The 57,671-nt window shown below is 43.2% G+C and carries 52 protein-coding genes, 1 tRNA gene and 1 pseudogene (2 of these 54 only partly in view); 8 read left to right on the top strand and 46 right to left on the bottom strand.

Annotation, left to right across the window (positions count from 1 at the left end; all coding sequences use genetic code 11):
• The 8 genes from eno to R0K30_RS08370 form a co-directional block, all read right to left on the bottom strand.
• A protein-coding gene (gene eno, locus R0K30_RS08405; RefSeq protein ID WP_003212752.1) for a phosphopyruvate hydratase crosses the window boundary here: on the bottom strand, positions 1 to 1,216 show its 5' portion. It extends 77 nt beyond the left edge of the window; the window shows 1,216 of its 1,293 coding nt (coding positions 1-1,216); the start codon lies at positions 1,214 to 1,216; its stop codon lies off the left edge, out of view.
• 30 nt (positions 1,217 to 1,246) lie between these two features.
• Positions 1,247 to 2,782, bottom strand: a complete 1,536-nt coding sequence (gene gpmI, locus R0K30_RS08400; protein ID WP_099727933.1) for a 2,3-bisphosphoglycerate-independent phosphoglycerate mutase — start codon at positions 2,780 to 2,782, stop codon at positions 1,247 to 1,249.
• Positions 2,775 to 3,536, bottom strand: a complete 762-nt coding sequence (gene tpiA / locus R0K30_RS08395) for a triose-phosphate isomerase (RefSeq protein WP_017359213.1) — start codon at positions 3,534 to 3,536, stop codon at positions 2,775 to 2,777. Before tpiA ends, gpmI begins: the two co-directional genes overlap by 8 nt.
• Before the next feature lie 29 nt (positions 3,537 to 3,565).
• Positions 3,566 to 4,750 carry a phosphoglycerate kinase gene (locus R0K30_RS08390; protein WP_017359212.1) on the bottom strand — a complete coding sequence of 395 codons (1,185 nt, stop codon included), beginning with the start codon at positions 4,748 to 4,750 and terminating at the stop codon, positions 3,566 to 3,568.
• Positions 4,751 to 4,963: 213 nt separating this feature from the next.
• Positions 4,964 to 5,971: a type I glyceraldehyde-3-phosphate dehydrogenase gene (gene gap, locus R0K30_RS08385; RefSeq protein WP_012011304.1), complete on the bottom strand. Its 1,008-nt coding sequence runs from the start codon at positions 5,969 to 5,971 to the stop codon at positions 4,964 to 4,966.
• Positions 5,972 to 6,002: 31 nt separating this feature from the next.
• Positions 6,003 to 7,040 carry a sugar-binding transcriptional regulator gene (locus tag R0K30_RS08380; RefSeq protein WP_099727934.1) on the bottom strand — a complete coding sequence of 346 codons (1,038 nt, stop codon included), beginning with the start codon at positions 7,038 to 7,040 and terminating at the stop codon, positions 6,003 to 6,005.
• 277 nt (positions 7,041 to 7,317) lie between these two features.
• Positions 7,318 to 8,703, bottom strand: coding sequence for an amino acid permease (locus R0K30_RS08375; protein WP_249704621.1), 1,386 nt, complete (start codon positions 8,701 to 8,703; stop codon positions 7,318 to 7,320).
• Positions 8,704 to 8,840: 137 nt separating this feature from the next.
• Positions 8,841 to 10,034 (bottom strand): ornithine--oxo-acid transaminase, encoded by a 1,194-nt coding sequence (locus tag R0K30_RS08370; RefSeq protein WP_230030730.1) that lies wholly within the window; start codon positions 10,032 to 10,034, stop codon positions 8,841 to 8,843.
• A gap of 208 nt (positions 10,035 to 10,242) precedes the next feature.
• Here R0K30_RS08370 and R0K30_RS08365 point away from each other — a divergent pair, with 208 nt between their 5' ends.
• The gene (locus R0K30_RS08365; protein ID WP_410610053.1) at positions 10,243 to 11,685 is read left to right on the top strand and encodes a sigma-54 interaction domain-containing protein; all 1,443 of its coding nucleotides are present in this window, start codon (positions 10,243 to 10,245) and stop codon (positions 11,683 to 11,685) included.
• A gap of 170 nt (positions 11,686 to 11,855) precedes the next feature.
• Here R0K30_RS08365 and R0K30_RS08360 read toward each other — a convergent pair whose 3' ends face one another.
• On the bottom strand, positions 11,856 to 12,158 hold the full coding sequence (locus tag R0K30_RS08360; protein ID WP_410610051.1) for a FadR/GntR family transcriptional regulator: 303 nt from the start codon (positions 12,156 to 12,158) through the stop codon (positions 11,856 to 11,858).
• Positions 12,159 to 12,195: 37 nt separating this feature from the next.
• Positions 12,196 to 13,494 (bottom strand): RNA polymerase factor sigma-54, encoded by a 1,299-nt coding sequence (gene rpoN, locus R0K30_RS08355; protein WP_249704588.1) that lies wholly within the window; start codon positions 13,492 to 13,494, stop codon positions 12,196 to 12,198.
• A 70-nt stretch (positions 13,495 to 13,564) separates the two neighbouring features.
• Between rpoN and yvfG the strand changes: the two genes are divergently transcribed.
• The gene (gene yvfG, locus R0K30_RS08350; RefSeq protein WP_024423509.1) at positions 13,565 to 13,780 is read left to right on the top strand and encodes a protein YvfG; all 216 of its coding nucleotides are present in this window, start codon (positions 13,565 to 13,567) and stop codon (positions 13,778 to 13,780) included.
• Between the two features lie 24 nt (positions 13,781 to 13,804).
• On the opposite strand, the gene R0K30_RS08345 is transcribed toward yvfG, so the two are convergent.
• The 19 genes from R0K30_RS08345 to R0K30_RS08255 all read right to left on the bottom strand — a co-directional run bounded on the left by R0K30_RS08345 (position 13,805) and on the right by R0K30_RS08255 (position 34,313).
• Positions 13,805 to 15,130: an MATE family efflux transporter gene (locus tag R0K30_RS08345; RefSeq protein WP_410610048.1), complete on the bottom strand. Its 1,326-nt coding sequence runs from the start codon at positions 15,128 to 15,130 to the stop codon at positions 13,805 to 13,807.
• A gap of 254 nt (positions 15,131 to 15,384) precedes the next feature.
• Positions 15,385 to 16,206: an ABC transporter ATP-binding protein gene (locus tag R0K30_RS08340; protein WP_099727941.1), complete on the bottom strand. Its 822-nt coding sequence runs from the start codon at positions 16,204 to 16,206 to the stop codon at positions 15,385 to 15,387.
• A 13-nt stretch (positions 16,207 to 16,219) separates the two neighbouring features.
• Entirely contained in the window at positions 16,220 to 17,035 is an 816-nt protein-coding gene (gene nikD, locus R0K30_RS08335) for a nickel import ATP-binding protein NikD (RefSeq protein WP_180275535.1), read from the bottom strand.
• Positions 17,036 to 17,039: 4 nt separating this feature from the next.
• Positions 17,040 to 17,873: a nickel ABC transporter permease subunit NikC gene (gene nikC, locus R0K30_RS08330; RefSeq protein ID WP_410610046.1), complete on the bottom strand. Its 834-nt coding sequence runs from the start codon at positions 17,871 to 17,873 to the stop codon at positions 17,040 to 17,042.
• On the bottom strand, positions 17,870 to 18,814 hold the full coding sequence (gene nikB, locus R0K30_RS08325) for a nickel ABC transporter permease subunit NikB (protein WP_410610044.1): 945 nt from the start codon (positions 18,812 to 18,814) through the stop codon (positions 17,870 to 17,872). Before nikB ends, nikC begins: the two co-directional genes overlap by 4 nt.
• Before the next feature lie 18 nt (positions 18,815 to 18,832).
• On the bottom strand, positions 18,833 to 20,452 hold the full coding sequence (gene nikA / locus R0K30_RS08320; RefSeq protein WP_410610042.1) for a nickel ABC transporter substrate-binding protein: 1,620 nt from the start codon (positions 20,450 to 20,452) through the stop codon (positions 18,833 to 18,835).
• Between the two features lie 149 nt (positions 20,453 to 20,601).
• Complete coding sequence (locus R0K30_RS08315; protein WP_410610040.1) at positions 20,602 to 21,780, bottom strand: DegT/DnrJ/EryC1/StrS family aminotransferase; 1,179 nt, start codon at positions 21,778 to 21,780, stop codon at positions 20,602 to 20,604.
• Complete coding sequence (locus tag R0K30_RS08310) at positions 21,777 to 22,466, bottom strand: acetyltransferase (RefSeq protein WP_410610038.1); 690 nt, start codon at positions 22,464 to 22,466, stop codon at positions 21,777 to 21,779. Before R0K30_RS08310 ends, R0K30_RS08315 begins: the two co-directional genes overlap by 4 nt.
• Positions 22,429 to 23,022, bottom strand: a complete 594-nt coding sequence (locus R0K30_RS08305) for a sugar transferase (protein WP_099727947.1) — start codon at positions 23,020 to 23,022, stop codon at positions 22,429 to 22,431. Before R0K30_RS08305 ends, R0K30_RS08310 begins: the two co-directional genes overlap by 38 nt.
• Before the next feature lie 20 nt (positions 23,023 to 23,042).
• Positions 23,043 to 24,572 carry an MATE family efflux transporter gene (locus R0K30_RS08300; protein ID WP_410610035.1) on the bottom strand — a complete coding sequence of 510 codons (1,530 nt, stop codon included), beginning with the start codon at positions 24,570 to 24,572 and terminating at the stop codon, positions 23,043 to 23,045.
• Positions 24,573 to 24,600: 28 nt separating this feature from the next.
• Positions 24,601 to 25,629 (bottom strand): polysaccharide pyruvyl transferase family protein, encoded by a 1,029-nt coding sequence (locus R0K30_RS08295; RefSeq protein ID WP_249704601.1) that lies wholly within the window; start codon positions 25,627 to 25,629, stop codon positions 24,601 to 24,603.
• 5 nt (positions 25,630 to 25,634) lie between these two features.
• The gene (locus R0K30_RS08290) at positions 25,635 to 26,657 is read right to left on the bottom strand and encodes a glycosyltransferase family 2 protein (RefSeq protein WP_099727950.1); all 1,023 of its coding nucleotides are present in this window, start codon (positions 26,655 to 26,657) and stop codon (positions 25,635 to 25,637) included.
• 27 nt (positions 26,658 to 26,684) lie between these two features.
• On the bottom strand, positions 26,685 to 27,788 hold the full coding sequence (locus R0K30_RS08285; RefSeq protein WP_230030719.1) for an EpsG family protein: 1,104 nt from the start codon (positions 27,786 to 27,788) through the stop codon (positions 26,685 to 26,687).
• A gap of 14 nt (positions 27,789 to 27,802) precedes the next feature.
• Positions 27,803 to 28,933 (bottom strand): glycosyltransferase family 1 protein, encoded by a 1,131-nt coding sequence (locus R0K30_RS08280; protein ID WP_410610031.1) that lies wholly within the window; start codon positions 28,931 to 28,933, stop codon positions 27,803 to 27,805.
• A complete protein-coding gene (gene epsE / locus R0K30_RS08275) occupies positions 28,926 to 29,765 on the bottom strand; it encodes a glycosyltransferase EpsE (RefSeq protein ID WP_099727953.1) in 840 nt (279 codons plus the stop codon). The genes R0K30_RS08280 and epsE overlap by 8 nt, the downstream gene beginning before the upstream one ends.
• Entirely contained in the window at positions 29,758 to 30,906 is a 1,149-nt protein-coding gene (locus R0K30_RS08270) for a glycosyltransferase family 4 protein (protein WP_410610028.1), read from the bottom strand. Before R0K30_RS08270 ends, epsE begins: the two co-directional genes overlap by 8 nt.
• Positions 30,872 to 32,746, bottom strand: a complete 1,875-nt coding sequence (locus tag R0K30_RS08265; protein ID WP_099727955.1) for a polysaccharide biosynthesis protein — start codon at positions 32,744 to 32,746, stop codon at positions 30,872 to 30,874. The genes R0K30_RS08270 and R0K30_RS08265 overlap by 35 nt, the downstream gene beginning before the upstream one ends.
• 162 nt (positions 32,747 to 32,908) lie before the next feature.
• Positions 32,909 to 33,592 (bottom strand): CpsD/CapB family tyrosine-protein kinase, encoded by a 684-nt coding sequence (locus R0K30_RS08260; protein ID WP_410610026.1) that lies wholly within the window; start codon positions 33,590 to 33,592, stop codon positions 32,909 to 32,911.
• The gene (locus R0K30_RS08255) at positions 33,582 to 34,313 is read right to left on the bottom strand and encodes a YveK family protein (RefSeq protein ID WP_044138999.1); all 732 of its coding nucleotides are present in this window, start codon (positions 34,311 to 34,313) and stop codon (positions 33,582 to 33,584) included. The genes R0K30_RS08260 and R0K30_RS08255 overlap by 11 nt, the downstream gene beginning before the upstream one ends.
• A gap of 257 nt (positions 34,314 to 34,570) precedes the next feature.
• On the opposite strand from R0K30_RS08255, the gene slrR reads away from it, so the two are divergent.
• Complete coding sequence (slrR, locus tag R0K30_RS08250; RefSeq protein WP_099727957.1) at positions 34,571 to 35,041, top strand: HTH-type transcriptional regulator SlrR; 471 nt, start codon at positions 34,571 to 34,573, stop codon at positions 35,039 to 35,041.
• Positions 35,042 to 35,129: 88 nt separating this feature from the next.
• Here the strand turns inward: slrR and R0K30_RS08245 are convergent, their stop codons facing one another.
• From R0K30_RS08245 to R0K30_RS08230, 4 genes are all read right to left on the bottom strand, one after another.
• A complete protein-coding gene (locus R0K30_RS08245) occupies positions 35,130 to 35,354 on the bottom strand; it encodes a phage holin (protein WP_024423530.1) in 225 nt (74 codons plus the stop codon).
• Between the two features lie 143 nt (positions 35,355 to 35,497).
• Positions 35,498 to 36,397 carry an iron-hydroxamate ABC transporter substrate-binding protein gene (locus tag R0K30_RS08240; RefSeq protein WP_371930243.1) on the bottom strand — a complete coding sequence of 300 codons (900 nt, stop codon included), beginning with the start codon at positions 36,395 to 36,397 and terminating at the stop codon, positions 35,498 to 35,500.
• A gap of 18 nt (positions 36,398 to 36,415) precedes the next feature.
• Positions 36,416 to 37,417 (bottom strand): FecCD family ABC transporter permease, encoded by a 1,002-nt coding sequence (locus R0K30_RS08235; RefSeq protein ID WP_410610023.1) that lies wholly within the window; start codon positions 37,415 to 37,417, stop codon positions 36,416 to 36,418.
• Positions 37,414 to 38,466 carry a FecCD family ABC transporter permease gene (locus R0K30_RS08230; RefSeq protein WP_370461111.1) on the bottom strand — a complete coding sequence of 351 codons (1,053 nt, stop codon included), beginning with the start codon at positions 38,464 to 38,466 and terminating at the stop codon, positions 37,414 to 37,416. Before R0K30_RS08230 ends, R0K30_RS08235 begins: the two co-directional genes overlap by 4 nt.
• Before the next feature lie 312 nt (positions 38,467 to 38,778).
• On the opposite strand from R0K30_RS08230, the gene R0K30_RS08225 reads away from it, so the two are divergent.
• Positions 38,779 to 40,188 (top strand): polysaccharide deacetylase family protein, encoded by a 1,410-nt coding sequence (locus tag R0K30_RS08225; protein ID WP_305881443.1) that lies wholly within the window; start codon positions 38,779 to 38,781, stop codon positions 40,186 to 40,188.
• 16 nt (positions 40,189 to 40,204) lie between these two features.
• Here R0K30_RS08225 and abc-f read toward each other — a convergent pair whose 3' ends face one another.
• From abc-f to R0K30_RS08175, 10 genes and pseudogenes are all read right to left on the bottom strand, one after another.
• Positions 40,205 to 41,764: a ribosomal protection-like ABC-F family protein gene (abc-f, locus tag R0K30_RS08220; protein ID WP_410610110.1), complete on the bottom strand. Its 1,560-nt coding sequence runs from the start codon at positions 41,762 to 41,764 to the stop codon at positions 40,205 to 40,207.
• A 333-nt stretch (positions 41,765 to 42,097) separates the two neighbouring features.
• The gene (locus tag R0K30_RS08215; RefSeq protein WP_410610019.1) at positions 42,098 to 42,868 is read right to left on the bottom strand and encodes an ABC transporter ATP-binding protein; all 771 of its coding nucleotides are present in this window, start codon (positions 42,866 to 42,868) and stop codon (positions 42,098 to 42,100) included.
• The gene (locus R0K30_RS08210; RefSeq protein WP_367307968.1) at positions 42,862 to 43,680 is read right to left on the bottom strand and encodes an ABC transporter ATP-binding protein; all 819 of its coding nucleotides are present in this window, start codon (positions 43,678 to 43,680) and stop codon (positions 42,862 to 42,864) included. Before R0K30_RS08210 ends, R0K30_RS08215 begins: the two co-directional genes overlap by 7 nt.
• Positions 43,643 to 44,530, bottom strand: a complete 888-nt coding sequence (opp1C, locus tag R0K30_RS08205; RefSeq protein ID WP_230030711.1) for a nickel/cobalt ABC transporter permease — start codon at positions 44,528 to 44,530, stop codon at positions 43,643 to 43,645. The genes R0K30_RS08210 and opp1C overlap by 38 nt, the downstream gene beginning before the upstream one ends.
• A gap of 5 nt (positions 44,531 to 44,535) precedes the next feature.
• Positions 44,536 to 45,465, bottom strand: coding sequence for a nickel/cobalt ABC transporter permease (gene opp1B / locus R0K30_RS08200; protein WP_099727966.1), 930 nt, complete (start codon positions 45,463 to 45,465; stop codon positions 44,536 to 44,538).
• Positions 45,466 to 45,480: 15 nt separating this feature from the next.
• On the bottom strand, positions 45,481 to 45,963 hold the full coding sequence (locus tag R0K30_RS08195; protein WP_410610016.1) for an ABC transporter substrate-binding protein: 483 nt from the start codon (positions 45,961 to 45,963) through the stop codon (positions 45,481 to 45,483).
• Positions 45,960 to 46,891: pseudogene (gene nikA, locus R0K30_RS08190) on the bottom strand (nickel ABC transporter substrate-binding protein). Before nikA (R0K30_RS08190) ends, R0K30_RS08195 begins: the two are co-directional and overlap by 4 nt.
• 543 nt (positions 46,892 to 47,434) lie before the next feature.
• A complete protein-coding gene (locus tag R0K30_RS08185; RefSeq protein ID WP_410610013.1) occupies positions 47,435 to 48,604 on the bottom strand; it encodes a macrolide family glycosyltransferase in 1,170 nt (389 codons plus the stop codon).
• 656 nt (positions 48,605 to 49,260) lie between these two features.
• Positions 49,261 to 50,124 (bottom strand): aminoglycoside phosphotransferase family protein, encoded by an 864-nt coding sequence (locus R0K30_RS08180; RefSeq protein WP_410610011.1) that lies wholly within the window; start codon positions 50,122 to 50,124, stop codon positions 49,261 to 49,263.
• Positions 50,125 to 51,053: 929 nt separating this feature from the next.
• Positions 51,054 to 51,129 (bottom strand) — tRNA-Arg (locus R0K30_RS08175).
• 253 nt (positions 51,130 to 51,382) lie between these two features.
• Here R0K30_RS08175 and clpP point away from each other — a divergent pair.
• Positions 51,383 to 51,979: an ATP-dependent Clp endopeptidase proteolytic subunit ClpP gene (gene clpP, locus R0K30_RS08170; RefSeq protein WP_024719872.1), complete on the top strand. Its 597-nt coding sequence runs from the start codon at positions 51,383 to 51,385 to the stop codon at positions 51,977 to 51,979.
• A gap of 56 nt (positions 51,980 to 52,035) precedes the next feature.
• Here the strand turns inward: clpP and R0K30_RS08165 are convergent, their stop codons facing one another.
• Positions 52,036 to 52,614 (bottom strand): LOG family protein, encoded by a 579-nt coding sequence (locus tag R0K30_RS08165; RefSeq protein WP_099727970.1) that lies wholly within the window; start codon positions 52,612 to 52,614, stop codon positions 52,036 to 52,038.
• Positions 52,615 to 52,750: 136 nt separating this feature from the next.
• On the opposite strand from R0K30_RS08165, the gene R0K30_RS08160 reads away from it, so the two are divergent.
• Positions 52,751 to 53,092 carry a MazG nucleotide pyrophosphohydrolase domain-containing protein gene (locus R0K30_RS08160; RefSeq protein WP_034316625.1) on the top strand — a complete coding sequence of 114 codons (342 nt, stop codon included), beginning with the start codon at positions 52,751 to 52,753 and terminating at the stop codon, positions 53,090 to 53,092.
• 29 nt (positions 53,093 to 53,121) lie between these two features.
• On the opposite strand, the gene R0K30_RS08155 is transcribed toward R0K30_RS08160, so the two are convergent.
• Together R0K30_RS08155 and R0K30_RS08150 are read right to left on the bottom strand one after the other, a co-directional pair.
• Positions 53,122 to 54,744, bottom strand: coding sequence for a SulP family inorganic anion transporter (locus tag R0K30_RS08155; RefSeq protein ID WP_099727971.1), 1,623 nt, complete (start codon positions 54,742 to 54,744; stop codon positions 53,122 to 53,124).
• Between the two features lie 37 nt (positions 54,745 to 54,781).
• Positions 54,782 to 55,363, bottom strand: coding sequence for a beta-class carbonic anhydrase (locus R0K30_RS08150; protein ID WP_099727972.1), 582 nt, complete (start codon positions 55,361 to 55,363; stop codon positions 54,782 to 54,784).
• 564 nt (positions 55,364 to 55,927) lie between these two features.
• Here R0K30_RS08150 and R0K30_RS08145 point away from each other — a divergent pair.
• Positions 55,928 to 56,905, top strand: a complete 978-nt coding sequence (locus tag R0K30_RS08145; protein ID WP_410610007.1) for a 2-hydroxyacid dehydrogenase — start codon at positions 55,928 to 55,930, stop codon at positions 56,903 to 56,905.
• A gap of 377 nt (positions 56,906 to 57,282) precedes the next feature.
• A protein-coding gene (locus R0K30_RS08140) for a ribonuclease (RefSeq protein ID WP_099727976.1) crosses the window boundary here: on the top strand, positions 57,283 to 57,671 show its 5' portion. 100 nt of this gene lie beyond the right edge of the window; only the first 389 of its 489 coding nucleotides appear in the window; its start codon is at positions 57,283 to 57,285; the stop codon falls past the right edge of the window.

Raw genomic sequence — 57,671 nt, 5'->3', positions numbered from 1 at the left:
ATTGGTTGTATTTCGCCACACGGTCCGTACGAGACGGAGCACCTGTTTTGATTTGTCCAGCGTTTGTTGCAACTGCGATGTCCGCAATTGTGCTGTCTTCTGTTTCACCAGAACGGTGAGAGATGACAGCTGTGTATCCTGCACGTTTTGCCATTTCGATTGCATCAAATGTTTCAGTCAATGTACCGATTTGGTTTACTTTGATCAGGATTGAGTTACCGACACCATTTTTGATACCTTCAGAAAGTTTCTTCGTATTTGTTACGAATAAGTCGTCTCCTACTAGCTGAACCTTGCTGCCAAGGCGCTCAGTTAATAGTTTATGACCTTCCCAGTCGTTTTCATCAAGGCCGTCTTCGATTGAGATGATTGGGTATTTCGATACCATATCTTCATACCAGTCAACCATTTCAGCAGATGTTTTTACAACACCTTCGCCTGATAAATGATATTTACCGTCTTCTTTGTTATAGAACTCAGAAGATGCAGCATCCATTGCAAGTTTCACTTCTTCACCTGGTTTGAAGCCAGCTTTTTCAATCGCTTCTACGATTGTTTGAAGTGCTTCTTCGTTAGAACCAAGGTTTGGAGCGAATCCACCTTCGTCACCTACAGCTGTGTTTAAGCCTTTTGCGCTTAATACAGATTTCAGGCTATGGAAGATTTGTGCGCCCATACGAAGTGCTTCACGGAAGTTCGGCGCACCTACAGGCATAATCATGAATTCTTGAATGTCTACGTTGTTATCCGCATGCTCTCCGCCATTGACGATGTTCATCATTGGCACTGGAAGCGTTTTGGAGTTGAATCCACCAAGGTATTGGTAAAGTGGAATTTGTAAGAAATCAGCAGCCGCACGTGCTACAGCGATAGATACGCCAAGAATTGCATTTGCGCCTAATTTCCCTTTGTTTTCTGTTCCATCAAGTTCGATTAACATTTTGTCAATCGCTACTTGTTCTGTTACATCAAAGCCTAAAAGCTCTGGTGCAATGATTTCGTTTACGTTGTTTACAGCTGTCAGAACACCTTTTCCAAGGTAACGGTCTTTATCTCCGTCACGTAGTTCTACTGCTTCATATTCACCAGTAGAAGCACCACTTGGAACTAATGCACGGCCAAAGCCGCCAGATTCTGTGTAAACTTCTACTTCAACTGTTGGATTACCGCGAGAGTCTAATACTTCGCGTGCATATACGTCAACAATGTATGGCATGATTATTTCGCTCCTTTTGAATCAATTTTGTTATTTTTGAATCAATGATGTTCCTGTCATCTCTTTTGGTTTTTCAAGACCAAGTAAGTCTAAAAGCGTTGGAGATAGATCAGCTAAAATGCCGCCTTCTCTAAGCGTCGCACCTTTTTTCGTTACGATGACTGGAACAGGGTTTGTCGTATGTGCAGTATGCGGTTTTCCTTCTTCGGTAATCAGCACGTCTGCGTTACCGTGGTCTGCCGTGATGATGGCATGTCCGCCTTTAGCTAGGATTGCGTCGACTACAGCTCCTAAGCACTCATCTACTGCTTCAATTGCTTTAATTGTTGGCTCGAGCATTCCTGAATGACCAACCATATCCGGGTTAGCAAAGTTCAGAATGATCGCATCATGCTTGTCGGCATTGATGTCTTCAACAAGTGCATCCTTCACTTCGTAAGCGCTCATTTCCGGCTTTAGGTCATAGGTTGCCACATTTGGTGAATTGATCAAGATGCGGTCTTCACCAGGAAATTCTTCTTCACGTCCACCACTCATAAAGAACGTGACATGAGGATATTTCTCTGTTTCAGCAATCCGCAGCTGTTTCAATCCATTTTGAGAAATCACTTCTCCTACTGTGTTATCCAAATTCACTGGTTTGAAGGCCACATAGCCATCAACTGTTTCACTGAAGTGTGTGAAGCAGACGAAGTGTAAATGCTTCGGATGTGCTTCTCCGCGGTCAAACGAGCGGAAATCTTCATTTGTGAAAGTGTTCGAAATTTGGATCGCACGGTCTGGACGGAAGTTATAGAAAATCACAGAGTCGCCGTCGTTTACTTTTGCAACAGGTTCACCATTTTCTCTTGTTATGACAGATGGAATAACGAATTCATCGTAGATTCCATTTTCATATGAGTCATCAACGACATCATAAATGTTTTGATAACTTGGGCCTTCACCATACGCCATCGCGCGATACGCTTTTTCCACACGATCCCAGCGTTTGTCACGGTCCATTGAGTAGTAGCGTCCAGAAAGTGTTGCAATTTCACCGACACCAATTTCTTTAATTTGTTCTTCAAGCTGTTTTAAGTACACTTTGGCTGTCTTCTGACCAACATCACGTCCGTCCAAGAAGCCATGAATGTATACTTTTGTTAAACCTTCTTTTTTCGCTAGTTTCAGCAGGGCAAATAGATGCTGGATGTGACTGTGCACTCCGCCATCTGACAATAGACCAAATAAATGAAGGGCCTTGTCATTCTCTTTTGCATATGTCATTGCCTCTATGAACGTTTCGTTTTTCTCAAATTCCCCATCACGAATGGCAACATTCACTCTTGTTAAGCTTTGATACACAATGCGTCCTGCACCGATGTTCAAATGCCCAACTTCAGAGTTTCCCATTTGACCTTGCGGGAGACCCACTGCCTCACCTGATGCCGTTAAGGTTTGATGCGGGAATTCGTTCCAGTAGCGGTCAAAGTTCGGTTTCTTTGCTTGTGCAACAGCGTTTCCCACTGTTTCGCCTCTTAAACCGAACCCGTCTAAGATGATTAATGCAGCTGGTTTCTTACTCATATTGACCTTCCTCCAATAATTGAACGAAAGACTGAGGTTCTAGGCTTGCGCCACCAACCAAAGCACCGTCAATATCGGATTCTGCCATATATTCTTTAATGTTCGCCGGCTTCACGCTTCCGCCATATTGAATGCGAAGGCTGTCTGCCGCTTCTTGACCAAATTCGCTTGCAACGGTTTGGCGGATGTGTGCACAAACATCGTTTGCATCTTTCGCTGTAGAAGATTTCCCTGTACCGATGGCCCAAATTGGCTCATACGCAATCACAGATTCAGCCACTTGCTGCTTCGTTAAACCAGCTAGTGCTTTCTTCACTTGATCAGCGACAAGTTCATTTGTTTTGCCTGCTTCACGCTCTTCAAGCGTTTCACCTACACAGATAATTGGAACAATGCCATGCTTAAATGCTGCATGTGCTTTTTTGTTCACTGTTTCATCTGTTTCAGCGAAGAATTCGCGGCGCTCTGAATGTCCAATCACTGAGTAGCCGATGCCAAGATCTTTTAGAGCAGCAGGGCTGATTTCACCAGTGAATGCACCATTTTCTTCAAAGTGCATATTTTGCGCACCAATCTTAAGGTCTGTTCCGTTTGAAAGGCTGTTTAGCTTTTCTAGGAAAAGTGCTGGCGCACAGACAATGGATTCCACTTTGTCAGGAGATGGAATAGATGACTTGACTTCTTCAACGAAGCTAACCGCTTCGCCAAGTGTTTTGTTCATTTTCCAGTTCCCAGCTATAATTGGTTTTCTCATGATTGACACTTCCTTATAGCAGTTTTGTCTTATTTATCGTTTAATGCAGTAACACCTGGAAGCTCTTTGCCTTCCATGAACTCAAGTGAAGCGCCGCCGCCTGTCGAAATATGGCTCATCTGATCGGCAAGACCAAATTTCTCAACAGCTGCTGCTGAGTCTCCACCGCCAATGACAGAATATGTATCTTTTGCTTCTGCCAGTGCTTCTGCGATTGCTTTTGTTCCTTTGGCGAATGCATCGATTTCAAATACACCCATTGGTCCGTTCCAAACAACAAGTTTGCTGTTTTTAATAACATCAGCGTACTTCTCTCTTGTCTCTGTTCCAATATCAAGTGCTTCTAGATCACTTGGAATTTCAGAGATTGGCACAATGCTTGTATTCGCATCATTTGAAAAGTCGTCGGCTACCAGAACATCTGTTGGAATCAGGAAGTTCACGCCTTTTTCTTTTGCACGGTCCATAAAGGATTTCGCTAAATCGACTTTATCTTCTTCTAATAAAGATTTTCCTACTTCGTGGCCTAGTGCTTTCACAAATGTGTAAGCAAGTCCGCCGCCGATGATGAGGTTGTCCACTTTATCAAGAAGACTTTCAATCACACCGATTTTATCCTTTACTTTTGCGCCACCAATAATCGCTGTAAATGGGCGATCAGGGTTTGAAATGGCTTTTCCTAGAACCTCAAGCTCTTTTTGCATGAGGAAGCCCGAAACAGCCGGAAGATATGCTGCAATACCAGCAGTGGATGCATGTGCACGGTGTGCAGCACCGAACGCATCATTGACATACACATCGGCTAAATCAGCAAATGCTTTTGATAGTTCAGGATCGTTCTTTTCTTCACCAGGATAGAAACGAACGTTTTCAAGCACTAGCACATCTCCTTCTTTTAAGTCAGAGATTTGCTTTTTCACGTTGTCGCCGTAAGCTTCATCCGCTTTTTTCACTTCTTGTCCAAGAAGCTCTTGCAGACGCTTAGCCACAGGTGTCAGACGCAGTTCTTCAGTAACTTGACCCTTCGGACGACCCAAATGACTAGCTAGCAGTACCTTTGCGCCTTGTCCTGTTAAATACTCAATCGTTGGTAATGCTGCGCGAATACGAGTATCATCCGTCACTTTTCCGTCTTTCATTGGAACGTTAAAATCTACGCGGCAGAACACAACTTTACCTTTTACGTCAATGTCTTTTACTGATTTTTTATTCATGCTCGTCAGGAGATCCTCCTTTATTCTGGTTTCCTTACGCATTGGACAAGTCTCTCTTTATCCTTTTCCCATTTTGCCCTCATCAAAACGAGAAATCGTGCAGAACGGATAAAAGAAGAGAAAAAGGGAAAGGGATGCTTCCCCTTCCCTTGTCCGTCTTCATTATATCGTGTCTCTAGGAAAGAACCAAGTGAGTTCCTTCAGCGTGAGAAATTAAAGACCTTGTTTTGCAATGTAAGCTGCAAGGTCAACTACGCGGTGAGAATATCCACTCTCGTTATCGTACCAAGAGATGACTTTCACCATGCTGCCTTCCATGACCATTGTAGAAAGAGCATCAATTGTAGAAGAGTTTGCATTACCATTGTAGTCACCAGATACTAATGGCTCTTCGCTGTAGCCAAGGATTCCGTTAAGTTCTCCTTCAGCTGCTTCTTTAAGTGCTGCATTTACGTCTTCAGCTGTTACATCTTGGTTTAATTCAGCCACAAGGTCAACTAAAGAAACGTTAGGTGTTGGAACACGCATTGCGCCACCGTTTAATTTGCCTTTTAGTTCAGGCAATACAAGTGAAACGGCTTTCGCAGCACCTGTAGAAGTTGGGATGATGTTTTCCGCAGCTGCACGAGCACGACGGTAGTCTTTGTGCGGAAGATCAAGAATTTGCTGGTCATTTGTGTATGAGTGAACAGTTGTCATCATACCGCGTTTAATACCAAATTTATCGTTAAGTACTTTTGCAAATGGAGCTAAGCAGTTAGTCGTACAAGATGCATTAGAGATGACATCGTGGCTAGCTGCATCGTATTTGTCTTCGTTTACACCCATAACGATTGTGATATCTTCTTCGTTAGCAGGAGCAGAGATGATGACTTTTTTAGCGCCAGCTTCTAAGTGTTTTGCAGCGTCTGCACGCTTAGTGAAGAACCCAGTAGATTCAACAACGATTTCTACGCCTTGTTTACCCCAGCTTAATTTTGCAGGGTCACGCTCAGCTGATACTTCGATTGTTTTACCGTTCACTACTAAGTTTGTACCGTCTACAGAAACCTCTGCATCTAGTTTTCCGTGAACAGAGTCATATTGTAAAAGGTGTGCAAGCATGTTAGCGTCTGTTAGATCGTTAACCGCTACTACCTCAACTTCAGGATTGTTTAATGCTGCACGAAATACGTTACGTCCAATACGTCCAAATCCGTTAATACCGACTTTTACTGCCATGATGTTTCCTCCTTTTATAGGTCACAATGTTTTATATTGAGGGATCAATTGACTCCCTTAATAACTCTTTTGCGGCTCCTTCGTCTGTGACGAGAACCGTTCGGCGGGGTTTTTTGAAATAAGCTTCAATGGCCCCTGCCTTTGATGATCCACCTGCAACAGCAATGATGTGTGGAATGCTTACTAAATCATCTAGCTGCATGCCGACGGAGTGCACTTTGTGGACGACCTCACCATCACGATTAAAGTAATAGCCAAAGGCCTCTGTCACTGCGTCATGCTCATCAATCTTTTTTAAATCTTCAGCTGGTGTGTTTCGTCTCATCGCCATTGTTTTTGCTTCACCGATTCCATGAATGAGCATCGTAGATGATTTAATCGTTTGAAGCACTTCTTTGACTGATGGCTCTTCAATAATCGAAGAGTAAGCACCTTCTGACAGCTGTCCTGGAACAAACAGCAGTTTGTAAGTACCGGAAGCTTTTTCAGCCATGTGGGCACAAATGGTGTTTGCCTGATTTTTCACATTTTCCCCAAGACCGCCTCTCGCAGGGACAAACATCATGTCGCGATTTTTGGCATCTGGGGTCATCATTTCGGCAACGGCTTCCATCGTCGTTCCGCCAGTGACGGCGACGATATTATTTCCTGTAAACCTTTTTTTCATACATTGGACAGCAGCTCTTCCCATTTCTTGCTTCACCCACGGGGAATCGTCACTGTCACCAGAAACGATGATCACTTCTTCTAGGCCTAACTTTCTCTTTAATGTATTTTCCAAAAAGGTTAAACCTAAAACGTCCTTCATCATTCCTTCAAGCATGTCTAGCAAAGCATGACCCTCACTCGTCAGCATCATACCGCTCGTTTTGACATCCAGCAGGTTTTGTTCTTTTAAGAACTGAACTTCAGCCCTTAAGATGCGCTCACTGAGCCCAAGACTCGTCGCAAGGCTTCTGCGGCCAATTGGTTCAGCTAACCTGATGTACTGCAAAATGTCGTAGCGTTTTTGCATAACTGTGAGAAGATCTGGCAATAATTTTTTTTGAGCTTCCAATAAACGATTCATGGCTAACGACCCTTTCTTTTCACACTGGACTCAAAACGTCCCACTGTGACAAAAAACGTCCCGCCACAGCCAAAAAAAATCAATCCCTGCTTTCTTTAATTATTTTAACAGGGTCATCTTGCATTTTCAACTCTTACAAACACATTTAGACAAAAAATAGACACATTTTCACCGATAACCTGCTTGTCATCAAGGTTCTTGCTATGCAAATATTTATTTTTCTTTTATATATAATGAATTTGTCATTAAAAAGGTGCAGGCTGATGCGTCAGCCTGCTTATGTTTTAGATATCGGCCTTTCCTCTTCGGCAAACCGTTTTGCATCTTCCTTCGGTTTGATTTTGAGATAATAAATGATGTAGCAAACGGCCATGAACGGAACACCGCAATAAAGACCAATTCGCTGATCCTCAATAAAGAATAAACTGATGAGGACGATGCCAAATGCGATAAAGCCTGCCAATGGCACAAATGGATATAACGGTGTACGAAAGACGAGATCCTTTACATCTCCGCCCGTTTTTACGAAGTGTCTTCTAAAGAAATACTGAGATAAACAAATGGACATCCAGACAACAACAAGGACCATACCAGAAATCGAAATGAGCCAGACATACACCGTTTTTGGTGCCACAACACTTGTGAGCAGAGATAGAGCGGATACGCTCATTGTCACCAATAGTGCATTGATCGGAATTTTACGCCTGGACAACTTTTTCGTAAAGGTAGGGCCTTTTCCATCTTTAGAAAGTGCCCAAAGCATACGTGATGATGCATATAATCCAGAGTTCGCTACAGATAAGACGGCTGTGATGATAATAAAATTCATGATATCTGCGGCGTATGGTATGCCGACCTTGTCCAGCACTACAACAAACGGACTGTCCACAGCACCGGCTGTCTGCCAAGGAAGAAGTGTGGCAAGAACCGCAATGGATAAGACGAAAAAGACCATCGTTCTCCAAATAATATTCCGTATGGATCGAGGCAATGTTTTTTCAGGGCTTTCACTCTCTCCTGCTGCGATCCCTACAAGCTCTGTTCCTTGAAAGGAAAAATTGACCGTGACCATGGTTAATAAAATAGCAAAAATACCATTAGGAAAAAGTCCGCCATGATCCGTCAAATGACGAAATAGAGGGGCTGGTTCTCCACCTTTCAGATCAATCATTCCGAAAATTGCGCCAATTCCAATGATAATGAACAATAAGATGGCAGCGACCTTGATGGCCGAAAACCAAAACTCCGTTTCAGCGAAGCTGCGTGCTGAGATGGCATTAATGGCAAATAAAATCACACTAAATGCAAGACACCAAAGCCAAACAGGGATATCTGGGAACCACCTTTGGAGTAAAATACCTGCCGACGTAAACTCAAGTCCAATCGTACACGCCCAGCTAAACCAATAAAGCCAGCCGATCATAAAGCCTGTGGACGGACCAATATATTTGGTCGCATACTCTTGAAAGGAACCGGCTGTCGGCATTGCCACTGCTAATTCACCAAGACACAGCATCACCAAATACATTAACAGTCCGCCAATGATAAACGAAAGAATGGCTCCCCCGGGCCCTGCCTGGTGGATAATGAGTCCTGACCCAAGGAAAAGACCTGTACCGATGACGCCGCCTAAGGCAATCATAAAGAGATGTCTGCTTTTCATGGAACGCTCTAGTTCATTATGCTGATCTTGCTTCAAATCCGCTTCCCCACTTTCACTCTTCTATTCATCATCCTTTGACAAAATTCGCCGCTCGTTGAAAGAGAAAGGGAGAATGTGTAGGCTTCTCCCTTTTACATTTATGCTTGAAACAATGCTTCAATATGACCGATCGCCCAGTCTAAATCTTCTTTTGAAATGGTAAGCGGCGGTGCAAAACGGATCACTGTCTCATGGGTTTCTTTGCATAACAGTCCTGCTTGTTTGAGCTTCTCACAATAGGGTCTAGCTGCCTCTGTCAGCTCCATGCCAATAAATAGTCCGCGTCCGCGTACTTCCCTAATGACAGGGCTTTGAATACGTGACAGTTTGTCTTTTAAGTATTGGCCAAGCTCCATGGAACGCTCTGCAAGCTTCTCGTCGATTAAGACATCCAGTGCAGCAAGCGACACCGCACACGCAAGAGGATTTCCGCCAAAGGTAGACCCATGAGACCCGGGATTAAACACGCCTAAAATATCGCGGTTTGCCACAACACATGAGATCGGAAATACTCCGCCGCCTAATGCCTTGCCGAGGATCAGCATATCAGGCTCAATTTCTTCCCAGTCGCAGGCAAACATCTTGCCTGTCCGCGCTAATCCCACTTGAATTTCATCTGCAATGAATAACACATTTTCCTTTTCACATAGCGCCTTCGCTTCTTTCAAGAAGCCCTCTGGCGGCATGACAATGCCCGCTTCTCCTTGAATCGGCTCAATGAGAAAAGCCGCTGTTTGTGGCGTAATGGCTTCACGTAACGCCTCAATATCTCCGTAAGAAATGAGCTTGATTCCCGGAAGCATCGGTCCGAAACCTCTTTGATATTCTGCTTCAGAAGAAAGAGACACAGCCGTCATCGTTCGGCCATGAAAATTTCCGACACAAGCAATGATTTCCGCACGATTTTCTTCGATTCCTTTGATGTCATATCCCCAGCGTCTCGCTGCTTTTACAGCCGTCTCCACAGCCTCCGCTCCTGTATTCATCGGCAATGCCATGTCTTTATTTGCCAGTTTACAAATTTTCTCATACCAAGGACCAAGCTGATCATTATGAAAAGCCCTCGAGGTGAGCGTCACGCGGTCTGCCTGTTTTTTGAGCGCATCAATAATGCGGGGATGGCGATGTCCCTGGTTCACTGCGGAATACGCACTCAGCATATCCATGTATCGATTGCCTTCAGGGTCAGTCACCCATACTCCCTCAGCCTCTGAAATCACAATTGGCAGTGGATGATAATTCGCAGCACCGTATTGCTCTGTTTGTTGAATCAATTCATTTGTCTGTGTCATTGTATAATCCTCCTTCTATAAGCTTGCTTCTTTTCACTCGGTCCATCTTCACTTATATGTTATGCAAGGATCGTGCCAACTTTCTGATCGCTTCATCACTAGGTTTGAGCAGATTTTTCACGCAAAATATTTTTGCATATGCCAATTTTTTAGAGGAAACCGCAAAATTTTTCATGTAATATGGTGTTAAGGTCTGGAGGTGGCGCAAGTGAAAAAAGATCATCATGCCGCAAAGCTGGAAAATGAGATTGATTTGTATAAACAAATGCTCGATCTAATTGATGTCGGGGTCCACGCCATTGACGAGAATGGCAATACTGTTGTTTATAATAAAAAAATGATGGAAATTGAATCTTTGAAACGCTCTGATGTTCTCCATAAAAATGTACTCGACTTCTTCGCCTTTCAAGACGAAATGCACAGTACGCTTGTCCAAGCGCTCCGTAACGGAAAACATACCGTTCATGCTAAACAGACGTATCATAATTACAACGGAAAAGAAATCACAACGATTAACCATACCTATCCGCTCGTTCGAGACGGTCTCATTCAAGGCGCGGTTGAAATTTCGAATGATGTGACCAAGCTGGAACGGCTGATTCACCACAATATGAAGCAAAAAGGTAACACACGCTTTACATTTGATTCAATCATTGGAAAAAGCCCGGCATTTTTAGAAGTGATTGAGCATGCCAAACGAGCTACACGTACCTCTTCCTATGTGCTCATTGTTGGCGAAACAGGGACAGGAAAAGAACTATTTGCTCAAAGCATCCATAACGGCAGCAGCCGTTCATCTGGACCATTTATTACCCAGAATTGTGCGGCACTGCCTGATAACCTCATTGAAAGCCTGCTTTTTGGTACGCAAAAAGGTGCTTTTACAGGTGCAACAGATCAGCCTGGTTTATTCGAACAAGCACAGGGAGGGACACTGCTTTTAGATGAGATCAACTCCTTAAACCCTCCTCTTCAGGCGAAACTACTGCGCGTATTGCAGGAAAAAAGCGTGAGAAGGTTAGGCAGCACAAAAGAAATCGCTGTTGATGTGAGAGTTATTGCTAATATGAATGAGGACCCGGTGGATGCGATCGCGGGTGGACGCATGCGAAAAGATTTATTTTATCGATTAGGCATTGTCACCTTATTTATCCCCCCACTTTCTGAGCGAAAAGAAGACATTCCTACGTTTGTCAGTCATTTTATTCAAAAATATAATGAGCTGTTTCAAATGAATGTGAAGGCGGCTGACGAAGAGGTGCTTGCCCTTTTTCAAGCCTATGATTGGCCAGGGAATGTAAGAGAGCTGGAGCATGTGATTGAGGCTGGGATGAATATGATGATGGATGAAGTATACTTAAGCTTGCATCACCTTCCCTATCATTTCAGGTTCAAGCATGGGGAAGGTCGTCCTGCTGCACAATTGCAGGCAAATCCATTGCAGAAAACAGCGGCAGCTGACACATTTGTCTACACAAGTCCAGAGCATACGACTGATTTTCAAACCCAAATGGAGCGATTTGAAAAACAATACATCGTCCATTACTTAGAAAAAATGGACGACAATATTTCACAGACTGCAAAGATTTTGGGCATGAGCAGGCAAAGTCTGCAATATCGAATGAAAAAGCTACATATTTCTCGTCAATAGTAGAGCTGTGCCCTCATTGGGCACAGCTTCAGCGTGTAGACAAACCCTCGCATTCTGTGTCAGTCCTGCGTGCCGGTGCTCACGAATGTCACATTCGCTCCACTCCAGTACTCGTCCTCTTTAGACTTCAAGGGCTTTCTATCATGCTGAAATGTTGAGACCTGATTCATTCATGCCTTTAGTAAATCATTTTTCGAGGCTTTGGCTAAGGCTAGATGGAATGTGAGGTCTGCCTCTTCACCAATTTCTTCATGCGCTTCTGCCAGCTTCATTTGTTCGAGAGCATCACGCAGGTAATGGAGGTCATCGTCAGTTCGAAGCAGCACCGCCTTTTTGACAACACACGTTTCAATGATTGACCTCACTTCAAGGAGCTGCGCTATATCATGCTGCTTCATCAAAAATGCGGAAGATAAACAAAATGAGAGCTGATCAGGATCGAACGGCTTGACACCGTGCCTTCCTCTCAACAAAAAAGAAGCACATGCCAGAAAATGCATGTGCTCCTTTTTAATCATAGCGTTTCCGCAGCGTGGATGACGGAAGATTCATTTGTTCACGATATTTGGCAATGGTTCTGCGCGAGACGCGTATGCCGAAGGTTTGCTGAAGCTGAGTCATGATTTGCTGATCCGAATACGGTTTTTTCTTATTTTCCGTTTGGATCAGCTCGGCGATGTGCGTCTTGACTGTGTAGCTGGACGCCTCTTCTAGCGAATGTCCTTCTAGTTTCGCTTGGAAAAATTGCTTCATTTCCATTAAACCATAAGGGGTTTGCACCATTTTCCCTTTGACAGTCCGGCTGACTGTCGACTCATGTACTTGCAATATATCTGCTATCCGCTTCATCGTAAGCGGTTTCATTTTATGTTTCCCTGTGAGGAAAAAATCAGTCTGATGTAAGATAATCTCACGAACGACATGGGTCATCGTTTGTTTTCTCTGCTTCAGCGCTTGGACAAGCCAATTGTACTGCTGCTCTTTTTCCTTTAAATACGCATATGCTTCATGCCGCTTTTGATCTTGAATCATAGCGAAATATCCTTCATTCATCTCAACGTCAGGAAAAGCACGCTGATTCAGCTCAAATGTGATGTGATCCTGCATCACCGTGATATACACATCGGGCTCTATATACACATGCTGTTCTTCATATGAGAAATGAAGGCCAGGTCTTGGTTCAAGCAGTGAGACCTCATCTTGTATCGCTTGGAGTGTTTTCATTGAAATTCCTGTTTTTGCCGCAATCTCCTTCCAAGCCTTTCTTGCAAAAAGAAAGAAATGCTCTTCGATGATCAGCTCAGCTTCATACCAGCGCTCCTTTTTTCTTCTAAGCTGAAGCAGGATGCACTCTTGCAATGATCTTGCGCCAATACCGGCAGGCTCTAATGATTGAAGCTGATGAAGAACGGCTTCTACTTCTTCCGCCGAAACCTCTAAAACAGCGGCCATTGCATCAACCGGTTCATTTAGATAGCCATTTGAATCAATGGACTCAATCATAAAGTGAAAGATCCTTTCATTTCTTTCACTTAAGGTCAAATCAATTGCCTGTCTTTTCAAAACCATTTGCAGGCTTTCTTTTTGATGCGTACGATACGGCTCTGTCATTCGATCTCGTGATCTTTTATGATAAACTGGTTGATAGCTGTCCGTGTCTTTCCGCTCAATCAGAGGGTTCTCAAGCGCTAACTGGTCAAGATACTCGCCCAGCTCTGTGCAATTCAATTGCAGCAGTGTAATGGCCTGCCTGAGTTCTTGTGTGAGCACCTGCTTTAGTACCTGTTCTTGTTGCAGTTTAAGGCTCATTGTCTCCCCTCCCTCTCATCATTTTACATGAAGATTGACGGACCGTATATACGAAATAGGAGTGATTTCCATGTCTGAACTTTTTTCCGTTCCATACTTTGTTGACAACTTGAAACAGCATATCGCCATGAATCAAAATGAAGACAAGGTTCATGCAATGAATGCCTACTACCGCTCAGTGGTTTCTACACTTGTTCAGGACCAGCTGACCAAAAATGCTGTCGTATTGAAGCGAATTCAGCATCTTGATGAAGCCTATCAAAAGGTGAAAAAAGAAAGCGAATGAATGGACAAAAAGGAGCACCCTTTGTCACGATTGCAAAGGGTGTTTGTCATGTATGAACAGTTTCTGATCCAGCTTTGATTTGTACATCATCAAAAAGCCAGACCGTCCTACAGTATAGATGATAAAGGCAAACCAGAGTCCATGATTGTGCCAAATTGGCGTGACCGCTGCTTGGACAACCACAAACAAGATCATCGCAAACAGCATCGAATTTCTGACAGGGGTAATTTCTGTCGCACCTGTAAATACACCGTAAATCACCAATCCAAAACAAGCAGCAAACGGATAAAGAACAAGCCAATCTGCATAGCGCAATGTGACGTCAAACAGCTGAGGAAGATTCGTAAACAAGCTCAAAATCGGCTCTTTTAATAGAAAATAACTCGCCGCAATGACACACGCCATGACAAGTGCCCACTGCCTCGAAAGGGTCAATGTTTTTTCATAGAGAGTCCGGTCATTTGCACCAACTGACCTGCCAACAAGAATGCTGGACGCATTGGCAAAACCATCGAACAAATAAGCCATGATGTAGTGTATTTGAAATAAGATCGCATTAGCCGCAAGCAGCTCTGTTCCAAAAGAAGCACCTTTTGCAGTGAACATGTTAATCACCACAAGCAGACAGATCGTCCGAATAAACAAATCTTTATTGACATGAAACATTTTCTGCACTGCCTGTGTGTCCATGATCTTCTTAACAGAAGGCATCCGGAACCCGTTTGACGTATGCTTCATAATGATCCATGCTCCTAGCACAAAAGCGGTTAATTCAGACATCAAGGTTGCAGCCGCCACACCTTTCACTGCAAAGGAAAACACATGAACAAGCAGAAATGCGAGAGCCATATTCATGACATTGATCAAAATCTGTAAAGAGAGGGCTTCTTTCATTTTTGCCATCCCCATCAGCCAGCCTAATATCACATAATTCATCAAGGTAAATGGGGCACCCCAAATGCGAATATGAAAGTAATCTGCTGCAAATTGCCGGACATCAGCAGCGGGAGAGATCACTAGAAAAGCAGATTGAATAATTGGCCACTGGAGGGCAATAAAACAAAGACCGACCATGATGGCGACCAAAAAAGGCCTTAAAAAAGCAAGAACGCCCTGCTCCTCGCTCTGTGCTCCATTTGCCTGGGCGGCAAAGGCAGATGTACTCACCCGCAAAAAACCAAACAGCCAATATAATGTACTGAAAATGAGACTGCCGACTGCGACGCCTCCAATATAAGCGGGATTAGCGAGCTGGCCGACAACTGCTGTATCGACAGCTCCGAGTAATGGAGTGGTCATCGTTGAAATTGTTAAAGGAATGGCCAAAGCTAAATACGCTCGATGGTTCACGATACCACCTGCCTTTCATGAAAAATAGCCTCTCCTAAAAGAGGCGTTGATCGTTGACAAAGGGCTAAAATGATCTTTATTTTAACCCTTTGTCTTCTTTTCAGCGTGATTGAAAACCTTTGAAGTCTAGGAAGGACGAGCACCGGAGCGGAGCGAATTCGACATTCGTGAGCACCGGCGCGCAGGACTGACACCGAATGCGAGGGTTTGTCTACACGCTGAGCCTCTCCTAAAAGAGGCGTTGATTGAATGAATCAAATGGAACGAACCGGTCTGCCAATCGTTCGTGACAAAGGATGGTCTGCGAGCATCGCATCTCTCATTTTCAGAACAGCTTCCTTTTCTGATAAAAAGAAATCATCCTTTGATTGAAATTGGGCGACAAGCTCTCCTTGATCAAGAATCGCCAATTGATCACTTAAGTGATAGGCTGCTGTCATATCATGTGTAATAAATAAGTAAGCCAGCCCCAGCTCTTTCTTTAATTCTACTAATAAATCTAAAATGACAGCCTGTGTGACCATATCTAAACTGCTGACGGATTCATCGAGCACAATCAGCTTTGGCTGTAGCAATAATGCTCTTGCGATGTTGATCCTTTGCAGCTGTCCGCCACTGAATTGATGCGGATACTTAGACAAATCCTTTTCACTGAGCCCCACTCTTTCCAGCCAGTGGATCAGTACTTTCTTGCGTTCTTTACGGGTCAGTGTTTCATAGTTTTCAAGCGGCTCAGATAAAATTTGTTCGACTGTCCACCTTGGATTCATGGCCGAATATGAATCTTGAAACACCGCTTGCACATGCCGGCGAAAGTGTTTACGTGTTCGCTGATCTGCGCGGTATACATCCTGACCTTCAAAAAGAACCTGACCGGCACTCGGCTTCTCTAGTCCAAGTATGATGTTGCCAAGTGTACTTTTCCCTGCGCCGCTTTGCCCTAGTAACCCAAGGCAAGTACCTTCTTCAATGGTCAAATGGACGCTTTTCAGGACAGGAGCTGCGTCTTTTTTTCTCATAAGAAACGATCGGCTGTTGTATGCATGACTGACTGCTTTCACTTCTAATAAATGCAAGGGCCTTCTCACCTCAAATCGGGCAAACAGCTGGAATGGATGGCCGAGCTGCTAATAGTTTCTTGGTATAATCATGCTTTGGATTTTCAAAAAGCTCAAGAACTTCTGCCTTTTCAACCATTTCTCCTTGTCTCATGACCACAACCTGATCTGCCATTTCTGCAATGACACCAAGATCATGGGTAATCAGTAAAATGGCCGTTCCATAGTCATGACGAATTTGGTTCAGATGCTGGAGCACCAGCTTCTGATTGTGTACATCTAACGCGGTTGTTGGTTCATCTGCGATGATGAGAGGCGGGTGCATGCAGGCAGCCATGGCAATCATGACACGCTGCAGCATGCCGCCGCTTAATTCAAAGGGATACTTGTTTAACAGTTGGTCTGGTTGAGGCAGATTCATTTGCTTTAAGGCATCGACCGCCTGCGCCCGTGCCTGCCTTTTACTGACAGCTGTATGCCGGCGAATGGTTTCAATCAGCTGATGACCGATCGTCCATACCGGCGTAAAACTGTTCATTGGATTTTGCATAATATACGAAATGTCTTTGCCCCGAATGGACCGCATATTCTTTTCACTTACACCGATCAATTCCCGTCCCTGTAATGTGATACTGCCAGTGACTTCAGTTGTTTTTCGGTCGAGCATGTTTAAAATCGACATACTTGTCACCGTTTTCCCGCAGCCGCTCTCACCTATTAATCCAACGATTTGACCACGCCCTACTTCAAACGCTACGTCCTGAATAAGAGGGATTGTCCCTTGAGACGTTTTCGTCTGCACATGCAGGTTGTCTATTTGTAATATGGACTCTTCCAAATTGCTCATTCCTTTAAACACGACGTTTGATGCCATATTTCTCTGAAAGGGCTTCTCCCAGTAAATTAAACAGAACCACCACAGCCATGATCACAAGACCTGGGTAAAGCATCAGTTGAGGATTTGTTTGAATGTACGACTTTCCTTCATGGATCATCGCTCCCCATTCAGGTATAGGAGGCTGAACCCCCAGGCCGAGAAAAGACATCGCAGAAATGTCCATAATCGCCCAGCCCATTTCGAGTGTGCCAATCACTGCTAAAGGCGGCAGAACATTTGGAATCATATGCTTTCTCATGATGTTCCAGTGTGAAGTTCCACTGATCTTCGCAGCTGCAATAAAATTCTGTTCTTTTAAACTGAGCACCATCCCTCGAAAGACGCGGGCGTAATACACCCATTGCACAAGCATCAAGGCAAGCACTACTTGAAAAAGCCCCGGACCAAAGATGCCCACTAGCCCAAGGATCAGCACCAAGTTCGGGAAAGCCATGACCCCGTCGCAAATTCTCATTAAGACGTGATCGATCCAGCCGCCTTGATACCCAGAAAACAAACCAACGATTAATCCAATCAATAAAGAAGAGAGAAAGATTAATAATGCACAGCCTAACGAAATACGCGCACCATATAAAATACGAGATAAATTGCATCGTCCTAATTGATCTGTCCCAAGAGGATACTCCCACGAAGAGCCCTTTAGCTTCATGGCAAGATTGACAGCCGACGGATCATGTGGAGCGATCCATGGTGCACATACTGTCACAATCAGCAGGAGACCGAGCAGCAAAACGCAGATCGAGATCATCTTTTGATGATAGAAGAAATGTTGTACTTTTGTCATCATTGCTGGCGGCCTTCCTTTCTAGAAATACGGGGGTCAATGATCAGCTGAAGCAGGTCAACAATCAAACTGCTCAAAATAAAGATACATGCTGCCATCAACACATAGAATTGAATGACTGGCAGATCCCGGTTAAAGATCGCTTCAATAAAAAAGCGTCCAAACCCCGGCCATGAAAAAACCGCCTCGACAATAATGGTTCCTGTCAGCAGCTTGCCAAGATTCACACCAAGTCCTGTCAGCATCGGCGAAATCGCGATTCTGAATACATGCTTGAACATGATCGACTGTTCCTTTAATCCTCTGATTCTCGCATATTGAACGAATGGCTCTTGAAGCGCCTCACTCACACTTGACCGTAATAACCTCGTATACATCGCAATTAAAGGCACTGCCAGTGTGATTGATGGCAGGATGAGATGCTCCCACGTCCCAACACCTTCAACCGGTAAGAGATCGAGCTTCACGGAAAAAAAGAAGATGAGCAAATACCCCATGACAAATGTCGGGATAGATGCTCCTAAGAAAGAAATGAGCCGGCTCACATGATCAACGACGCCATTTTTTCTCATGCCGCTGAAAAAGCCTAACGGAATGCTGACACAAATAGCGAGCAGCAGACTGGTGAACGCCAATTGAATGGTCGCCGGTATTCTATAGATGACCTCATCGAGCACAGGCTGATTCGACATATACGACCGGCCAAAATCAAGGCGAATGACTTTTTCAATGGTATGAAGATACTGCATATAAAACGGTTCATCTAAGCCAAATTCACTTCTTTTTTGCGCTAATATTTCATCATTGGGCTGGATATGAGCCGCTGCTAAATATGCCTCAGCCGGATCAACTGGCGAAAGGTGAATCATACCAGTTGTGAAAAGTGTGGCTAATAGAAATACAGGGATGATTGAAAGCATTCGTTTGATGATATAGCGGCCCATTTCCTTACCTTCCTTCTATTACTTGAGCTTGATGCCTGTGAAAGGATGTTCATCTCGATTCGCAGGGAACTCAAAGTCCTTCACATCTTTTTGATAAACGGCTGTCTTTTTAAAATAAGAGATTGGCACAATCGCCCCTTGATCCTGCAAAGAAGATAAGACCGACGAATATAGTGCTTTTCGTTTGTTTTCATTTGTTGTTGACGGAATTTCGTTCATTTCTTTGATCAGCTTTTCCTTATTTGGATACGCTGAGATGGCTTCTTTGAAGCCAAAACCATCTGATGAAACGACGTTCATAAATGTATGCGGATCATATGGCGCTCCGTAGTTGCTAAAGAAGTTCATATCAAATTTGTTGGCTTTGAAACGTTGAACCTGCGTGGCAAGCTCTACGCCTTCAAGTTTGACGCCAACGCCAATGGCTGCCCATTCTGCCTGCAGCGTCTCAGCCATCGCTTTTTGAATCGATTCTGCTGAGTCATACATCATACTAAATTCAAGCGTTTTTCCATCCTTTTCACGAACGGATTTCCCTTTTGGAAGTGTCCAGCCCGCTTCATCTAGCAATGCTTTTGCTTTGTCCACATCATATTGGAAAGACTTCACTTTAATATTGGACGTATAGGGCATGTTTGTCGGCAAAATGTGATCTGCTTCGTCCTCTAAGCCAGACGTTACACCTTCTACCATTGACTTCTTATTGATGGCATACTGAAGGGCATGACGCACTTTTTCATCTGACAGCTGATCCACTTTTGTATTCATCACAAGCTGTCTCGTTGCAACAGGCTCTGACATGTTTGTTTCATACTTGCCGCTCGCCTCTAGCTGTTTGTAGGCATCAAGGCTGATCGTTCCTTCTCCATAAAGTAAATCCACATCGCCTTTTTCAAATGCCATCACTCTCGTTTCCGCATCTGGAATGACCTTCACCTTGATTTCCTTGACCTTTGGTTTCTCTCCCCAATAATAATCGTTTCGTTCAAAAATCGCATAGTCATCTTTTTTATACGTTTTTAATACCCAAGGGCCTGTGCCCACTGGTTTTTCGATTCCTTTTGACGTATCTCCGTTTTTAGGGAAGCCTGCTTCGCCTAAGAAACGAACCGGACGGACGACTGCTAATTCTTGAACAGTTGGATAATAAGGCGCTGTTAATGTGAGTTTAAAAGTATTTTTGTCCACAGCTTCTGTCTTTTTGATTTTCTTAATGACACCTAACCAGCTATGTAAATCTTTGTTTTTTAAAATCGTATCAAAGTTCTTTTTGACAATGCCCGCGTTAAAATCAGAGCCATCTGAGAATGTCACTCCGTCTCTTAAATGGAATGTATACACCTTGCCATCCTTTGAAACATTCCATGACTTCGCTAATTCAGGTTTCAGCTTTCCATTTTTTTGATAGCTGACCAATGGCTCATAAATCATCGATTGTGCAAACAATTGTGATGGGTTGTAGATGTGCGGATTCATTTCGCCAATATCTCTCGGCCATGCCATTGTGATCATGTCAGGATGATCCTTCTTTCCACCTGCTCCATTGTTTGCTTGAGAGCAGCCTACTAGTAAGAAGATCAGTAGGAATGTAAATACTGTATTTATTTTAATTTTCGGAAAATTATTCCAAATAGACATAAATCGCTCCTCCTAATTGATGCTGATAATCATTTTCATTTTAAGGAGGAAGTACACTGTTGTCAATATCATATTTGAAATGAAATAACAATACACATTCCGTTATATTCCATAAATTGAGGAATTTGATAAAAAGAGAGGCAGGCCGCTTATGAACGAGCAGCCTGTGAAGAGGTGAATGTTTTTTCTCGCAGGACATCATGCAGTGTGTCAATGATACGATCCTGTTCTGCATCTGTCATGCTTGTTCCAGATGGAAGACAAAGACCTGTCTCAAATAATAACTCGGATTCAGGGGTGCCTTTGGCGGCTGTATAAAATGGACAATCACGAAAGAGTGGCTGCTGATGCAGCGGCTTCCATACACGCCGAGCTTCGATCTGTTCTTTTTCTAATACAGCAATGATGTCTACTGGAGAAATCGGTGCATCACGATCAATGGTCAATGTCGTTAGCCAGCGGTTGGACTTGGTTTCTTGATATTCTGGCATAAAATGAAGACCATCTACCTCAGATAACGCGTCCTGATAACGCTGGAAAATGCGGCGCTTTTGTTCAACTCGCTCGTCTAATACATCCATTTGGGCTATCCCCACACCTGCTAGCAGGTTGCTCATGCGATAGTTGTAGCCTATCTCTTGATGCTCATAGTGCATGGCACGCTCTCTTGCCTGTGAAGCGAGGAAACGGCAGCGTTCGATCGCAGCTTCATCATCACTCACAAGCATTCCGCCCCCAGATGTTGTAATGATTTTATTTCCATTAAAAGAATAGACGCCAAACCTGCCCATTGAGCCGCTTTTTCTTCCTTTATACAGAGCGCCTAACGATTCAGCCGCATCTTCAATGATCGGCACATCATACGCTTCACACAACGCCACGATGTCGTCCATTTTCGCGCTTTGCCCGTATAAATGAACGACAATGACCGCGCGGGGGGTTTTTCCAAGACGTTTTGCTTCGACAAAGGCTTTCTCTAAAGCAAGCGGGCACATATTCCATGTCTCGCTTTCAGAATCAATAAAAACGGGCGTCGCTTGTTCATATAAAATAGGGTTTGCACTTGCAACAAATGTGAGGGTGGAGCAAAAGACAATGTCCCCCTTTTGAACGCCAATAAGCTTTAAGGCGAGGTGAATCGCTGCTGTCCCTGAAGATAAAGCCGCTCCCCCCTTCACCCCTGCATAGTCCGCGACCACTTGCTCAAATTCATTCACAAGAGGTCCTAGCGGCGCAATCCAATTGCTCTTGAACGCTTCCTCTATTTTCATATACTCCTTTCCGCTCATATGAGGAGGAGATAAGTAGATTCGCTTTCTTTCTTTCATGATTTCCCACCTTCTCTCCGATCTTTGATCTCAATTGCAGGAACTCCTACAGCGACCTTCTGATCCTGTATATCTCTGGTCACGGCCGCTCCTGCGCCAATGACTGTCCAGCTTCCAATTGATGTACCGGGTGTCACAACGGCACCTGCCCCAATGTGGGCACCCTCGCGCGCGGAAACACAGCCTGTAAGGACTGCTCCTGGTGAGAGGTGCACAAACGATTCGAGTAAGCAATCGTGCTCTACGATAGACCCTGTGTTAATAATCGCATGTTCACCGACGACCGCATCTGCTTGAACAACAGCCCTTGCCATCACCACAGTTCCCCTTCCGATCACAGCTGATGGGCTAATGACCGCCTCTGGATGAATGAGTGTGGCAAACGCCATATTTTCAAACGTCAAACGTTCCTTTACCATCTGTCTGGTCTCATTTTGTCCAATGGCAATCAGCCATTTGGTATGAGGCATTTTCCCTCTCAGCTGCTGACTCATGGAGGTCGGTCCATACAGAATGCCGCTCTGAGTGACTGTCTCTTCAAATTGATCATCTAATACGGCACACAATGAGTAATCAGGATGCGCAAAAATCAAGTCCTGAATGACTTTGCTATGCCCGCCAGCCCCAATGACACCAATGGGTTGCTCTTTACATATCGGTTCCTTTGAATTTTTCAGCTGTGGCATGATGCGGCTGCTGCACCCCCTCTGTTTTGATGACTTTCAGCAAGGTCATCCATAAAATTTTCATATCAAGCCAAAGCGATTGATGCTCCACATACCAGAGGTCATAAGTGAATTTCTCCTCCCAGGAGAGCGTGTTTCTTCCGTTCACCTGTGCCCACCCAGTGATGCCAGGCTTCACAAGATGACGCCTTGCTTGCTGCTCTGTATACATTGGTAAATACTCCATCAAAAGGGGTCTTGGCCCAACGAGACTGAGCTCTCCTTTTAGCACATTGACTAGCTGCGGCAATTCGTCGAGACTGAGCTTGCGAATCAAGGCGCCGGTTTTTGTTAATCGAAGATGATCTGGTAGCAGCACGCCATGTTCGTCGCGTTCATCAGTCATTGTCCGAAATTTATATAGCATAAAAGGCCGGCCATATAGACCAGGCCGTTCCTGCCGAAACACCACAGGCGTCCCAATTTTCCACCGAATAAGCCCATAAATAAGAAGAAAAAGAAGGCTGCCTGCGATAAGCAGAGTCAGTGCCACGATCACATCTATCATTCTTTTCATCATTGCACCTCCTTTTCACACTAGCGGGAGACCGCTCGTTCAGCAGCAGCTTGTTTCACCTTACGCATCAGCTGCATCCGCTCTTGTTTTGTTCCTGCAAATTGATACAAGTAGCCCATGTAAACAATGAAACAAAGTCCACCAATACAAAACAGCTCCCACCATGAGGTCACGTCATATACAAACTGAATCCCTGCGCATACGCCCCAAATCAATAGAGCTCCCACTAGCGGAACCATTGTATGTTTGTAAAAGATTGTGCGTTTCTGTTTCGTGATCTTGGACGTATAAAATGGGAGAAACACAATATTTTTGATCAATAAAACAATGGCACCCGCTGATGCAATGCCATATAAACCAAGCTGGAGCATATGAGTCAAACCATAGGCTAAAAGTACATTGGCAGCGCCTAATATCAGCGTGACAACTGCTGGTACTTTAAAACGATTAAAGGCGGTCGGCACATATGTCAGTGGTAAAAACATCAACGTCAAACATAAATAAGCAGCATGAATCATGAGGAGCCATTTCAGCTCCTCAAAGGCTGGTCCAAGCCATAGAAGCATAAGCGGGCCGGCAAGACCTCCTAGGAGTGCGGCTGGGAACGCAACAAATAAACCACTCCACTTAATGGCGTTGGCGGCATATTGAATGAGTCCCTCTTTGTCCTGATTCGAATAGAACCTCGTAATCGTTGGCGCAAACACAACCGCAAGTGTCCCTGCAAGCGTGCGCAATAATAAAGGGAATTGTAAAATGGCGGCATACTGGCCAGTCGCTTCCGCACCAATCAGCAAGTTGGTCATCAATAAATCAATTTGTAAAAACAACAAAATCCCCATTTGCTCAAATGAATGCCATACCCCTGATCGAACAAGAGTGAGACTAGAAGAGAAAGAGACATGCCGCCACTTAAACGAAAACCAAGGAATGAGTTTCTTAAAATAATAGATGCCGATTCCCATAGCCGCTAAGCTCCCAATGACGGCCGCAAGCGGTATATGCCAAATGGCTGGGGTCGTCAATGTAAACAACATCACAATGACAAGCGCCCTGCAAAACATCTGAATGGCCTGCCCAGCACTTGATACATATAACTTGTTCGCATAAAACGGCGCAGCCCCAATACCGGGCATGACGAAATTGAGCATAAATAAAAGACCCCCTAAAACAAAGGCGATCTGTGTGTCTTTGACGAGATGAACAGGCACATGAAGCCACTCAACCAGCTGCTGAGACAATAAAAGGCAAAGCAAAAAGAGACTGATTGATAAAAAAATCGAACTGACGAAATAGGAAGCGAGAAAGCGCTGCGCCTTTTCCATCTCTCCCTTATGAGCCGCCACAGAAAAAAAACGCACAACAACAGCACTTAATGAAGCGGTAATGACTGATAAATAGTTAATCATATTTTGTGTAAGATGAATTAAGCCAAATGCTTCTACTCCAAGCGTATGAACAATGTAAGGCGTTAAACAAACAGACATGAGCATCATCAAGACAAACGTCATTAAGTTCGCACTGACATTGTAAAGAAACGCACGATTCATTGTGTTGTCACGCAGCGTCTAAGGGCCTTCATCCAGCTTCCTCTCCCTTTTGATCGCCTGTTTTTATAAGCTGAATCATCGCCTCTTTCACAGCTGTCTCATTTGGTTCTTTTAAGAGGGTTACAAACGGAAGATGCGACACCCATTCATACCCTTCCATCACCTTATGATCAAACGACCTGAGGACAACACATGGTGTATGTGTAATCGCACAAAAGATCATGCCATGCAGCCGGTCTGTCACGACGACTTGCGCTTGTCTTAACTCGGTCCACAAGGCCGATAATTCCTCTAAGCGAGTTGTTCGATCGACTCGTTTGCCAATTGTCGTCGTGATGAAACCAACTTGATCATACGTCTCTTTGACATGCTGCTGTAGTTGCTGCCGCTCCTTTTGGGTGAGATACGCTTCCTTATCCTCTCGCAGACAAAGCAGAACCCCTTCACGCTTTTGATCCTTTGATGATTCGTCTAATGTCAGCACCATATCAGGCTGTTTCCACACATCTTTATCAGGAAAATGCTGCTTCATCCAATCATAGGTTGTTTGATCTCTCGCCATAAGGAGCAGTCTCGGGTGACGTTTGTACGTTTGAATGGCGCGCCGTTCTTCTCTTTTCCCTCTTTTTGTTTCTGTGAAATGAGCAGTAGCGGGCAGCTGAATGACGGGATAGGACTTGAAGGTGTTCATGATAAATTGCCTTGTCCATTCTTCGTACCGGTATAAATCCCCCATATTACCCCCACCAATGATACAGACGATGTCCTCCGGGTGCCGCATGCTCTTTAACGGGCGGGCGAGTCGATACATCTCTTTCATGTCTACTTCTATGATTTCATAGGCTGGAAAGTGCTTCTTTAAAAAACAATAGCTCGCATAGGCAATGGCATGGTCCCCCAAATTATCATGCGCTGGCAGCAGCGTGAGAATGATTTTTTTCTGATGGCTCATCTCTGGCAGCTTGCGGCGGCTCAGCCTATACTCAAGCGGATATTTGACCTTTAAGAGCAGCCACTCTGCGGCGTGTGCCTTCAATTGCTGTAATGTCAATCTCATCCCCCCTATTTCCTTGTTTGATATTCAATCCATTTTTGATAGCTTGAAGCGGCGGCAGAAAGCGGATGAACCCACTGACACCTGGCAAGAAATAAAATCATTCGTTTTCGAACGGTGAGCTTCGATCGCTCCACTCGTTTGACTGCATGCTGAAAAGCCTCGTGTGTCACCATTTCCCGCATGTGATCAAGCTTTTCCTGGAAGGAGAGGGAATTCTGGCTTTTCCATTCATTGAGCATACAGTGAAGCGTATGATTGACCATAAAAAAATCTAGGGCCTTCTCATACGGAGGCAGCTCATCATGCTCTTTTAAGAACAAGCGCTGTGCATGATAAAAGGTCAGTCCATGCTGAAAATACTGCTTTTGGTATCGCTGCACAATCGATGACAGATGAACCCGGTAATAATAGAGAGGCTCATGAACAAAGGCAATGACACGTGATAAAGAAAAACAGCGCAGCGTCACATACTGATCTTCAATGTTCTCAAGCTCACCCCGCAGTGGAAAACGGATGTGGTGTTCTTCGATAAAAGCACGCCGATACAGCTTATTCCATGAGAATCCAGTGATGGCTCCATGTAATAACGCTTCTATTAAACTCGTTTTATCGGCTGATCGATGGGTTAAAAGAGTCGTTGGTATTGTTCGTTTTGATTGTTCGAATTGAATCCAATACTCACTTACAACAAGATCAGCCCCAGTCATTTCAGCTCTTTCATACAAGGCTTCACAGTAATGAGGAGCGAGAATATCGTCTGAATCAACAAAGGCGAAATACGTCCCTCTTGCTTCTTCTATGCCCCGGTTTCTCACAGCCCCTAACCCTTGATTGGTTTGATGAATCACCCGAAAACGCTTATCACGCTCAGCAAACGCTTCAAGCAATGCTCCGCTGTGATCTGTAGATCCATCATTGACGAGAATGACCTCTATATCTGAAAAGCTTTGATCTGCAATCGATTGAAGGCATTGCTCCACATATTGACTCGTATTGTAGACTGCGACCAATAGACTGATAGCTGGCATTACAGCATGCCCCACCTTTCTTCAAATCTATTTTGTAAAAATCGTTCTATACGGTAAAACAGAAGAATCGAACGGCATCAGCATGATGCTGTACAAAATATAGCAAACAGCAATCCCTACATACATAAAGACATTAGACCGCTGATCAAAAATGCGTGTGAAATATGGCAGTAAAATGAGCTGATATAAACCAAAATAAATATGAAATCTTGCATAAATGACATCCTTTGTTGCAAGAATGCCAAACAAGAAACCAAGCAAGCAGAAATTCACAACGTAATCACTCTCAGGTGTCAGTTCACGAAGTCGTTTTCGATAAAAGAAAGCAAGCAGGAGCGGCAGAATCAATACACCGATTTTTGTCACATTCATTCCATTCGTATTCGTTGTGAGCCATTCCTCATAATGACCATAAGAACTCCCTTGCAGCATCACCACAAACACAGAGATAAAACGGTCATAAAGAGCGGTTAAGCCTAAGAAAATCATGCATAAGACAAACATCATCCATGACCAAGCCTTTGTTCTCACGATAAAATAAACTGGAATCATGATGAGAGCCGATGAATGAAACAACGAACACACAAGAACGAGCGGAAAATACAATTTCCATTCACCATTGATAACGAGCCGGATGGCATAAAAAAGAACCGCAGCCACCATATACTGACGCATTCCATTAAATGAAGCGTAATAATGAAAGGTGCCGAGAAAAAGCAGCATACTGAGCTCAAAGGGCCGTCCATATCGCACCAGCGTCTTGATAATAAAAAAATAGGTGATGACCCCGACCGAGATATACATCATTTGCGGCTCATGTGATAGTTGATTAAGCATCCATAAGATGAACGTAAACCCCGGATCGGTTGCGGCTTTGTCCACACCGAATCCAAATATATGCCAAGGCTTTTCATAGTTGACGGAGAACTCATACATCTGTCCATAGGTCACAAAATCGGTTCCCACTTTGTACCGAATACCAGCTACGATACAAAGAAATAAAAACGGAAAAAACACCAGAAGCTTGTTAGGCCGCCATCCGCTTTGAATGGTATCATCACGCCTGCCGTAAAATGCAGCAAAGCTCGACCATAAATAGACCATGATCATGTTCACCAAATATACCGCCATCTGCCAATCCTTCCTTACAATCCATATACATTCATCACACGTGTGATGTTCTGCTTCACATCAAATCCTCTTTGGCCAAGCTGAGAAGTAATGGTCTCTTGAAGAGGAGGTTCTGCATGATACGCTTCAAGAATCGCTTTCATCCACTCATGTGCTGAATCGCGCAGTGATTTCCGTTTAACGAGTCCGCAGCCTAGATCAACTTCCTCTGTAATGTGATCTGAGATCACACAAGGCAGTCCAGATGCCTGTGCTTCTACTAATACAAGCGGAAGACCTTCAAACAAGGAAGGCATCACAAACACATCAAATGCTTTCATATACTGCGGAACGTCCGATACGACCCCGGTAAAGACAATGTCCTCCATTAATCCTGCTTTTTTCGCATACGATTCGACCACTTGTCTCAGCGGTCCATCTCCTACGAGGACAAGCTGAAATGAGACCCCCTGCTTCTTTAAAGTCTGTGCCAGCTCGATGAAAAAAACATGGTTTTTTTGCTCATGAAATCGCCCAATATGACCAATGACCATTTTCTTTTCATGAAGATGAAGCTGCTTTTTCATCTCCACCTTTTCGTCTGGCCCAGGCTGAAAGAAAAGGTTCAAATCAATCCCATTTGGCAAAACCTCAACTCGTCCATTTTTCATTTTTTTCTGCCCGAATAAAAAAACACCGGCATCTTCGCCACATGCGACGAGCTGTGTAGAAAAGGCAAAGATCAGCTGACGAAACCCTTTGAGCATCAAGTGGTCAAGCCAGGTTGAAGACTGTCTCCAAGCCGTATTATGTGAATGACAAATGCGCACCTTAACGCCCGCAAGTTTAGCAGCAAGTGCGGAAAAACCTGTTTGAAAATCCGTATGTGCATGCACTGCCTGATAAGGTCCTGTTCGCTTGATCGTCTTTGTCAATGTTTTCACAAAAGCCAAAGGAGAGGACGCCCCAATACTTGGGACGTAAAAGATGCGCCCCCCGAGCCGACGAATTTCCTCATCATAATCACAGACATCCTGTCGGTGGGTAATGAAATCAAATTGAAGGACATTTCTGTCGAGTGCACGATAGATGTTCATAATCATCGTTTCTGCTCCGCCGCGGTTCATCCCGCCCACAATATGGAGTACACGCTTTGGCTCACTCATCCCGAATCGTCCTCCTTTTCAGCATAGACGCCTCCAGCTTCCGCTGATGATAAAGCCTCATGGTCTTCGGTGACAAACAGGCCCGGATCACCGGCTTGAGAGCAAATAAATAATCTAACGGCGACAACTTTAATAGCCAGCATGCTTTTAAAACGAGCATGGCATTATCCATGGAATATCGGAACTTTCGGCGCTGAAAGGCCGCTTCATCCTCTCTCACAAGGTATAACGGCTCTTGCAAGTTAAAGCCTTTCCTTCCAGCAGCAAAAAAGCGAATCCAAAGATCGATATCTTCCATACGCCTTGTTGTTTTCACAGAACGATATCCATTTAAAGCCTTGTATGCAGAAGCTCTCATCATAATGGTCCCGTGACAAAAAGGAGTTCCTCTTGCCAGCACCTTTCGATTAGGTTCTGAGGCAAGTGCACGTACGCCCTTCGTTCCAGACTCATCAAAAATCGTCATCGCCGTACCGACCACATCATATTCAGGATGTGTTTCGAGGAAATAAACCTGTGTTTCTAAACGTGTTGACACCGATAGATCATCACCATCCTGTCTGGCGATCAATTCTCCACTCGCTTCAGCTAGACAGCGATTCAGACTGGCGGCAAGTCTTAGGTTGTGTTTATTTCGGATGAGGCGAATTCTTTCAGGATCATGCTTTGTATAAGGCAGTACTTTCTCATAGGTCCCATCTGTTGATGCGTCATCACATATGATGAGCTCCCAGTTTTTATAGGTTTGATGAAGAATCGATTCAATGCTTTCTTCTACTGTCTCTTGGCAATTGTAGACGCCCATGATGATAGACACCTTCGGCTTACGCATGCTGCATCACCTTCTCTGCATGACCCATATAGGTTGTATAAATCTCTTCCATGGCACTCACCGTCTGCTCCTGTGCAAATGCATGAGCCATGGAACGCCCCGCTTTTCCCATGAGGTGCAGCTGGTCCTTTCGGTGATAAAGCTGCTGCAAATAATCAGCTAAACCATTCACATCTTGCGGTTCGACTAAAAAGCCGTTCACTCCATGTTTGATAAGCTCACAGTGCCCTCTATTTTCAGTGGCAATGATCGGCTTCTCAGCAGACATCGCTTCAAGAAGGTTCATGCCGAGCCCTTCTCTCAGACTCGTTGACACACATACATCACTCACATGCATCCATTCCTCGATTTGTTTGCAAAAACCAGCAAATTGGACATGCTGCTCAAGATTCATCTGGCGTACCAGCTTTTCATAGAACGGCCTGCTTGCCCCTTCCCCGGCAAACACGACCTTCACATTCGGTATTTTCCTATACAGCTGTGCACATGCTTTGATGAGCATCCTTTGATTTTTATTGACGTTCAATTCACCAGCACACAGCACGATGAAATCTTGCGGGGTAAATCCATATACTGTACGAAGGCGTTGCTTTTCTTTGTCATCGACAGGTGCAAACCGCTTCATATCCACACCCATGCCGGGAACATAATGGACAGATGCCTTCTCTTTTGACAGACGATCCGCTCTTTCATAGTCTTCTCCATTAATGGTGATGAGCGCGTCTGTATATTGCACGAGCCATCTCTCAATTGGATAATAGAGCAGCCAGTTTTGAAGCGGCGCCCCCTTCCAAAAGTGAAACCCATGTGCGGTGTAAAGAACCTTCGCCCCTTTTTTGCGCGTGCTTTTGGCTGCAAGCCTGCCAATGACACTTCCCATCGGTGTATGACAATGGATCAAGTCGTAATGCTCTTTCTCTAGCAGCTTCTTCAGCTCCACATACGCGAGCCGGTTGCGCAAATGAAAAGGGGAGCGCTGAATCGGAATGGAATGAGCTTGATCCACATGCGGCAGCTCCAGCTGACCATTTGCCGCTGTGTGCACTTCCCATCCTTGTTCCTGAAACCACCGAAAATACGGAAGGTGGAATGCCTTAAAATGATAATCAACCGTTGCGCAAAACAAGACTTTTTTCTTCATTGGCAAGCGTCTCCTCCTCTCTTTTCATCTGTTCAGACAACAAATCATGCGACTCAATGGCAGCAAATAACGCTTGTCTCATTTGCTCGTCACTCATCATGTCAAATTCATGGATAAAGCGGTTCAGCACATATGGATCACCATCCAGTGCGTGACCGATATGAATTTTCGGGAAAATTTGCTCCTGTGCTTTTTCATGCTGGTTGAGTAACTCCTCGTACATTTTCTCTCCGGGACGAATGCCCGTGAAGGTAATCGGAATCTGGTCTGTAGTGTAGCCTGAGAGGTGAATGAGGTTTTCTGCGAGGTCGACAATTTTCACTGGCTCCCCCATATCTAATACAAAGATCTGTCTTCCTTCTGCCAGTGCGCCTGCTTGAATGACCAGCCTTGATGCTTCTGGGATGGTCATAAAATATCTTGTCATGGCTGGATGCGTGACCGTCACCGGTCCACCTTTTTCGATTTGTTTTTTAAAGATTGGTATGACGCTCCCCCTGCTTCCGAGTACATTCCCAAATCGAACGGCCACAAACTTCGTCTCACTGCTTGCCCCCATTTGCATGATCAGCATTTCAGCAAACCGCTTTGTGGCTCCCATTACATTGGCAGGGTTGACCGCTTTATCAGATGAAATGAGGACGAAGGTTTCGATTCCGTGCTCATGTGCGGCTTCTGCAACATTTTTTGTCCCGATAATATTGTTTTTCACCGCTTCTTTCGGACTGATCTCCATGAGCGGGACGTGCTTATGTGCGGCAGCATGATAAATCATATCCGGCTGAAAATGACCAACGATTTCACTCATTTTCTGTTTATCTTGAATATCCGCAATTTGTGGATAGAGGCTGATGCTGCCCTCATATAATTCTTTCAGCTCTAGTAAAATAGAATGAATGCTGAATTCTCCATGTCCCACTAGCACAATCGCTTGAGGGGCAAACACACAAATTTGACGACAGATTTCTGATCCAATCGACCCGCCTGCCCCTGTCACCATGATCGTTTTTCCCTTTAAGTGAACAGATAGACGACTTGTATCTAATTGAATCGGCTCTCTTCCTAGTAAATCCTCTGGCTGTACATCCCGTAATTGATTCAGTGCATGGGTTCCTTTTAAAATCTGCTCCATTTCCGGCATAATCTGTGTTTTGACGCCAGTCGCTACACATTCCTTATACAGCCCTTTTAAGGTGTGGCTGCTTTTGGACGGAATGGCGATGATGATCTTTTGAATATCCATCATCACGACTGCTGTTTGAATATGTTCTTTTCCCCCTAGGACGGGCAGACCCATGATTTCAAGCTTATGCTTCGTCTTGTCATCATCGATGAAGGCGACTGGCTCAATATGGACATCACTCGACTGCTGAAGCTGACGAACAATAATGGCCCCAGCTGATCCGGCACCAATGATTAATGCCCGTTCCTTTTCTATGTGCAGCCGCTTTGCGCCATCATGAAATAGTCTAGATGCCATACGAGATGCCCCGATGAACAAGATATGGAAAAGCCAAACGATGAATAAAAATCGAAATGGCCATGTCTGTACGAAAAGGTACAGCATCGTCATTGAAAATAAAAAAGAACACACAAAGGTTTTCATTAAAGAAAATAGCTCTCTAACCCCTGTATATGCCCATACTTGCTTGTACACGTGAAAAATGTAGGAAAATACATGGTGCCCAATGAGCAGACTGAGCGAAGAAATGACGAGCATTTCAAATGTATATACGGTTAACGCCGCTTCTTGGACAAATTGAAAGCCAAAAAAGACGGCAACTAAGATGAGATATGAATCTAGTGCCACGATAATTGATAATCTTTGGGCGTAAGTCAACGCTCCTCCCCCTTTTTCAATCACTATTCTTACGTCAAATGGGCATCAAACCCGTCCTCACACCCCACTATTGATGACGAGCATCTAAGGCATCTGATATGCCCACAGCAGGATCGAGTGCCTCCGTTGTTAAAGATTAGGAGACATCACCTATCAATCTTTTTAATACATATACAGCCTGCCCTTTTTCTCTTTCTTTCCATTTAGCATAGCGCCAAGCAGTTTGCCTGTTGTTCCTTCTAATACTTCTTTTGACTTCTTTACGGCAGCGATCTTTGTTTTGCCGCTTAATACAACGAGAATGCTTCCATCCGTACGGTTCGCCAGGATCTTCGCATCGGCAACAGGCAGAAGCGGTGCGGAATCAACGATCACCATGTCATATTGCTGTTCAATCTCATAAAATAGCTGCTTCATCACAGAAGAGGAGAGCAGCTCAGCTGGATTCGGCGGAATGGTTCCGCTCGGAAGCAGCTCTAAATGCTCAATCGGTGTAGGTAAAACGGCTTCCTCCAAACTGCAGTTATTTAATAGCACGTTGGTTAAACCCGTGTGATGACTCAGGTCAAAATATTCATGAACGTCCGGCTTTCGCAAATCAGCATCCATGAGCAGGACCCGCTTTTTCTGCTGTGCAAAAACAGCTGCTAAGTTTGCAGCCGCAAATGATTTCCCTTCCTTCGGCAAGGAGGATGTCACCAATATCGACTTCAGCCTTGTTTGGATCGATGTGAATTCGATGTTCGTTCGGATCGTACGAAATTGTTCCGCAATGACAGAGTGAGGATTTAATACAGAAATACAGGATAAATCTCTCTTTTCTCTTTTCTTCCTCTTAAAGATCAATGTTCTGTCCTCCCGTTATGACGGACTGCTTGTCTTTTTTTGCCCTCCTGTCTGCTTGCATCTGATAGACACTGCCGAGCGACGGCAATCCGATCTCTTCTCTTATTTGATGTGTTCGTTTTACAGTATCATCGAGTAGATTCATTAAGAAAATGAGTGTAATTCCTCCTAATAAAGAGGCGCCTAGTGCCAGAACGATATGAACGAATTTCCTTGAATTCATGAGAATCGTGTTGGACAGCTTGGCTTCAGACAAAACATTAATGCGATCCATATTCATGGTTTTTTTGATTTCTTCTTGCAGCACCTCTGTTGCGGTATTAGCAATCGCTACTGCCTTCGCGCGATCCTCATCTTGTACAGAAATATTTATGACCTCAGACTCATTTTCTGTACTTGTGGCAATTTTGTGTTTTAATCCTTCAGCTGATTCTGTGAGATTGAGCGTTTCTTTTACTTTTTCAATGACGATCGGACTTTTTAATAGGACTTGAAAGGTACGTGTATATTGAAGGTTCATCTGAATATCGTTTAAATTCGCTTGTGCGTCATTGCTGCGTTTATGAACAAGAATTTGAGTGGTTGCCTGATATACAGGAGTCGAGACATAGAACTGATAGTAGGCTGAAATGCCCGTTACGATCAGGACAATCAGGATCAGAAGGGCCATTTTCTCTTTAATGACAGAAAACAGCTGCTTAAAACCTATATTCTCATTCATAGATACCTCCCGATTTCATCATAAAAAGGTTATATATGGTTTCTTTTTGTTAATGATTGGATTATAAAAGATAATACCCGCAAAGAAAAATGTCATAATAGGTCTTATAGTTCTTTTTAAAGAACGAAATCGTTCGTTTTCTTTTGTTTACTTCCTGTTTCTTACGTTTTTGAATTTTATAAAGAACAATTTATTTCTTATAATGAACGAAAAGGTCGCAGAACTATTCGCAAGGGAGAAGGGAGATCATTTATCGAATGATAGGCAAGGTGATACGCATTTACCGAAAGAGGAAAGGATACTCGATTCAGCAGCTGGCTGAAGATGCCCATGTTTCTAAGTCGTATTTGAGTAAAATTGAGCGTGGTGTCCATCGGAATCCATCTGTCCAGTTTTTAAAAAAGGTATCCTCTTCACTAGAAATTGATTTACAAGAGCTGTTTGATGCAGAGACGATGATGTTTCATTACTCTGAGGGCGGTGAACAGGAATGGCGGGAGCATATAGTCAATGCCGTCCAATCCGGCATGCCTAAAGAGGGATTATATCAGCTGCTCCAAACCTACCGAAAGGAGCAGGAAGAAAAGACGTTACATGTCACCCATAGAAAGCTGACCGATTCGAATATGTCAGAGTGGAAGCGTCTTATGAGTGAAGCGAAAGCTATTGGCTTAAGCACTGAGGAAGTGAAAGCATTCCTCACCAACATGGGAGAACGCCGGTCGTAAGCCTTTCAGGAAGAATCAAATTGCGGGGAGAGGCGTTTGACGCTTCGATGAAACAGAGCCTTATATCATGAAAAGGCTCTGTTTTCTCTTATTCTTCTTTTTTTGTTCGTGCTTTTTTCGTAATATCATTGTTTTTCCAATAGGCCCATAGTGATGTAATCCCAAGAAAAGCTAAGGTGATGAATTGCTGAACACCTTCTTCATCAATAGGAATTGGGCTTTTTCCCGCAGCGGTTAGAGCACTGTTAACAAGCGCTAACAAAAGCAGCACAAGCCTTGCAATCGTACCTGCACTAATTTTTTGAACTTCCAACTGTATCCCTCCCTTTCCCCTTCACGCGGGCGGTACTGCTCGTTCCCTCTCATATGTATGCAAAAAGCGAATGAATAGAAGAACGAATCAAAAAAAGAGACATCATTCCTATGTGCGGAATGATGCCTTGATTCATGTGCTTTTTATTTAGAAAACATCTCTTTTGCTTCATCCAATGCCATTTTATTGCCTAGTGCTGAGTAATCAAGCCATGGCTGATCAGCGATCGGATAGACTTGGTTTTTCTTCACGGCTTTTAGGCCTTTCCAGATCGGTGTCTGTTCTAACTGTTTGAATGCCTGCTGCGCTTTATCGTCACGGTTGACGACGACAAAAATAGCATCTGCATCATAGTCAGGAAGAACCTCTTGAGAAATCACTTCGAATGGTCTTTTGCTGTCCAGCTTTTTCACACCATCGACAGGTGTGAGACCTAAATCTTCGTATAAAATAGGACCCATTGGACGCTTCATGCTAAATACTCGAAGCTCCTTTGCTGTCACACGGATCGCCATTACTTTTCCGTTTCCAATCTTATGGTGGATGAGTGATTTCACTTCTTTAGCTTCTTGATTGTAATCCTTGATATATTGATCGGCTTCTTTTTCTTTATTGACGAGCTTGCCGATTTTTTTCAAATGATCCCGCCACGTGCCATCATTTAAATTAAACACTTCGGTCTTGGCAATTTTTTTGTATTTCGATAAGTCTTGTCCAGCTAGTTCTTCATCGACATAAATGACATCTGGTTTTAAAGCAAGCAGTGACTCCATGTCTGGATCTGCTGCAATGCCGAGCTTCTTCGTATGGCTCAGCTGCTTTTTCGCATGTGGAAGGAAATCTTTTAAGTCTCCTCCTACGACAGAGCCGGCGGGCTTGATACCGAGTGCTAGTAAGTCATTTGTTAAATGAATAGACAAAGAAGCAATCTTAGGTGTTCCATGATCATTTTGATTTGTCGTATTTTTTGTTTCCTGTTGACCGCAAGCGGCAAGAAGCAAGAAACAGATCGTTAAACCAAACACAAGTAATTTTTTCATGATGGGTTCCTCTTTCATTTTTTATTTCGTTTTTGTCAATAAATAGAGAAAATAAGGGGCTCCGATAAAGGCCACAACCACACCCGCTGGTATGGCATTTGGAGCAAATATGGAACGTCCGATTGTATCGGCGCTGACCAAAATCAACAAACCAAGCAGCGCACTAACCGGTAAAAAATACTGATGCAGTGACCCGACAAGCCGCCTGGCCAAATGCGGGGCGACGAGGCCAATAAAGCCAATTCCGCCTGTCATCGAAACACTTGCACTAGCCAGGCCAACAGCTAAGGTAAGCAAAAAGAGGCGTTTACGCTGGACACGTACACCTACACTTGAGGCGACAGCATCTCCTAACGTCAATGCATTAAGCGTGCTTGACTGCATAAGCGTAAGCGGCACAAGGCATACAATCCAAGGCAGAAGCGCTAACACATGAATCCAGTCTCTCCCCCATACATTGCCCACAAGCCATCTTGAAGCAAACGTGTATGTATCTTCATCAAGCTTCAATGACAAATATAAGGTCAATGCACTAAATCCCGCCGCAACCGCGATTCCTACTAGGATCAGCCGGATGGGAACAAGCCCTTCATGCCGGTCATACGCAAGGAGCACGATGACCGCTGCCGCAAGCAGTCCACCACCAAATGTAAAGAGCGGAATAAGAAGAGATGGATTGCCTTCAAGTGCATGGAAATACGTCACAAAAATAATTAAGCCAAATGCTGCCCCTGCATTCAGTCCAATAATCCCAGGATCGGCCAGTGGATTACGAGATAAACTCTGTAAAATGCCGCCTGCGATGCCAAGACCAATTCCCGCTAGAATGGTCACCACAATTCGTGGCAGACGATAGTCAAACAGCACCGTTTCGCTTTGGAAATCCCCAAAGCCAAATAAGGTTTTGACGACAACGATGGGACTGAGTTTCAGCGTGCCGGTATTTAAACTATACAGCATCACAGCAGCACTCAGACAAATCAAGACGACTGTCACAACAAGAGCACGCTGTTTCTCCTTCATGACAGGTTCCTCCCTTCTTTTCTGGCAATATATAAGAAGAAAGGAACACCGACAAGTGCCACCATCACGCCAATGGCAAGCTCTCTTGGCGGATTCACTGTGCGGCTGGCAAGATCAGCGAAGACAAGCAGCATAGCGCCTAAAATCGCTGACATCGGAATGACGAAACGATAGTTTACACCAACCAGCCTGCGTGCAATATGCGGGATGACGAGCCCGACAAACCCAATGGACCCAACTGCTGATACAGAAACCCCTGCTAATAAGACAGCAGCTGCCATTCCTAGTATTCGCACTTGTCGTGTTTTCACCCCTAAATTCGCCGCTACATCTTCACCGAGCGATAGTAGCGACAGTGAACGCCCTAATAGCATCGCCCATACGATCACAATCAGAATAACCGGGGCGAGAATCGTCAGCTGCGGCCATTTCACACCAGCCACACCGCCTGCATACCAAAAAGCCAGATCCTGACTCAAATCAAAATAAATGGCGATCCCAGAGCTGAGCGCATGAAGCAACGCGGCAACAACTGCTCCCGCAACAGTCAGGCGCATCGGTGTCAATACACCACCAGCTGCCCCAATGGCAAAGATGAGCAGCGTACTCAGTACAGCACCGATAAAAGAAAAAAACATGAGCGCTGAATAAGGCATGCCTGGGAAAAAAGCAAAACAGAGAGCGACAACAAACATCGCACCGCCATTAATGCCCAAAATCCCCGCATCTGCCAGCGGGTTTCTTGTGATGCCCTGCATGAGAGCACCCGCTACAGCAAAGGCTGCTCCAACAAGGGCTGCGCCTAGAACACGCGGAAGTCTTAATTCATGGATGATCTGCTGCTCTGTTACATCTGACTGGTAGTCAAATACAGCTGTCCAAACCGTTTGCAGAGACAATGTTTTTGCACCGTAAGAAACAGCAAAAAACATAGCAGTAAGCAAACCAATGACTGCGAGAAAAAATATCAAAAAGAACAGAATACGTGATGATCGTTTTTGTTGAAGTGTTCGCTTATCGTGCAAAATCGGTGTCATCCTTTTCTTCATTAAAAGTCAATTTGAAAATGAGAATCATAATCATCAAAATTATAGCCGCCAGCCTCTGAAAAATCAATGTACACCCCATTTTTTAATTATTGAAGGTATGTGTGAGACAACAAGATGAGATGATTCTTTTCCTCTGCTTTTTTTTCATTCTGAAAGACCTATCATTTTTTCCGATAGTTTAATAGGAAAATAGTTGACATTCCGCATGAAAATCACCTAAAATTACAAAAGTAAGTCAAATGTTATAAAAATATTACAAACAGATGTCAAACTGATAAAGAATGACCCGTCATGAGAGGAGATTTGAAAGTTGTGTCAGTAAAGGGAAAATGGAGTATCATCTTATTTGCGCTTGCGATCGTCATTGGAGCAGTTGCTTTCTTTCAAAACCAACAAGCAAGCGGTACAGAGAAGAAAAATGTGAAGCAGGATACGAACTATAAAAATGTCGAAATAGTCACTCTCGTAAATGACGGGAAATTTATGAGATATGCAGTCAACTATCCTCTTTTTCACCAAAAAGAGCTAGATGACAAGATTCAAAGCTATGCAAATTCAGCATTAGAGCATTTTAAAAAGACATTCAGTGAAGCAAAGGACATCGATGAAAATAAACGCTTTGAACTGAATATTGATTATGATATGGTGCATTATGCGAAACAATCCGCTGCCATTCACTTTACAACCTATACCTATACAGGTCAGCAAAATGGGACTACTAATCATCTAACGATCAATTTTGATTTTCAGAAAAAAACCTTTCTTGACACAAAAGATTTATTTCTGCCTAAAACCAATTATTTAAAGAAATTATCCTATATTACATACACGGAGCTTCGAAAGGACAAAACCTTGGCTAAGGATCACTCTCTCCTTCAGAAAGGAACAGCCCCTACTGCTCAAAACTTCAGTCAATTTGCCTTGAAAGAGAAATATGTAGAGTTTTATTTCCCAGCTTCTCAAGTAGCCGCAGAGGATCTTGGTCCGCAAACGCTCGCGATCAAAAAGACTTTGCTGAAAGATATCTTGAAGCCAGAATATATAAATAAGACCAAAAATCAGAATGAAATCAAAGAACCGAACCCTAAAAGAAAAGCCGTTAAGCTGCCGCAAAAATCAAAGCTTGATCCGAACAAAAAAGCCATCGCACTCACATTTGATGATGGTCCGAATCCAGCGACAACGACAAAAATCTTAGATGCGCTGAAGGAAAATAAAGGACACGCCACCTTTTTCGTATTAGGCAGCAGGGTCCAGTACTATCCTGGAATGCTTGCTAACATTTTAAAAGGCGGGAATGAGATTGGAAACCATTCTTACAACCATCCTTTATTAACAAGACTGCCTCTCAAGCAAGCGGTGAAACAGGTAAAGGACACGCAGCAGCTGATTGAGAAAGCTAGCGGTTATACACCTACACACTTTAGACCGCCATATGGAGGAACAAATCAAGACATCAATCAAGCGGTTGATATGAAAGTTTCTTTGTGGGATGTTGATCCTGAGGATTGGAAAATTCGTAACAGCCAGCAGATCACAAGCCACGTTCTCTCACATGCAGCAGATGGCAGAACGGTATTAATGCACGATATCTATGAAAGCTCAGCTCGAGCAGCAGTGAAGATCATACATGAGCTCACCAAACAAGGCTACCAGCTTGTCACAGTCAGTGAACTAGAACAATTAAAAAAGGAACGAAATGAACAGGCCCCTGTGCAGTAAACACAGGGGTTTCTTTTTATGACTCCAAAGACTTCTTTCTTTTCAATAATGCTTGAAATGTCTCTTCAAGCTCCTGAGAAGGCTCTATACTTAAGCGACTGAGCACTTCAGACAGCTGCATATCAATCAACAGAAGCTCCTCTTCTCTCTTTGTAACAGGTGGTTTTTCTTCCTTTTGTCTATACTCTTCATATGTGCCATCAAACCCTTCAATGCGTTCTTCGTGAACATGCAGAATACGAGTGGCAACCTCCTCAATGAATCTGCGGTCGTGGGAGACAAACACAACTGTACCTGGGTAATCCTTCAATAGACCTTCAAGCGCTTCTACTGCCGCAAGATCTAAAAAGTTCGTCGGTTCATCCAGCATGAGGACATTGGCATCACTGACGAGTAATAATGCAAGCATGGTCTTCACTCTTTCTCCCCCGCTTAACACGCTAGCAAGCTTATACACATCATCTCCCCGAAACCCAAGCCTCGCTAATACCGTTCGAACCACTGTCTCATCTTGAACAGCCTCTCTAAGCACAATTTGTAAAATCGATTCATCTACCTTCAGTCCTGAAAGATCCTGACTAAAATAGCCTAATTTGACAGATTCTGAATGAGAAACACCGGAATGTCCATTCACTAGCATTCGAAGAAATGTCGTTTTGCCGCTCCCGTTCTTTCCGATGATGGCGACTTTGTCTCCGCCTCTCACTTCCACATTCGCCTGCTTCCAAAGAACTTTATCACCCGCCTTGCCATCTACATTTTTCACACGCAGGATGGTTCGGCTTGCTATTTCTTTCATCGTATGCTGAGTCATTTGAATGGGCTGGACGTCTTTTACTTTCTCAACCTTTTCTAATTTCTCCATTCTTGTTTCAATGGATTTGGCTGTTTTTTGAAGCTTTTTTTGCTTATTTGCATAGTAGGGCTTTGCAATTTTGGGCCCTGAGGATTTCAGCTTCTGTGATGGCTTTGTGGCTTTGTCCGCTTTTTTCATTTTCTTTTGCAGCGCATGCTCTAACTGCTTTTTCTTTTGTGTATAAGCTTCATAGGCTTCCATCTGCTGACGATGCGCCAGCTCTTTTTGCTGTGCAAAATGCGTGTAGCTGCCCTTGTATTGCTTGAGCACCCCATCATCCAGCTCCCAAATCTCTGTACATAGCGCATCTAAAAAAGCACGATCATGTGAAACGACAATGAGGGCACCTTGATCATCACGCAGCTTCTCTTCCAGCCACTCAATGTGCTCTGTATCTAAATGAGTCGTCGGTTCATCTGCTAATAAAAGGGCAGACGGACGGCTTAAGGCTCTTTCAATATAAGTCTGGGTCATCTCTCCACCACTCTGTCTGCCATCAGCTGTTTTCAGCTGTGGAAGCAAAGTACAGGTCGTTGTAGCAGCAAACGTTCCACTGTCTGGTTTTTCTTGACCTGCCAGCACATGCAATAAAGTCGTTTTCCCACTGCCATTTGCCCCCACTAGACCAATGCGATCGCCTTGATGGATGGCAAGCTCCTCAATATCAAATAACAACCGATCCTTTCGAAATACCTTTAACTGATTGGCTCTGAGTAACATCCAATCCTCTCCTTTCGTATCAGGAGACATGAAAAAGCCTCCCATTCTCAGAATAGGAGGCAAAATGGTGTACAAAAATAAGCGTATTGATACAGAATGACGTGCTGTTCATCGAATGAACACACACATCCCCGTATCAATCCCCTCATTCTTTGATTCCCAAGCTGTACCATCCTATTCCGAAGCTAAAAAATGAAAACGCAGCAAACATAGCAACACATGTCGTTTGCTCACTGCCTTCGTTCTTTCATTTTGCTTACAGGTCATAGGATTAGTACTTCATTGCATTGGGTCACCCTTCCGTCGTTTGTTACGTATACGATAAAAGATTGGTTATTTTTTGTCAAGCTGAAAAGGCATGAGTGAGTCCAGCAGCTTGAGCGTAAATGGATGGGTCGCTTCAAACAGCTGGTCATTTGTACATTCTTCCACAAGTAACCCTTCATGTAAAAAAAGGAGCCTGTCACATAGATACACCGCTGCCTCTACATCATGCGTTATCATCAGGATGGTCATATCTAATTCTTGTTTTAGTGTCTCAAGCAGCTCCAATATTTGTACCTGAACAGAGACATCAAGTGAGCTAAGGACTTCATCTAATATGAGAATTGCTGGATTCGTGGATATGGCTCTTGCTATGCAAACCCGCTGGAGCTGCCCCCCACTTAGCTGATGAGCATAATGATTCAGCAAAGACGAGGGAAGCCTGACTTGCTCAAGCAATGACAATACTTTCTGATCCATATTCTTTTCATGCTTTAACAATCGCATGGGTTCAGCAATGATTTCTTTCACCGTAAAGGATGGATGGACAGAAGATATATAATCCTGAAAGACAACGCTCATTTCCCCCCGATTCTTCTTCCTCCATATGTGAGCTGGCCTCCCATCAATCAATACCTCTCCACCATCTAACTTTTCTAAACCGAGCAGGATACGTGCTAATGTACTTTTGCCACTTCCGCTCTCACCGACTAACCCGATACATTGTCCTTTTTCGATTTGAAACGATACGTTTGATATTCGTGCTTTTGATTCCTTTTGATGAGAGAAAAAACCTTTCGCCTCTCCATGTTTACGTAATTGATTGGCTGTGATCAACATGGGAACGCCCTCACTCTCTTCTGCTGTCTAAGTGCTTCAAGGGGGGCAGATAAGCGAAGTCTCGTCTCTAGTAAATGCTTTGTTTGGGGATGCTCGGGTGATGTGAATATCTTCTCAGCTGCGCGATGCTCAAGCATCACTCCTTGATGCATCACCATCAACTCGTCAGCGATCGCCTGAACGACGCCTAAATCATGCGAAATGATGATCAAGGCAGCACCTGTTTCTTCTTTCAGCCTCTGTAATTGCATGATGACCTCACGCCGATTGTATGCATCAAGCGACGCAGTTGGCTCATCCGCAATGATCACGTCAGGAGAAAGCATCATCGTGATCGCAATCATGACACGCTGCAGCATGCCGCCAGACAGCTCATGAGGATATTTTTTCATCAATTGATGTGGATTTCTTAAATGGACAAGCTCCAGTCCAGTGATGGCTTGGGCTTTTCCTTCTTTCCCGCGTAAGCCCAAATGCCGCTGAAACGTTTCCATCATTTGATGACCAATGGTTTCGATGGGATTGAACGCATTCATGGCATCCTGTGAGATGAAGCCAATTCGTTTTCCTCGCCACTGCTCTACCGCCTGACTTGTCAATTTCTCACCGTCAAACATGATCGCTCCTCCCACTTCCAGCGAAGGAGGGATCAAGCCAATTAACGCTTTTGCGACGGTTGATTTTCCGCTTCCACTTTCTCCAATAACGGCTAAACAGCGTTGTTGTTGTAATGAAAACGTGATATTCGCCACCAAATTCTTTTGCTGTACTGGATCATGTACGGACAGATTTTTTACGTCGATGAAAGGCAAATGGTTTCCCCCCTTTTTTGTTGATATGATGCATAGCAGGGTTCGTGGCCTGCTGCAGACTATCTCCTAAAAAGTTCAGCGCCATGACCACGAATAAGATGGCAAGTCCAGGCGCGAGCATATGAGCTGGGTGTGTCACCATGACATTCTTCGCCTCGTTTAGCATCATGCCCCATTCCGGTGTAGGTGCACTCACACCTAACCCAAGAAAAGACAGAGCGGATATATTTAAAATCACCCACCCCGCATCAAGTGTAGCAAAGACAGCGATTTCTCCTGAGATGCGAGGGAATAGATGTCTCCTCAGTATGTAAAAGGGGGAACCACCAGACACTTTTGCAAACTGAACAGATGGCTCATTCGCATATTGCAGGACAGACGAACGAATCATTCTTGTATACCAGGCCCATTTCGCAAGGACATTGGCCAGAATAATATTGAAAAGTCCAGGTCCCAATATTCCCACAATGGCAAGGATCATCACCTCTGCTGGAAAGGACAGCATGACATCACACAGCCTCATCAAAACTCCATCAACCTTTCCTCGAAAAAAGCCGGCCATGAGTCCCAGTATGCTGCCAATGAGCATCGTGATACACATCGTCAGCATGGCCGCAAGCATCGTTGTGCGAATGCCATATAAAAGCCGCGACAATACACATCTCCCCAGCTGATCCGTTCCGAGCGGATAAGTAAGACTGACGCCGGCATATTTTTGAAGAATGTTCGTATCTGTCGGGTCATGTGGTGCTAACACTGGTGCAAACAGTCCAGCTAATGCGACAAGTGCTAATAGCCAGATAGAAAGAATGGCCATACGGTCTTTTCTTAATTGATTCCACCCTATCATCTTTCTCAGCCCTCCTTTCTTAACTGCGGGTTCATGATCATTTGCATAACATCAGCGATGAGGTTGCACACAACAAACAGGAACCCCATCACAAACAAATAGGCTTGAATAATCGGGAAATCGGCGTGGAAAATAGCCGTCACACACAACCGTCCAACCCCTGGCCAAGCAAAAAGATTTTCAATAATGACGGTTCCAGCAATGAGCTTTGGAATAGACATGCCAAGTGCTGTCACCGCTAGTTGAAGCGCATGTCTCATGACTTTCAATTGAATAGTACGTTCCTTTAAACCACGGGCTCTTGCATAAAAAACAAATGGCTCGTGCTGAAACTTTAGGATTTGATTTCGAATCAGTCTCACATAGGTCGATAAGTAGCCAAGTGATAGTGTGATAGCTGGTAGAAGAATAGATTTGAAACCTTCCATTCCACTCGTATTGACCCAGTTGAATTTGACAGAAAAAAGCCAAATAAACAAAATTCCCAACCAAAAACTAGGCATTGAAGCTGTGATAAACACAAAGGCTCTCAGTATTCGGTCCACCCAGGTATGAGCCGCATACGCACATACCATTCCGAATAATAAACTCAACACAATGATGAAAAAGAGCGCTGCTCCTGCAAGCTTCAATGTGGCAGGCAGCGCCTCCATAATGAGATCAAAAACCGGCTCCTGTGTGACATAGCTGTTGCCAAAATCACCTGTTAATCCATCTTTAAGCCATGTGGCATAGCGTATGAAAAATGGTTGATCTAAGCCTAGCTCTTGTCGCATCGATTCAATCATTTCTTCTGTTGGGGTCACTTGATTCACACGCAAAGCGACCTCAGCTGGATCACTTGCCCGCATCGTAAGTAACACAAACGCAAAGAAGGTGATGAAGACAATGAGTGGGAAAAGCAGCAATATTCGTTTTAAGATATAGTGTGTCATGTCTCCGCCTCCGGTTTAAGACGAAAAATACAATCGGTCAAAGGGAATCTCATACTGTGATACATGAAAACCTACACCTTTAAGGCGCTTATTATAAACGGCCTTTGTCACAGAGTAAGAGATTGGGATGTAGACATTTTCATCATGAATATACGTCAAAATTTCTCGGTACATTTGTTTTCTCTTTTGCTCATCTGGTTCCACCAATACCTTCGTAATTGTCTCATCTAGCCACTTTTTCTTTTTCAAGCCTAATTGGGCTTGATAATCAGCATGAGATGCAACACGGAATGAAGAGACGTAAGTTTGTGGATCATAAGGAAGTCCCCACGATAGAGAGTACATCAGATCAAACTTTCCTGTTTTTTGACGATCTAAAAACGCCTGTTTTTCTTCTCCTCTAATATCCAGCTTGATCCCAACCTGCTTGAAGTCATGTTGAATCGATTCACTAATCGTTCTTTCGCCTGCATTATCCGAATTATAATAAATGGTCACACGCTTAGTGGTTTGTCTTTTTGATAGCGATAGCCGTCTTCTTTTAGCTTCCAGCCTGCCTCATCCAGTAATGCCTCTGCTTTCTTTTTTTGATAGGTTTTCTTTTTAAGCGGGATATCTGCATAAGGGACTGACGAGGCAAGCAGCGTGTGTGCTACTTGTTCCGTTCCATTTAAAATCCCTTCTGTAATCATTTCTTTTTGAATGGCGTATTGAAATGCTTCTCTTACTTTTGGATCTTTTGTGACGGGTTGATTGGAGTTGATCACAATAGATCTTGAACCAACAGGAGGACTCACGGTCACACCGTATTGGCCCGCTTCCTTTAACGCCTGAAATGAGTCTCCGTCGATCATGTCACCATCTGCTCCAAATAAGAGATCAATCTCTCCTTTTTGGAGCGCAAGTAAAATCGTTTGATGATCCGGCATGACCTTCCACTTCACTGTTGAAATCTTGGACTTTTCCCCCCAATAGTGATCATTTACTTCAAACACGGCGTATTGATTTTTTTATGTTCCTTTAACACATAAGGACCTGTCCCTGCATACTCTTTGACTCCTTTTGCTGTGGTCCCATCAACGAAGCTTTTTGGAGAAATAAAACGGAAGGGGCGAGTTAAGCCTAGCTCTTCTAACGTTGGGTAATAAGGTTCTTTCAACGTGAGAACAAATGTATGTTCATCTACAGCCTTTGTGGATTTGATTTCTGATACGAGATTGAGCCAAGCGTTCTTTTCAATATTTTTGACAACTGCATCAATATTCATTTTCACTGCCTTCGCATTAAACGGCTCACCATCTGAAAAAGTCACGTCTTTTCGAAGGTGAAAGGTGTAGGTCTTTCCATCTTTTGAAATGTCCCAGCTTTTAGCTAGGGCTGGTTGAACTCCTTTGTCTGTATTGACGACAAGCGATTCAAATACCATATTTTGAGCGGCCATCTCTCCGCCATATAGATGGGGATTAATGTCCCTTATATCTTTTGTACTTGCATACACTAGCTCATCTTCTTCTCGGTCATGTAAGCTGGAAGATGCCTTATTTTCAGAGCATGATGCCAATAAAAAACAAGCCATGACTGAAAACAGCATCAAGGTATATGTCACATAGGGATGCTTTTTCTCATATTTCTTCTTTATGTAAACAGCTTGATCATTCATATGTACTTCCCCCAATTTGATATTATCGTAATCATTTCGATTTTTAATCGAAATGATTACGAATTGAATATTAGCATACAGAAATGGGAAATACAATGTCTTTTTTCATCAAAAAAACAGACTCATGATCGAGTCTGTCAGATTGTTGACAAAGGGCTAAAATGATCTTTATTTTAGCCCTTTGTCTTCTTTTCAGCTTGATAGAAAACCTTTGCAGTCTAGGAAGGACGAGTACTGAAGCGGAGCGAATTTGAGATTCGTGAGCACCGGCACGACACCGAATGCGAGGGTTTGTCTACACGCTGAGACTCATGATTGGGCCTGTTTCGCCTGCTTAAATTGATCGATCACACGTAATGCTTTTTCTGTTCCACCTGCTGTTTGGAAGCTTTCTTCAATTTTTTCAATCCCGGCACGGTACGTGTCACTTTCCAGAACAGTCTCCACGGCATCTCTTAGCTGCTTTGTCGTCAGCTGGTCTTTATCAAGCGTCCGAGCAGCGGATAATTCCGTCAGCCTTTGTGCCACCATCGGCTGATCTTTGTCGACCGGAATGACCACCATCGGAACGTGATAATGAATGCCTTCATTGACACTGTTCATTCCGCCGTGTGTCACAAACACATCTGTTAGTTCGAGCACTTCAAGCTGCGGTACATAAGGCTCGATCAGAAAATGAGTCGGCGCCTCTTTTAAGAGAGACCTATCAATTTTTTCTCCTGTTGCGATGACCACTTTTCCATCAAAGTCTGCAAAAGCATCAATACACAGATTAAAAAATGCTTCTGTATCCCCAAGAACTGTACCCATCGAAATAAAGACGACTTTTTCTTGCTCAAGTACTTCCAGCGGGAATGGGTGCTGATCTGCTCGTTTTAGAAAGCTCGGCCCAATGAAGACAAACGAATCGTTTAATGCATCGACAGACGGCTGAAAATATTCGCTTGTATACACCATATTCAGTTCTCCGCGGTTTTTCATGAATTGCATCAAACGCTTCGGCTGTACCCCAAAACGTTCATTTATTTCTTCTAACAGATGAGCGGCCTTCTCATCCTTTCTATATAGAGGTGTATCAAAATGCGCCTCTTGCAGCACAAAAGAAGGGTTCGAACCGATCCCTGGAATCTGTAAGTAATCTCGAACAAGCTCGCCTGCCCCAAACATATCGAAATAGACCAAATCAAATGAATGCTGCTTAGAAAGTGTTTCCACCACCTCTAAAATATCTAATGACGTTTGCAGCATTGCATGAAAGAATGGCTGCATGGAATCTAAATCGTCTTCTTCCACACTTAATGTGCGAATATAGTCTGGATGTATATGTACGTGAGCGCCTAAGCGTTTGATTCGTTCCTGATAATGTTCAGTTGTGACCGCATGAACTTCATCACCTCGATCCGTTAATGCTTTTATGATCCCTAACATGGGGTTCACATGTCCTTCAGCTGGGAACGTAATCAATAAAATCTTCGCCACAAGAAATCCCTCCTCATTGTCAATTCCCTTCCATGTTAATCATATACAGCCAGCAACCTCAACAAATACGCCTAAAAAGGGAAGAAATGAGTCTTATGGCCAGTATTTTAAGAAGATACAAGAAAAAAAGACAAAGCCTCCTGTTAAGAGCTTTGTCTTTTTGAACTTATGATTTGAGCAGCATTTTTTTAAATGCATTAGACTGTTTTTCACAACGTATTTTTTATGTCTTTAATTACTGTTGTAACAACATTTTAAAATTATCTCGTGCAAAATTTGTGCAAAGAATATTTCTATGTCCACTTTAAATCAGTATTATCAACATTAAATATTTAAAAAACCTTTTTAAAATCTCACTTCTCGTTTTGAGAAATATACTTATCAATTTCACGTATATTGAATCCACCTAAATCTATTTATATCAACGTTTTTAGAATTTATTTTGATAAAAATGTATATTAGAATGATATTACTTGAACCAACACGATAGATGTTAGCGGAATACATTTTGTTAATATATTCCACTTTCATGTTTACAATAAAAGTCTTTTCATATTGGGTGCTTATTAAAAATAGCACCCGTTAATTTAAGTACATTCCTTCACATTCCACGATATATTATTTAATATTCTGATGTAGAGAGAAATCAACTTATATTATAGTAACCATTTTTTCAATCTTGACAAATTTTCTTCTAAAAACAAAGCATTTTTTTCAATTCCTCGGCGTTTAGACCATCCAATACTATTGAATGCATCTGTAAATCGATAAAAAGGTAACACATTCTCCAGGTCAATTAATGGCCTGATACTGTTATAGCCTTCTTGGTATGCATTATACAAGCTAACATCATAACTTAAAAAATCACGATACAGTTTGGTAAAATCGACTTCTGTTGAACCAAATCTTACGCTTTCAAAATCTATTATTCCTGAAACTTTATCATTATCAACAATTATATTTGCTGGACGAAAATCCATATGTACAAAGCTTGGTCCATCTGGAGACGGAAGTTTTTGTTTCATCTTTTCAAATTTTTCAATGGCTTTTTTATATAATTGTTCATCCAAAATATCCCTTACATCTTCAGCAAAACTATAAAATTTCTGTTCAACAAAATGAGACCAGTTCGGAAATTCATTTTTTATACAAGTTAACATTTGCTCAGAAAGAGGACGAATAGAATGCATTTCAGCCTGAAGGACCCCAACTTGGAACGCTATTGTTGGTGTAGCATTAGATGTTAACGGTTTCCCTTTTAATTCAGATAATAAAAAAGCACCTGGACAATCCTCATCACCTGTCCAATAATCCATCATTTCAGGAATAGAGACACTTCCTTTTAAAATTTCATAGGCTTCTAATTCTCGCTGATACTTCAATTTTGTAAAAGGAATTTTCAAAAAAACTTTATCACCATTAGACAAAATACATTTATAAACTGTTGAACTATGAGAATCTTCAACCTCATTAATTGATAGTACCTTCAATCCAAATTGTTGAATGACACGATTTAACATCAAACTTCCCCCCTATTTATAACCAATCTCCATTTTATTGTTAAAAAGCCACATCTTTTTAAACAAAATCTATATTACAACATTTCTACAACTAAACTCTCCGTTAATAACTTCTACAAAAAAGCGATAAGCCTTCCTGGACTATTGCACCCGTAAACTTAATAAGAATTTGCCCAATTTCTTGCCTTTTCCACTAACTCATTAACAAATTTCTGTTTTTCAGTTTGATACTTATAATGATTTTCAGGAAACTGTTTTGCTAATTTTATTTTTAAATCTCAATATCTTTTAGCATCATCTGGGTGTTTAATTAAATATTTTTTAAAATCCAGCGGAGTTATTGAAGAAATTAGATATGAAGAAAACAACATTTCACGAACATGGGACTACAAGACAGGAAAAGGTTTTTAGTCCACAAAAAATGACCCTTCTAACAGAGTCATTAAAATGTATATTGAAACAATGAAATTGTTTAAAGATTTTTTCAAAGAAATAACACCAAACCCTTATGAGCTTATTTTATTAGTCCTACAAACCCTAAAAAAGTATTAACATTTGAACGACTTAAAAATTGAACCTGGAACAATTCATGGTTTTAGACACACCCATGCAGTATACTTCATTACAAGAAAATATCTATTTATTATGTTTCAGAAAAGCTAGGACATGCTAGCATTGACACAACCCTTAGATATTATTCTCATGTGGTGAAGGAGCTTAGAGAAGAAGATACTAAAAACACTTTGGATTTGTTTCAAAAAATGTTATCACTCGAAAGAGCCACAAGTGAAAAATTTGTGCAAAATGAAATAATATCGTTTTCTAACGTTTACTCACGTAATTCCATAAAAAACAAAGAAAACCCTTTATTTCAAAGGGTTTTCAGCTTTTTCACAAATGATAAATCGAATCCTATTGGATACTATAGACGCGCTCGGAGGGATTCGAACCCCCGGCAGACGTGGTACCGGAAACCACCGCTCTATCCAACTGAGCTACGAGCGCACGATATGTTTTTTGAACGTCAGCATATCAAATTATAAGGGAAATGCTGCAAGAAAGCAATGATTAATCATCAGACCTGCCCATGTATTTTCTTCTTTCAAATACATATATTCATATGATGGTTTGAAGTGGAAGGGTTTTGGGGAAAATGGATAGAGGTATTTGATTTTAGGTCAGCATTTTGTTTGACCTTTATTGACCAAAAATGTATCATTGAATTACATACTTACCTAAAAGGTGAAGGAGGAACATTATGAATTTAATACCTACAGTCATTGAACAAACAAATCGTGGGGAAAGAGCTTACGACATTTATTCTCGTCTTTTAAAAGACCGTATTATCATGCTTGGTTCTGCGATCGATGACAATGTTGCCAACTCCATCGTGTCACAGCTTCTTTTCTTGGAAGCCGAAGATCCAGAGAAAGATATCTCTATCTACATTAACAGCCCTGGCGGTTCTATCACAGCTGGTATGGCCATTTACGATACGATGCAATTTATTAAACCAAAGGTATCAACTATTTGTATTGGTATGGCTGCATCAATGGGTGCGTTCCTGCTTGCTGCTGGTGAAAAAGGTAAGCGTTATGCCCTTCCAAACAGTGAAGTGATGATTCATCAACCATTAGGCGGAGCCCAAGGTCAAGCGACAGAAATTGAAATTGCGGCTAAACGAATCCTTTCTTTACGCGATAAACTGAACCAAGTACTTGCTGAACGTACTGGTCAGCCAATTGAAGTGATTGAGCGCGATACAGATCGTGACAACTTCAAAACAGCGGAAGAAGCTCTTCAATACGGACTCATTGACAAAGTCTTGACCCGTAATTCAGAAGAACAAAAATAATGACAAAACAAACCGTCTGCTCCTTCGAACAGACGGTTTTTTGTTGTTCACATGCTTTAAGACAGCTCCGTCCATTTCTGCTGAAGAGATGGTGTTTGATAAGAAGCCATCTGTGAAATCAATTCTTCCGGCTCACTGGAGGCATGTAACAATTGAAGGTGTGATTCATTTGAAAAACCTTCCTGTACACTGAACTTCACCATGTCAATGAGCGGCTTGAAATAGTCATTCACTTGATACAATCCAATTGGCTTTTGGTGAATCCCGATTTGTGCCCAGCATAACACCTCAAATAATTCTTCATATGTACCAAAGCCGCCTGGCATGGCAATAAATCCATCGGCCAGCTCGCTCATTTTCGCTTTTCGTTCATGCATCCCTTTTACTTCTATTAATTCTGTTAGCTCTTGATGCACAACCTCTCCTCTAAAAAGCCCTTTTGGCATGACCCCAATGACTTGCCCGCCATTTTTCAATACCTCATCTGCAATGGCTCCCATTAGTCCAATTCGTGAACCGCCGTATACAAGACAAATGCCCTTCTCTGCCATATAAGCACCCAGCTCGACAGCCTTTTGTTTGTAGATGTCATTCACACCTGGATTCGAACCAGCAAACACACAAATCGTTTTCATCAAAACAGCTCCATCTCTCTCTATGATTTCTTCACCCACTCATTCTACTATAATTAATTGTAAAGAAACAGCCGCATCGTCTATATATAGTGTAAAATGAAAAAACGAACACCATATAAGGAGCTGTATAAAGAAAATGCAAACAACTGAGATAGAGAAGTGGATTAAAGAGTTTTACGAAATGAGAAATTGGACAAAATACGGGCCGTTTATTCGGTTAGGCTTCCTTATGGAAGAAACGGGAGAACTCGCTCGTGCCGTTAGAGCCGTAGAAATTGGGCGTGATCGGCCTGATGAAAAAATACAAGAGACACTAGAGTTAAAGAAAGACCTTATCGAAGAAATGGGTGATGTATTAGCGAATCTACTCGTTTTAGCTGATCTTTATGATGTGACATTAGAAGAGGTTTTCGCCTCTCATCAACAGAAACTCACAAAACGTTTTTCTACTGAAATAGAACAGGCAAAAAGCACGTAACCAAACTGTCACGTGCTTTTTTTACACCCTTATAGCTGCTGTGGTGAAATATCATCCGTTCGTTCAAAGAAATGCTGCTTTCCAATTTGATGAAAAAGACCCGTACGATGCAAAAGCTCTTTTGGCTGTGATTGTAGTCCGACAATCATCAGTTTTCCATTATGATGCTTTAAACGATTGGAGATGTTCATCAGGACCGCTTCTGCTGAGGTGTCCATATAGTTGACTTTATTCATGAGCAGGATGAGCGTTTTCGGCTTTGTCTGAACATGATCCAAAATCGAATTTTCCAATGAATCTGTTGTACCGAAGAACAGTGGTCCTTCAATTGAATACATACTGATATCTTTCTGGTCTGTCTGTTTTTCTAAAGTGGCTGCCGTTTCTATTTGAGGAACAGCGACATTTGTATGAATGTTGGTCGTCTGGCTCATTTTTTTGATAAAGGCGATAAACGCTAAAATGAGACCTGCGGTGACGCCAATAATCAAATCACCGATGACCGTTAAGAGGAAGGTCACGACAAGTACAAGTGAATCCGCATTTCTCACTTTCACAATATTGATAAACTCTTTTTTCTCACTCATATTCCAAGCAACAAACATTAAAATTGGTGCCATGGCAGCAAGTGGAATCATGGATGCATATGGTGCAAAGAGCATTAAGATGAGCAATACAACGACGCCATGCACAACACCTGAAATCGGACTTGCTCCGCCATTTTTGATGTTCGTTGCTGTACGGGCAATGGCTCCAGTCGCTGGAATCCCTCCGAAAAGCGGTGCCGCCATATTGGCGATTCCTTGCCCGACAAGCTCCTTGTTGCTGTCATGCTTAGAGCCTTTCATATTATCAGCAACCATTGCTGACAAGATTGACTCCACACCGCCTAAAAGCGCAATGACAATGGCTGGAGGCAGCAGATAAATCATTTTTTCGATCGTTAATTCAGGAAAAGCGAAGCTTGGCAGCTGGCGAGGGATTTCACCATATGCAGAGCCAATTGTTTCAACTTGTCCTTGGAAAAAGAGAACGGCTACAAATGTTGAAGCCAATAAACCTAATAGAGCACCAGGTATTTTGGGAATGTATTTTTGTGCCACCAAAATCACGATGAGCCCGATGACGGCTGTGATGATGGCGAGACTATTTGTGGTGCCGAGATGGACCACGATTTCTCTCATATTGAGGAAAAAGCTTTCATGCTTTTCAACACCCTTTAATCCGAGGAAGTTGGCAATCTGCCCTGAAAAAATAATGACAGCAATACCAGCAGTAAAACCGATGATAACCGGACGAGGAATAAATTTCATGAGCTTCCCTAGTTTGAATATTCCGAACAATACAAGCAAACAGCCTGCCATAAAACCGGCAATGAGTAAGTTTTCAATACCGTACTGGCTGACAATCCCGAATAAAATCGGAACAAACGCCCCGGTCGGCCCGCCGATCTGATACTTTGAACCACCAAACAATGAAATCAAAATGCCGGCAACGATGACTGTGTATAATCCATATTCTGGTCCGACACCAGATGCAATGGCAAATGCCATGCCTAAAGGAATTGCCACAACGCCCACGACAAGCCCAGCGATTAAATCGCGTCTAAATTTTGATGAATCATAACCTTCAAATCTTCCATAAAAACGCATGGTATGTGTTGGCCTCCTTCAAGTATGTGTAGATGATTTAGGTATACTGTGGATCGATCTGTTTGTCTTTTACAACGACATCCAGCTTTCCTGTTGCTGGATGAATCACTAGTCCATGAACAGCCACATCACTTGGCATCAGCGGATGCTCTTTGACTAATTTCACGCTTTGGGACACGCTCTCTTCAACCGAATCAAAGCCTGTCAGCCAGCCCTTTAAATCAACCCCTGAGTTTTTCACAATGCTCAAACATTTCTCTTCAATTCCGCGTGCTTTGGCCTTTTCAAGTAAAGGCTCTGCCGCAAGACCTGCCATTCCGCATTCATGATGTCCCACAATGCACACTTCCTCTGCTTTCAGCTCATAGATGGCTAGTAAAATACTCCGCATCACACTGCCGAACGGATGTGTAACGATGGCTCCGGCGTTTTTAATGATTTTGGCATCACCGTTACGCAGCCCCATGGATTGCGGTAACAGTTCCAAAAGACGTGTATCCATACAAGTTAAAATGACCAGTTTCTTTTCAGGAAATTTCCCCGCTTTGTAAGGCTCATAATGTCTCTCATTTACAAACTCTGAATTGTGCTGAAGAATCTCTTCTAATTTTGATCCCATGTTGCCATCTCCCATCTTTTTTTAAGTATCGTAACGCCTTGCCTGTCCCCCTTTTCTCTCGTGTGCTCTCAAGCATAGAGAAGAAAAATGATAGAAAAAAAAGAAAAAAATGAGAAAACGATGAGAAAAAATGTAAGCATTTTCTCTATTTTGATCTTTGTACCGCTTCAGCGTAAGGGATATGCGGCCTGCTCTTTCAATCTATTGTTCTCAGTTCATCAAAAGACGATGAAATGGTTTAGTAGAAAATGGACGTCCCGTTTAATACATTTCAAATATAATAAATTTTCTATCAAAAAGTCTCGATCTATTTTCCAGTTTGTCAGATAATCTCTCAAAAAATCTGATAGTTTCCCATGACACATCTACCAATAGCTTATTTTTTATGTTTTAAAAATGCATCAGATGGCTTATGAATATACTTGTTCACTAAGAAAATGTCTCTCCTTCACCGTTATTTCAGTATATTAAATATTGAACAACTCATATTCAAACGTGTGATACCGAAATGGTTGCTTTATAATAAAAGGAGCAAGATGACGATGTGAAAGGAGCGAGTTGACTGTGACACCACATATTTTTGTCGCCAAACCCTTACCTGCCTCTTTTGAGAAAATACTAAAGGAACATTGTACATACGAGGTGTGGCAATCAAAGGACCCCATTCCAAGAGATATTTTGTTTGAGAAGCTGCAACATGCTGATGGCCTTTTGACGTCTGGAACGAAAATCGATCAGGAGCTATTAGATCACTCACCAAAACTCAAGGTGGTGAGCAATAACTCGGTCGGCTATGACAACTTTGATATAGAAGCCATGAAACAAAGAGGGGTGATCGGCACGCACACTCCTCATACACTTGATCATACCGTCGCTGATCTCGCCTTTTCGCTCATTCTCTCCTCGGCGAGAAGAATCACCGAGCTTGATCGTTTTATCCGCGAGGGGAAATGGACGAAATTTGTACAGGAAGAAGATATATTTGGCATTGATGTTCATCATCAAACGCTCGGCATTATTGGCATGGGCCGTATCGGGGAGCAAGTAGCCAAACGGGCAGCACTTGGTTTTGATATGAACGTCCTCTATCATAACCGGAGCCGGAATGAAAAGGCTGAATTGGCGTATGGCGCTGTGTATTGCGCACTTGATGACCTGCTGAAGCAAGCCGATATCATTGTCTTGATCACACCGCTAACCGAAGAAACGTATCATATGATGGGGGAACGAGAATTTAAGTTAATGAAGCAGACAGCTTTATTCGTGAACATCTCCCGCGGAAAAACAGTGGATGAGCAAAGTCTGATTCAAGCGCTTCAGGAGGGATGGATCAAAGGGGCAGGTCTTGATGTGTATGAGCAAGAACCGCTCCAGGAAGATCATCCATTCAAAGAGATGAACCAGGTTACTCTTGCCCCTCACATCGGTTCCGCTACTGAAACAACAAGAGATCTCATGCTAAAACGAGCCATTCATAATGTGATTCACGGAATTGATGGCAAGGCCCCTGTTGATGTTGTGAAGGAGCTTGCCACAACTTAATGGAAAAAGGCGCAGGGAACTGCGTCTTTTAGACTGTTGACAAAGGGCTAAAATGATCTTTATTTTAGCCCTTTGTCTTCTTTTCAGCGTGATAGAAAACCTTTGCAGTCTAGGAAGGACGAGTACCGGAGCAGAGCGAATTTGACATTCGTGAGCACCGGCACGCAGGACTGACACAGAATGCGAGGGTTTGTCTACACGCTGAAAGGCGCAGGGAGCTGCGTCTTTTTATTTATTACCTAAGAATGGACTCGGGAGAAAAGACTCATTTTAGCAAAGGTTCTGATTCTTTACATTTCCTTCATATTCGGGTGCTATAATATGGATAGACAAGCAACAAGAGGACAGCATCCGATTTCCTTTATAGGAGGATGAAGATGAAAAAAATAAGTTCGATTTTTACTATGTTCGCTCTGATCGCTGCTATTCTGTTTTCTGGATTTATCCCGCAGCAAGCTCAAGCAGCAACACCTCTTACACCAACAGCCACGAATGAACCTGCTTCCATTCAACTTGCATCAGATTTGCGTACCCTTGCCGTCATTAATACATTTGATGGGGTAGCAGATTATTTAATTCGCTACAAACGACTACCTGATAATTACATCACAAAATCACAAGCAAGTGCTCTTGGATGGGTTGCATCGAAGGGAAATCTAGCGGAGGTTGCGCCAGGCAAAAGCATCGGTGGAGATGTTTTCTCTAACCGGGAGGGACGTCTTCCTTCAGCCAGCGGCCGAACATGGCGTGAGGCAGATATCAACTA

Source organism: Bacillus sp. SIMBA_154, assembly GCF_046536015.1.
GTDB lineage: Bacteria > Bacillota > Bacilli > Bacillales > Bacillaceae > Bacillus > Bacillus pumilus_P.
The sequence above is the reverse complement of the archived record's forward strand: the minus strand, read 5'-3'. Positions and strand labels throughout refer to the sequence as shown.

Bases quoted from the DNA above. Each gene is read 5' to 3' on its own strand.
- R0K30_RS08160 (WP_034316625.1), top strand. From the start codon at position 52,751: ATGCAAACAACTGAGATAGAGAAGTGGATTAAAGAGTTTTACGAAATG.
- R0K30_RS08305 (WP_099727947.1), bottom strand. From the start codon at position 23,022: ATGAAAAGAATGATAGATGTGATCGTGGCACTGACTCTGCTTATCGCA.
- clpP (WP_024719872.1), top strand. From the start codon at position 51,383: ATGAATTTAATACCTACAGTCATTGAACAAACAAATCGTGGGGAAAGA.
- R0K30_RS08180 (WP_410610011.1), bottom strand. From the start codon at position 50,124: ATGTTAAATCGTGTCATTCAACAATTTGGATTGAAGGTACTATCAATT.
- R0K30_RS08375 (WP_249704621.1), bottom strand. From the start codon at position 8,703: ATGAAAAGCAGACATCTCTTTATGATTGCCTTAGGCGGCGTCATCGGT.
- R0K30_RS08285 (WP_230030719.1), bottom strand. From the start codon at position 27,788: ATGGCGGTATATTTGGTGAACATGATCATGGTCTATTTATGGTCGAGC.
- R0K30_RS08300 (WP_410610035.1), bottom strand. From the start codon at position 24,572: ATGAATCGTGCGTTTCTTTACAATGTCAGTGCGAACTTAATGACGTTT.
- abc-f (WP_410610110.1), bottom strand. From the start codon at position 41,764: ATGTTACTCAGAGCCAATCAGTTAAAGGTATTTCGAAAGGATCGGTTG.
- tpiA (WP_017359213.1), bottom strand. From the start codon at position 3,536: ATGAGAAAACCAATTATAGCTGGGAACTGGAAAATGAACAAAACACTT.
- opp1B (WP_099727966.1), bottom strand. From the start codon at position 45,465: ATGACACACTATATCTTAAAACGAATATTGCTGCTTTTCCCACTCATT.
- R0K30_RS08310 (WP_410610038.1), bottom strand. From the start codon at position 22,466: ATGCCACAGCTGAAAAATTCAAAGGAACCGATATGTAAAGAGCAACCC.
- R0K30_RS08390 (WP_017359212.1), bottom strand. From the start codon at position 4,750: ATGAATAAAAAATCAGTAAAAGACATTGACGTAAAAGGTAAAGTTGTG.
- R0K30_RS08235 (WP_410610023.1), bottom strand. From the start codon at position 37,417: ATGAAGGAGAAACAGCGTGCTCTTGTTGTGACAGTCGTCTTGATTTGT.
- R0K30_RS08150 (WP_099727972.1), bottom strand. From the start codon at position 55,363: ATGGGATCAAAATTAGAAGAGATTCTTCAGCACAATTCAGAGTTTGTA.
- epsE (WP_099727953.1), bottom strand. From the start codon at position 29,765: ATGCGTAAGCCGAAGGTGTCTATCATCATGGGCGTCTACAATTGCCAA.
- R0K30_RS08295 (WP_249704601.1), bottom strand. From the start codon at position 25,629: ATGAGATTGACATTACAGCAATTGAAGGCACACGCCGCAGAGTGGCTG.
- R0K30_RS08255 (WP_044138999.1), bottom strand. From the start codon at position 34,313: ATGAATGAGAATATAGGTTTTAAGCAGCTGTTTTCTGTCATTAAAGAG.
- R0K30_RS08155 (WP_099727971.1), bottom strand. From the start codon at position 54,744: ATGCGTTTTTATGGAAGATTTGAAGGTTATGATTCATCAAAATTTAGA.
- opp1C (WP_230030711.1), bottom strand. From the start codon at position 44,530: ATGATAGGGTGGAATCAATTAAGAAAAGACCGTATGGCCATTCTTTCT.
- gpmI (WP_099727933.1), bottom strand. From the start codon at position 2,782: ATGAGTAAGAAACCAGCTGCATTAATCATCTTAGACGGGTTCGGTTTA.
- R0K30_RS08380 (WP_099727934.1), bottom strand. From the start codon at position 7,040: ATGAATCGTTTATTGGAAGCTCAAAAAAAATTATTGCCAGATCTTCTC.
- R0K30_RS08215 (WP_410610019.1), bottom strand. From the start codon at position 42,868: ATGTTGATCACAGCCAATCAATTACGTAAACATGGAGAGGCGAAAGGT.
- R0K30_RS08315 (WP_410610040.1), bottom strand. From the start codon at position 21,780: ATGAAAGAAAGAAAGCGAATCTACTTATCTCCTCCTCATATGAGCGGA.
- R0K30_RS08280 (WP_410610031.1), bottom strand. From the start codon at position 28,933: ATGAGTGAGCCAAAGCGTGTACTCCATATTGTGGGCGGGATGAACCGC.
- R0K30_RS08230 (WP_370461111.1), bottom strand. From the start codon at position 38,466: ATGAAGAAAAGGATGACACCGATTTTGCACGATAAGCGAACACTTCAA.
- R0K30_RS08270 (WP_410610028.1), bottom strand. From the start codon at position 30,906: ATGAAGAAAAAAGTCTTGTTTTGCGCAACGGTTGATTATCATTTTAAG.
- nikA (WP_410610042.1), bottom strand. From the start codon at position 20,452: ATGTCTATTTGGAATAATTTTCCGAAAATTAAAATAAATACAGTATTT.
- rpoN (WP_249704588.1), bottom strand. From the start codon at position 13,494: ATGAGCCTTAAACTGCAACAAGAACAGGTACTAAAGCAGGTGCTCACA.
- yvfG (WP_024423509.1), top strand. From the start codon at position 13,565: ATGTCTGAACTTTTTTCCGTTCCATACTTTGTTGACAACTTGAAACAG.
- slrR (WP_099727957.1), top strand. From the start codon at position 34,571: ATGATAGGCAAGGTGATACGCATTTACCGAAAGAGGAAAGGATACTCG.
- R0K30_RS08165 (WP_099727970.1), bottom strand. From the start codon at position 52,614: ATGAAAACGATTTGTGTGTTTGCTGGTTCGAATCCAGGTGTGAATGAC.
- gap (WP_012011304.1), bottom strand. From the start codon at position 5,971: ATGGCAGTAAAAGTCGGTATTAACGGATTTGGACGTATTGGACGTAAC.
- nikB (WP_410610044.1), bottom strand. From the start codon at position 18,814: ATGGGCCGCTATATCATCAAACGAATGCTTTCAATCATCCCTGTATTT.
- R0K30_RS08290 (WP_099727950.1), bottom strand. From the start codon at position 26,657: ATGCCAGCTATCAGTCTATTGGTCGCAGTCTACAATACGAGTCAATAT.
- nikD (WP_180275535.1), bottom strand. From the start codon at position 17,035: ATGAGCAATTTGGAAGAGTCCATATTACAAATAGACAACCTGCATGTG.
- nikC (WP_410610046.1), bottom strand. From the start codon at position 17,873: ATGATGACAAAAGTACAACATTTCTTCTATCATCAAAAGATGATCTCG.
- R0K30_RS08370 (WP_230030730.1), bottom strand. From the start codon at position 10,034: ATGACACAGACAAATGAATTGATTCAACAAACAGAGCAATACGGTGCT.